This window comes from Luteimonas sp. 9C, assembly GCF_902506295.1.
GTDB lineage: Bacteria > Pseudomonadota > Gammaproteobacteria > Xanthomonadales > Xanthomonadaceae > Luteimonas.
This window is the reverse complement of the sequence record NZ_LR733312.1, coordinates 505,408-561,501: the sequence shown is the minus strand read 5'-3', so window position 1 is coordinate 561,501 and position 56,094 is coordinate 505,408. Positions and strand designations below refer to the sequence as shown.

Sequence of the window (56,094 nt, the reverse complement as noted above, 5' to 3'; positions counted from 1 at the left end):
CTGTCGTTGTCCATTTCCAGCCGGCCGACGGCGCGATCGGCCACGTTGAGCACGATGCGCCCGTCCTTGACCGCATGCGCGGGCACGCGCACACCGGGCTGCCGCGCATCGACGAGGATGTGCGGCGTCATGCCGTTGTCGGCGATCCATTCGTACAGCGCCCGCAACAGGTACGGGCGGTGGCTGGTCATCGGGGGCGTACTGTCCGTCATGGGCGACAGTTTAGCCGGTCGTCCCGCCTCCCAGGCAGGCACGGCTGAACGGATCGAAGCCGCGATTTACTCGGGCAGCGCGCGCAGCTGCCGCTCCTGCGGCGTCAGGCTGCGGACGAAGCCGGGACTGCGGAAGATCCGGTTGCCGTAGTCCTCGATCGCCTTGGCGCCATCCTTGGGCAGCGGGATGTCGAGCGCCTGCAGGCGCCAGACGATCGGCGCGACCGCGCAGTCGGCCAGACTCATCTCCGCGTTGAGGAAGAACTTGCTGGCCTTGAACAGCGGCACCGCCGCGGTCACCAGTTCCTTCAGGCGCTTGCGGCCGCTTTCGGCCTGGGCCTTGTTGCCCATCTGGATGGCCTGGACCTGCGGCACCCAGTCGTGCTCGATGCGCAGCATCGCCAGCCGCAGACGCGCGCGCGACAGCGGATCGACCGGCATCAGCGGCGGATGCGGGTAGCGCTCGTCGAGATACTCGCTGACCACGCTCGCGGCGTAGAGCACCAGCTCACGCTCGACCAGGGTCGGCACCGAGTGGTACGGATTGAGGTCGATCAGATCCTCGGGCGGATTCTGCGCATCCACCGGGACCATGTCGTAGTTCACGCCCTTGGCGGCGAGCACCAGGCGCGCACGGTGACACAGCACATCATCGACAGAAGAAAACAGCGTCAGCACGTTTCGCATGAATGCCCCACGGCCGTCGCCCGGCCTGTCCGGAGGCTGGAGTCCGCCAGCCCGGTGACGCCGACTGCGACTCGCAGACGGTTATCGCGGTTCGTTCGAGTCTCGCATTTCCCTGAGCCGGACGGCAATGGCCGGACGGCCCGCTGGAACGCCTGCGACACGGGCCGCAGGCGCGCTGGATCAATGGACGTCGCGCCAGTATTCCTGCTTCAGCAACCACGCCAAGAACGTCAGCAGGGTCAGGAACAGCAGCACCCAGACACCGAGTTGCTGGCGCTTGAGCGCAGCCGGCTCGCCCACGTATTCGAGGAACGTGGTGATGTCGCGCACGGTCTGGTCGAACTGGCGCGCGTCCTGGCTGCCGGGCGTGCCCAGTTCCAGATGCGCGACGACCGGCTCGCCGGTGTCGTCGACTTCGCCGTGCACGGGGCGCTGCAGACCCTGCATCTCCCACAGCGGGTTGGGCATCGACGCGTTCGGGAACAGGGTGTTGTTCCAGCCCAGCGGGCGGCTTTCGTCGAGGTAGAACGACTTGAGGTAGGTGAAGACCCAGTCGCTGCCGCGCACGCGGGTGATCAGGCTGAGATCCGGCGGCGCCTGGCCGAACCACTGCGCGCCGTGCTCGGCGGTCATCGACGAGACGATGTGCTCGCCGTAGGCCGCGCCGCTGAGGTTGAGGTTGTTCATCACCTCGTCCTCGGTCAGGCCCAGGTCCTCGGCCATCCGCGAGTAGCGCATGAACTTCAGCGAGTGACAGCCGGCGCAGTAGTTCATGTAGAGCTGCGCGCCACGCTGGAGCGAGGCCCGGTCGCCGATATCGGTGCCGGCCTGTTCGACCGGTCCACCGGCGGCGGCGAGCGCACCGAAGGACAGCAGCAGACTCGCGACGGCAGTGGCGATGCGCGCGAAGAACGTGCGGGTAAAGGCGTGGTCAGTCATGCATCGTCACCCGTTCCGGAACTGCCTTGGTCCGGTCGAGCTTGGTCCAGACCGGCATCGTGATGAAGAACGCGAAGTAGAGGAACGTCAGCACGCGGCCGATGATCGTCTCCACCGGATCGGTACCGGGACCGGCGCCGATCTTGCCCAGCCAGATGAAGCACACCACCAGCATCGCGAGCATGACCTTGGTGATCGGACCGCGGTAGCGGTGCGAGCGCACCTTGCAGCGGTCGAGCCATGGCACCAGGAACAGGATCGCGATCGCCCCGAACATGACCAGCACGCCGCTGAGCTTGTGCGGGACCACGCGCAACATCGCGTAGTACGGCGTGTAGTACCAGACCGGCTTGATGTGCTCGGGCGTCACCAGGCGGTTGGCCTCGGTGAAGTTGTCGTGCTCGAGGAACCAGCCGCCGAACGCGGGCGCGAAGAAGATGATGAAAGCCGCGATGATCAGGAAGAAGCAGACGTAGAACCCGTCCTTGACCGTGTAGTACGGGTGGAACGGGATACCGTCGGTCGGCGCAGCCGGCGACCAGCGGTTGCCCTTCGGACCGTACTTGATCTCGACACCGTCGGGATTGTTCGACCCCACCTCGTGCAGCGCACCCAGATGCAGCACCACCAGCAGCAGCAGCACCAGCGGCAACGCGATCACGTGCAGGGCGAAGAAGCGGTTGAGCGTGGCATCGGAAGGCAGGTAATCGCCCATGATCCATTCGGTCAGTCCGTTGCCGATGACCGGGATCGCGCCGAACAGCGAGATGATGACCTTCGCGCCCCAGAACGACATCTGGCCCCACGGCAGCACGTAGCCGAGGAAGGCTTCGGCCATCAGCACCAGGTAGATCAGCATGCCCAGGATCCACACCAGCTCGCGCGGCTTCTTGTAGCTGCCGTACATCAGGCCGCGGAACATGTGGATGTAGACCACGATGAAGAACAGCGACGCACCGGTGGAGTGCATGTAGCGGATCAGCCAGCCCCACTCCACGTCGCGCATGATGTATTCGACCGAGGCGAAGGCTTCCGTCGCGCTCGGCTTGTAGTGCATCGTCAGGAAGATGCCGGTCAGGATCTGGTTGACCAGCACCACCAGTGACAGCACGCCGAAGATGTACCAGATGTTGAAGTTCTTCGGCGCGTAGTACTCGGTCATGTGCTTGCGGTACATCGGCATCAAGGCCGGTGCACGCTCGGTGACCCAGTTGAAGACGCCGTTGGCGCCGCGGACGAGGACGTTGGCCATCAGGCGGCTCCCTGCGGATCGACGCCGATGACGAGCGTGTTGTCGTCGGCGTAGTAATGCGGCGGCACCAGCAGGTTCGTCGGGGCGGGCACGCCGTCGTAGACGCGGCCGGCCATGTCGAACTTCGACTTGTGGCAGGGGCAGAAATAACCGCCCTTCCAGTTGGCGTCGAACGGCGCCGGGCGGATCTCGGCGACCATTTCCGGCGAACAGCCCAGATGCGTGCACAGACCGACCAGCACCGAGATGTCGGGCTTGATCGAGCGCAGCTCGGGGTTGGCTTCCAGCACGTACTCGGGCTGCTGGTCGGGATTCCCGGATTCGGGATCCTTGAGCATGCCGTCGAGCGTCGGAAGCGCCTCGAGGATCGCCTTCGAGCGCTTGACGATCCAGATCGGCTGCCCGCGCCATTCGGCGATCAGGCGCTGTCCTTCCTGCAATGCGCTGATGTCCACGGTCACCGGCGCGCCGGCGAGCTTGGCCCGGGCGCTGGGATTCCAGGACTTGATGAACGGAATCGCGGTCACGCCCGCGCCTACCGCTCCCACGACGAGGGTACTGGCGGTCAGGAACCGACGCCGCCCCTCATTGACTGGACCATCCCCACCAGGTCCGCTCACCGCTTCATCGACCATCCGGTACCCCGCCCTCTTTCGGTAGCTGTTGCGTACTGGCTGCCACGGACCGTTTCGTCCGATCAGGACGGATGGCCGCATATATAGAGAGGCCCGAGTGTAACGGAACGCTGAATCGACCGACAATCGATTTACCGATCCCGCGACCGGACCGCGGCTCAGCGGCTGGCGAGTTGCCCGCGATAGCGGTCCGCCAGAGTGCCCACCCGGACCACGTAGCGCTGGGTCTCGGCATACGGCGGCACGCCGCCATGGCGCTGCACCGCGCCTTCGCCGGCGTTGTAGCCGGCCGCTGCCAGGGTCAGATCGCCGTTGAAGCGCTTCAGCAGCCACGCCAGGTATTCGACGCCGCCGCGGATGTTCTGCTCGGGATCGAACGCGTTGACCACACCGAAACGCGCCGCGGTGGCCGGCATCAGCTGCATCAGCCCCTGGGCACCGGCGCGCGAGAGCGCATTGGGGTTGAACGCGGACTCGGCATGCATGATCGCGCGGACGATCGCCTCCTCGACCCCGAACTCGCGCGACGCGCGCGCGACTTCGTCGCGGTAGGCGTTCTCGTTGAGCCGCACGCTGCCGAAGTTCACGCCCGGCGCCGCGCCGCAGGCATAGCAGGTCTCGAAGAAGCTGTAGCGGATCGTGCGCACCGCGGCCACTTGGGCGCCGCCGGCCGGTCGGCTGCTGCTGTAGTGGCGCACGCCGTCCTTCACGTACGAATAGACCTGGCCCTGCTGCAGGCGACGCTGGTTGCCGCCTCGCACCGGCGCAGGGGCGTTGGTGACTGCCGGCTTCGCGGATGCGGCCACAGGCGCGGGTGCCGGCGACGCCGCCGACGTGCCGCCCATGAAGGTGGCGGGTGCACCGCTGTCGACGTTGGCCGGTGCCGCGCTGGGCGCCACCCGTGCAGGCGCCGGACGCGCGGCGCGCGCGCCGCTGGACCGGGGCGCCGGCGGTGCGCTGCTGACGATCCGGCAACTGGCGCCACTGATGCGCTTGCTGACGTATTGCGGAACGCCGTCGCCGGAATCGCAGCGATACAGCGTGCTGCCGGCAACCGGAAAGGCCGCCAGCAGACCGAGTGTCGCGATGAGTCCCCATCCCCGTTTCACGAGGCGGAGTGTCCGATGTTCGAGGACGGTTGCCAAGTGCTTGATTGCGAACGTCGCCCACGACCTCCGAAGCCGCTGTGGCCGGCCTCGCCGGCGCTTGCCGGTACACTGCCCACCCCTTCCCGCCTTCCGGCCCGGACTCAACGCCGCGCCCCGGACCTGCCATGACCCAGACCGCCTCCGCGGCGCCGAATGCGCCCGCCTCCGACCGCGCCACGACGCCGGCATCGCCCCAGCCCGCGCCGCGCGGCAAGCTGTTCATCCAGACCCACGGCTGCCAGATGAACGAGTACGACTCGGCCAAGATGGCCGACGTGCTCGCGGCCAGCGACGGCCTGGAACTCACCGACAACGTGGAGGACGCGGACGTCGTCCTGGTGAACACCTGTTCGATCCGCGAAAAGGCCCAGGAGAAGGTCTTCAGCCAGCTCGGCCGCTGGAAGGCACTCAAAAAGGATGGCAAGCCGGTCCTGATCGGTGTCGGCGGCTGCGTCGCATCGCAGGAAGGCGAGGCCATCGTCAAGCGCGCGCCCTACGTGGATCTGGTGTTCGGCCCGCAGACCCTGCACCGCCTGCCCGAACTGATCCGCGCCAAGCGCGAGACCGGCCTGCCGCAGGTCGACATCAGCTTCCCCGAGATCGAGAAGTTCGACCGCCTGCCCGAGCCGCGCGCCGACGGGCCGAGCGCGTTCGTGTCGATCATGGAAGGCTGCTCGAAGTACTGCTCGTTCTGCGTGGTGCCGTATACCCGCGGCGAGGAAGTCAGCCGGCCGTTCGAGGACGTGCTGGTCGAGGTCGTGCAACTGGCCGGCCAGGGCGTGCGCGAGATCAACCTGCTGGGGCAGAACGTCAACGCCTACCGCGGACCGATGGGCGATGGCGAGATCGCCGATCTCGGCCTGCTGATCCGCACCATCGCCGAGATCGACGGCGTCGACCGCATCCGCTTCACCACCTCGCATCCGCTGGAGTTCTCCGACTCGCTGGTCGAGGCCTATCGCGACGTGCCGCAGCTGGCGAACTACCTGCACCTGCCGGTGCAGGCCGGCAGCGACCGCATCCTCTCGGCAATGAAGCGCGGCTACACCGCGCTCGAGTTCAAGCAGAAGATACGCAAGCTACGCGCGGTACGTCCCGACATTTCGATCAGTTCCGATTTCATCGTCGGGTTCCCCGGCGAAACGGACGCCGATTTCGAGAAGACGATGAAGCTGATCGAGGACGTCGGCTTCGACCAGTCGTTCTCCTTCATCTATTCGCGCAGGCCCGGCACACCGGCCTCGGATCTCGAGGATTCGGTGACCCAGGAAGAAAAGCACGCGCGCCTGTCGCGCCTGCAGGCGCACATCAATGCCCATGCGGCGGGGATCTCCGAGCGCATGGTCGGCAGCGTGCAGACCGTGCTCGTCGAAGGCCCGTCGCGCAAGGACCCCAACGAGCTCACCGGCAAGACCGAGAACATGCGTTCGGTGAACTTCCCCGCGCCGGCGCGGCTCATCGGGCAGTTCGTCGATGTCGAGATCACCGCGGCGCTGAGCAACTCGCTGCGCGGCCGGATCGCGCTGCGCGACGGCGACTGAACGCCGCGCGTACGCGCCGGGCCGGGCGCGGGACGGCTTACACGTCGGTCCGGCCCCACCCTCGCTAGAATCCGCGTCATGACCAACGCCCTCCCCGAACGCACCTTTCTGCTCGAGCCCGCGGACTCCGAGCGCCTGTCCAATCTCGCCGGTCCTTTCGATGGCCACCTGCGCCAGATCGAGCTGCGGCTCGGCGTGGAGATCGCCAATCGCGGCAACATCTTCCGGGTCACCGGCCGCGACGAGGCCATGCTCGACCGGACCGAGAAACTGCTCAAGGCGCTGTACGTCGAGAGCGAGGGCGAGGTGCTCGACAGCCACGCGATCAACCTGCGCCTGAGTCAGGCCAACGTCGAGGAGGACTACACGCCGCAGGAGGTCTCGGTGCGGGTCAAGCGCGGCACGATCCGCGGACGTGGTGCGAACCAGGCCAAGTATCTGCACAAGATCACGGGCCACGACATCAATTTCGGCGTCGGCCCTGCCGGCACCGGCAAGACCTTCCTCGCGGTCGCGATGGCGGTCGAGGCGCTCAACGAGGCCAAGGTCCAGCGCCTGATCCTGGTGCGGCCCGCGGTCGAGGCCGGTGAGAAGCTCGGCTTCCTGCCGGGCGATCTGACCCAGAAGGTCGACCCGTACCTGCGGCCGCTCTACGACGCGCTCTACGAAATGCTCGGCGTCGAAAAGGTGGCCAAGCTGCTGGAACGCAACGTCATCGAGATCGCGCCGCTGGCCTACATGCGCGGCCGCACGCTCAACGATGCATTCGTGATCCTCGACGAGGCGCAGAACACCACGATCGAACAGATGAAGATGTTCCTCACCCGACTGGGCTTCGGCTCGACCGCGGTCGTGACCGGCGATCTCACCCAGATCGACCTGCCCAAGCACATGAAGTCGGGCCTGAAGGACGCGATCGACGTACTGCACGAGGTCGACGGCGTGAGCTTCACGTTCTTCGAGGCGCGCGACGTGGTGCGCCACCCGCTGGTCGCCCGCATCGTCAGCGCCTACGAGCGTCGCGATGCGTCCGACGCCACCGCGCCGGCCGCGCGCGCATGACCCGCGGGCCGACCCGTCTCGATGTGGCGATCGGCTACGCGCTGCCGCGCAAGGGCCTGCCGGCCGCGGCGAGTTTCCGCAAGTGGTCGGCCGCCGCGCTGGCCGGGCGGATCCGTGAAGCGGATCTCGCGGTCCGGCTGGTCGACGAGGACGAGGGCCGTGCGCTGAACCGCCACTACCGCGGCAAGGACTACGCGACCAACGTGCTGAGCTTTCCCGCCGAACTTCCGGAAGGCCTGCCCGAAGGCGTGCATCTGCCGCTGCTCGGCGACCTGGTGCTGTGCGCACCGGTGGTCGCGCGCGAAGCGGCGGACCAGGGCAAGTCCCTGAACGCACATTACGCCCATCTCACCGTGCACGGCGTGCTGCATCTGCTGGGCTGGGACCACGAGAACGACCGCGACGCCGAGGCGATGGAGCAGCTGGAACGCGACATCCTGGCCGGTCTGGGCATCGATGATCCCTACGCCGGCGAGCAGCGCTGACAGGCGCCTCCACGGCGGCCTGATAGACTGCCGCCACGGCCCATCCGGGCGATTTGCGAACAAGCACCACACCATGTCCGAGGACGACAGTCGACCTTCCCCCGCCCCCGAACCCCAGGAGCGACGCCGCGGCTGGCTCGAACGCCTGAGCTCCGCGATCTCCGGTGAGCCGAGCAACCGCGAGGATCTCGTGGAACTGCTGCGCGACACCCACGCGGACGGCCTGATCGATGCCGATACGCTGCGCATGTTCGAAGGTGCGCTCGGCATTTCCAGCAAGACCGTCGGCGATGTGATGGTGCCCCGCGCGCAGATGGTCGCGCTGCCGTCCGACGCGCCCTTCCTCGAGCTGATGAAGCAGGTCGTGGAATCGGGCCATTCGCGCTTTCCCGTGCATGGCGACGACAAGGACGAGATTCTCGGCATCCTGCTGGCGAAGGACCTGCTGCGCGGCGTGGTGGCCGACAACGGACCCGGCTCCATCTTCGAGCTGCTGCGTCCCGCGGTGCTGATCCCCGAATCCAAGAAACTCAACGTGCTGCTGCGCGAGTTCCGCCTGTCGCGCAACCACATGGCGATCGTCATCGACGAATACGGCGGCGTCGCCGGCCTGGTGACGATCGAGGACGTGCTGGAAGAGATCGTCGGCGAGATCGACGACGAGCACGACGATGCCGAGGATCCCAACGCCTTGATCGCCGCCCAGGCCGATGGCCAGTTCGCGGTCAGCGCGCTGACCCCGATCTCGGATTTCAACGAGCGGTTCGGTGCCGATTTCGACGACGCCGAATACGACACGATCGGCGGCGTGATCACCGGTGCGATCGGTCACTTGCCCGAGGTCGGCGAGGAATTGACCCTCGGCCGCTTCGCGTTCCGCGTGACCGATGCGGACTCGCGACGCCTGCACGCGCTGCAAGTCAGCGTGCATGCCGACGTCTGAGCCGTCGCGCCGACGAGCGCACGTGTTCACCCGTGCGCTCGCGCTGCTGCTCGGCCTGCTGCTGTGGCCGGTGCTCGCCGCCGCGCAGGAGCCGGGCGTGCCGCGGATCGGCGTGGCGACGATGCAACCGGGCGACGTGTTCTTCGAGCGCTTCGGCCACAACGCCCTCGTCGTCGACGATCCGGCCGAGCCGGAACCGGTTTCCTACAACTTCGGTTTCTTCGATCCGAACGAGCCGGACTTCGTGCCGCGCTTCATCCGTGGCGACATGCGCTACATGCTCGCCGCGCTGCCGCTCGCCGACGACCTCGCCTACTACCGCGACGTCGGCCGAGGCGTGTCGATCCAGTGGCTGGATCTCGACCCGGCGCAGGCGCGCGACCTCGCTGCGGCGCTGGCCGAGAACGCGAAGCCGGAGAACGCGCACTACCGCTACGACTACTTCACCGACAACTGCTCCACCCGCGTCCGCGACGCCATCGACACCACGCTCGGCGGCGCACTGCGCGGCCAGCTGCAGGGCCGCTCGCGTGGGAACACCTATCGCGGCGACGCGGTACGGCTGGCATCGCCGGCGCCGTGGATGTGGCTCGGCTTCGACATCGGCCTGGGGCCGGCCGCCGACCGTCCGAACGCGCTGTGGGAAGACGCCTTCGTGCCGATGCGGCTCGCCGACGCCCTGCGCAGCGCGCGCAATGTGGACGGGCGCCCGCTGGTGTCGGGCGAACAGATCATCGTCCCGCACACGCAGGCGCCGGAACCTGCCGAACGCGCGCGCCTGCTGTGGCCGTGGCTGGTGGCCGGCTTGGCACTGGGCATGGCGATCCTCGTCGCCGGTCGATTCGCGCCCCGTGCAGTGGCGGCGATCGCATTGCCGTTCTGGACCGCGAGCGCCCTGCTGGGCGGCGTGATGCTGTTCCTGTGGCTGGGCACGGCGCACGGCTTCGCCTGGCGCAACCACAATCTGCTGCTGTGCAATCCGCTGTGCCTGCTACTGCTGCCCGGCGGCTGGCGCCTCGCGCGCGGCCGCGCACCGGGCGCCCTGTTCCAGTGGGTGCTGGTGGCCGTGCTGCTGTGCGGCGTCGCCGCGTTGTTCCTGCACTGGCTGCCGGTGCTGCCGCAACGCAATGCGGCGTGGCTGTCGTTGCTGATGCCGGTACATGCCGGCCTGTGGCTCGCACTCCGCAGGCGGCACGCCCCGTAGCAGCGCGCTTGCACGCGACGGGTCTTCCGGCAAGCGCCGCATCGCGCGCGCGCCTGGCTCGCTGCATACGTATGCAGCCGAACCACGCGGAATGCGCATGCAAGAATCCGGACGCACGCACGACTGACCGCGTCTGGGAGGGCGCCGCACGATGTCGAACCGTCTTGTCCGATTGCTGGCCGTAGCGATGGCCGCCTGCCTGCCGCTCATCACCCTGGCCGCCGAACCGCGTACGAGCGCGCGCGTCGCCTCGCCGGATGCGCGCATCACCGTCGAGGTCACGACCGACAACGAGGGCCGCGCCAGTTACGCGGTCAGCCGCGACGGTCGCCCGGTCATCGCGCCGTCGCGCCTGGGCCTGATGTTCACCGACACGCGCAAGTTCGAGCGCAATCTCGCGATCGTCGACCAGACCACGCGATCGCACGACGAACGCTGGGAACAGCCCTGGGGCGAGCGCCGGCAGATGCGCGACCACCACAACGAACTGCGCGTCACGCTGGCCGAAACCGCGGGACCGCAGCGTCGCTTCGACGTGGTGTTCCGGGTCTTCGACGACGGCCTCGGCTTCCGCTACGACATTCCGAAGCAGGCCGGGCTCGCGCGCCTGTCGATCGCCGAGGAGCTGACCGAATTCGACATCGCCGACGCCGCGACGGCGTGGTGGATTCCCGCGTTCGAATGGAACCGAGAGGAGTACATCTATCACCGAACGCCGGTCGAGGAAGTCGGTCTGGCGCAGACGCCGATCACCCTGCGCACCGGGGATGGCCTGCACCTGTCGATCCACGAGGCGGCGCTGGTCGACTATTCGGGCATGAACCTCACGCGCGCGGAAGGTCGCCGCTTCAAGGCCGCGTTGACGCCGGGCATCGGCGCGGCGAAGGTCGAAGTGGCCACGCCGTTCGCCACGCCCTGGCGCACCATCCAGATCAGTGAGCGCGCCGGCGGGCTGGTGGAATCGGGCTTGATCCTCAACCTCAATGCACCCAATGCGCTGGGTGATGTCTCGTGGGTGCGGCCGATGAAGTACGTCGGCATCTGGTGGGAGATGCACCTCGACCGCAAGACCTGGGCGTCCGGCCCGAAGCACGGCGCGACCACCGCGCACGCGATCCGGCACATCGACTTCGCCGCGGACAACGGCTTCGGCGGCGTGCTGGTCGAAGGCTGGAACGTCGGCTGGGACGGCGACTGGTTCGGCAACGGCGAGACCTTCAGCTTCACGCAGCCCTACCCCGATTTCGACATCGAGGCCGTCACCCGCCACGCGCGCGAGAAGGGCGTGACCCTGATCGGCCATCACGAGACCTCCGGCCACGCCGCGCATTACGAGGCGCAGCTCGACGATGCGATGGCGCTCTATGGCCGTCTCGGCGTGCAGGCGGTGAAGACCGGCTACGTGGCCGACGCAGGCCAGGCCAAGGTCCTCGGCGCCGACGGCGCGCTGCACTACGCCTGGCACGAAGGCCAGTCGATGGTGCGCCACCACCAGCGTGTCGTCGAAGCGGCCGCGCAGCACCGCATCAGCGTCAATCCGCACGAGCCGGTGAAGGACACCGGTCTGCGCCGCACGTACCCGAACCTGGTCACGCGCGAAGGCGCGCGCGGCATGGAATACAACGCCTGGGGCCAGCCGGGCAATCCGCCGGAACACGAGGCGACGCTGGTCTACACGCGCCTGCTCGCCGGGCCGATGGATTTCACGCCCGGCATCTTCGGCATGGACACGAAATCCGGCACGCCGATGGCGACGACGCTGGCCAAGCAGCTCGCGCTGTACGTGGTGATCTACAGCCCGCTGCAGATGGCCGCCGACCTGCTGGAGCATTACGAGTCGCGCCCCGACGCCTTCCGGTTCGTCCGCGACGTGCCGGTGGACTGGGAAGAGACGCGCGCCCTCGACGGCGCGGTGGGCGAGTACGCGGTGATCGCGCGGCGCGCACGCGGCGGCGACGACTGGTATCTGGGCGCAGTGACCGACGACACGCCCCGCACCGTCGCGCTGCCGCTGGACTTCCTCGAGGCAGGCCGCCGCTACACCGCGCAGATCTACCGCGACGGTGACGGCGCCGGCTGGCAGACCGATCCGCACGCGCTCGCCATCGAATCGCGCGAGGTCGGCGCCGGCGACACGCTGTCGATCGCGATGGCCCCGGGCGGCGGACAGGCGGTGCGCTTCATCGCACGCTGATCTGTGGAGGCGCGCTCGCGCGCGGCGGGGCGTCGCCGCGAGACGCCTCATTGCGCGCAAGCGTGCTCCTGCGCGTGCCGGTGCTTGTCCGAGCGCGCCCACTGGCGGACGATGGCGCGATGCAGACTTCGTCCGATCCCACGCCCGCCGGTGCACCGGCCACTGCCAACCCGAGCTGCGTGGTCAACTGCGCCGTCTACGGACCGGATGGCAAACGCGACATCCTGCTCGACGACATCAGCGACGTGCTCGGCGTCGACGACGGCAGCTTCGTGTGGATCGGCCTGTTCGAACCGGACACCGACGTGCTGGACCAGTTGCAGGCCGAGTTCTGTCTGCACGACCTGGCCATCGAGGATGCCGGCAAGGCGCACCAGCGGCCGAAGATCGAGGCCTATGGCGATTCACTGTTCATCGTCGCCAATACCGCGCAGGCGATCGACGCGCGCATCGCCTACGGCGAGACGCACATCTTTCTCGGCGCACGCTATCTGGTGACGGTGCGCCACGGGGCCTCGTTGTCCTACGCCCCGGCCAGGCAGCGCATCGAACGCGAACCCGAACTGCTGGCGATGGGCGCACCCGCCGCGCTGTACGCCGTGCTGGATGCGATCGTCGACAACTACCTGCCGATCGTCGACGACTTCAAGACCACGCTCAATGCACTGGAGCAGGACATCGTCAGCGAGCAGTTCCATCGCGGCATCGTGATCCGGCTGTACCAACTCAAGCGCGAACTGACCTACATGCGCGTGGCGGTGACGCCGTTGCAGGACGTGCTCTCGCAGCTGGTGCGCAGCAGCAGTCCGTTGATCACGAGCGAGGCCAAGCTCTACATCCGCGACGTGCTGGACCATTCGGTACGCATCAACGAGACCATCGATGCGATCCGCGACATCCTCGGCACCGCGCTCGGGGTGAACCAGGCCCTGGTGACCCTGACCCAGGGCGAGATCGTCAAGAAACTCGGCGCCTGGGCCGCCCTGCTGGCCGCGCCGACGCTGATCACCAGCTGGTACGGCATGAACTTCCGCGGCATGCCGGAGCTCGACGAACGCTATGCCTATCCGCTGCTCATCGGCGGCGTGGGCGTGGTGATGGTCGTGCTCTACCGGATGTTCAAGAAGGCGCGCTGGCTGTGAGCGCGCACGCGCCGGCCTAGGCGGGCCAGATCCGCAGGAACAGTTCGCGGATCGCCAGACCACCGCCGCCGATCAGGACCGCGAAATACACCATCGCCAGCACGTTGGCGACGTGGCCCAGCAGCACCATCCGGCCGTCGCGCTGCAGCAGCCCGATCGCCAGGCACATCAGGGCGACCCCGGGAATCGTGTTGCTGAAGGGAATGAAGCCGAACGGCGCCATCAGCAGCACCGCCCCGAGCACCAGTGCGCCGTCGTTGACCAGCCCCATCGCGCGGCCATCGGTCAGCCGCGACAGGCGACCGGGCTTGGTGATGCGTTCCAGCCGGCGTACCCAGATCAGGCCGGTATCGAGCGCGCCGCGCAGGCGGCCTGCCGGTACCGTGCGCCGGCGCACCGCCCCGGGCAGCCACAGCGCACGACCGGCCATGCGGGCGACGCCGATCAGCACGATCACCGCGCCGAACACCGTGCTGACGCCGGGGATCGACACCGGAATCAGGAACACCAGGGTCAGCAGAATCACCAGCAGCAACATGCCCTGGGTGCCGAGTTCGTCGACCAGCGGGCCGACCTGCACGTCGCCGTCGGGCAACCGCGCGATCAACGACAGCAGTTGCTCGCGCAGCGAGGTCGCGGCGGGCGGCGTCACGTCGAACCCGGATCGGCAGTCGGAACGGTCGCGGAAGGCGTCATGTGGGATCCAAGCAGGGCACCGAAGGCATCGAGCGCGCCCAGCCCGACCACATCGGTGGCCAGCAGCGGGACTTCCTGCAGCGGCAACGACGGCAACGCCTCGTGCAACGCCTGCAGATGCACCGCTTCCTGCCGATGCCGGGTGGCGAGGAACGGTCCGGCATTGTCGGGCGAGCGCTTGTTGACCACCAGCCCCGCGACGTCGATACCGGCGCGTGCCAGCTGCGCGTGCAACTCGATCGTCTCCAGCACCGGCAGGCGCTCGGCGGCCAGCACGATGAAGAACGCGGTGCGCTGCGCATCGGCCAGGACGTTGCGCAGATGCTCGAAGCGGTGACGCCGCCGGTGCAGCAGGCTGCGGATCGCCTGGTCCCGGTCCGCCGGCGTGGCCGAAGGCGTCTCCCCACCCAGCGCGCGCCCGGCGATGCCGTCGTCCCGCCCGAGATTGCGCAGCGCGGCGCCGAAGCGCTCGCTCTTCGTCTGCCGCTGCAGCAGGCCTTCGGTCCAGGCGCTCAGCATTTCCGGCAACGCCATCAGACGCGCCGTGTGTCCCGAGGGCGCGGTGTCGAAGACCAGCAGGTCGTAGTGGTGCAGTCCGTCGTGGACCAGCTCGGCGATCCGCTCCAGCAGCGCCGCTTCGTGCATGCCGGGTGCATCCTGCGACAGCGCCAGGTGCCGCCCCACCTCGCCCGCCAGATGCGCCGGCATCAGCTTGCGCAGGGCATCGCCGACCTGCTGGAGATGCGCGGCAACGGTCGCGTCGGGGTCGATCTCGATCGCGTCCAGTCGCTCGGCCAGGGCCCGCGCATCCGGCCCGACCTCGCATTGCCAGAGATGACCCAGGTTGTGGGCCGGATCGGTGGACACCAGCAGCACGCGGCGGCCTGCCCGGGCCTGCGACAGCGCCAGCGCGGACGCCACCGAGGTCTTGCCCACCCCACCCTTGCCGCCCACGAACACGACGCGCCGCGCCGCGGCGGTGGTCAACAGCATGAAATGTGATCCAGCGGCGAGCGCTCCAGGCCCATCCGGCGATGCCAGTCGTGGAAGCGTTCGTACATCGCCGGCATCAGCTCGAGCGTGTAGTAGCCCACCGGATTGGGCACGCCGAGCGACTCGGAGAACACCATCAGCATGAAGAGGTCCTCCTCGTCACGCTGCGCGCGGGCGAACGTGCGCCGGTAGGGCGTCATGTAGAACTCGCGCAGACCCGCCGACAGGCGGGCCAGCGCGGTGGGCGCTTCGTGTGCGCCCGGATCGGTCATCGCGTCCCGACCGGTTCGCGGCCCTCACGACCCTGACGCATCGCGACCGCGGCCTCGAAGGCGACCCAGACCGCCGCGATCAGGATCACGATGTCCATGGCCAGCAGCAGCCACTTGCCGTCGTTGTAGAACGTGCCCAGCTGCACGACCAGCGCATAGACCGACATCAGCATCAGGAACACCATCGGGATGGCGGTCAGCCACGGGTTGCGGCCCTTGCGGATCAGGATCACGGTGATGATCGCCAGCGTGAGTGCCGCGAGCAGCTGGTTGGTGGTGCCGAACAGCGGCCAGATCACCATACCGCCGCTGCCGCCGCTGCCGGCGCCGAACGCGAGCGCCAGACACACCGCCAGTGCGATCACCGTGCCGAGGATGGTGCCGACCTTGAAACCGGCGAGCTCGGCGGCCTCCTGCACCACGAACCGCTGCAGGCGCAGGCCGGTGTCCATGGTCGTCGCGGCGAACAGGATCGCCATCGTCGCCAGCAGCGTGGCGCCGAGATTCTGCGGCAGGCCCAGACCGGCGGTGATCAGCGCTTCGCCGCCATTGACGAACGCGGTGACGTTGCCGCTGCCGAAGCTGCTGTAGACCGTCTGCCAGTCCACCAGCGTGGCGAAGCCCGCGGTGCAGCAGATGATCGCCGCCAGCGACAGCATGCCCTCGCCCACTGCGCCGAAGTAGCCGACGAAGCGCGCGTCGGTTTCCTTGTCGAGCTGCTTGGACGTGGTGCCCGAGGCGACCATGCCGTGGAAGCCGGAGATCGCGCCGCAGGCGATGGTCACGAACAGCAACGGCACGATGCTCGGCGTGCCCGCGGGTACGGCCGTGTTGAAGGCCGGCGCCACGATGGTCGGCGAGGCGATCAGCACGGCGGCGTAGAGGATGCCCAGGCCGACGAACAGCTGCAGGCCGTTGATGTAGTCACGCGGCTGCAGCAGCACCCACACCGGCAGCAGCGAGGCCACGCCGGCGTAGAGGAACAGCAGCACGATCCACGTGGAGTTCGCGCTCATGCCCAGCACCGTCTCGGGCAGCACGATCGGATACAGGCTGCCGAGCCAGATCAGCGCGTACAGCACCACGACGCCGATGATCGACGGCCACAACAGCCCCATCTTGAAGCGGTAGATGGCCTGGCCGATGAGCAGCGCGACCACGATGGCGCCCCAGACCGGGATCACCGAGGTGGGCGTGGACACCAGCAGGTTCGAGATCACGACCGCGAACGCGGCATTGACCATCAGCAGCAGCAGGAAGATGACGACGAGGAACAGGTTGCGCCCGCGGCGGCCGATGTAGCTGCCGCTGAGCATGCCCATCGACTGGCCCTTGTTGCGCACACTGGCCCACAGCGCGCCGAAGTCGTGCATGCCGGCGAAGAACACCGTGCCGAACACCACCCAGAGGAACGCCGGACCCCAGCCCCAGATCACCGCGATCGCAGGCCCGACGATCGGCGCCGCACCGGCGACCGACGTGAAGTGGTGTCCCCAGAGCACGAACTTGTTGGTCGGCACGTAGTCCACGCCGTCGCGCATGGTGTGCGCGGGCGTGCGGAAGTCGGCTTCGAGCCGGTAGATCTTCTCGGCGACGAACTTCGAATAGAAGAAGTAGCCGAGCGCCATGACCGTCAGACCGACGACGAGCAGAATGATCGCATTCACGTGTCACACCTCCCCTGTACTGCGCGGTGGAAAGACCGCCAAGCGGGCAGGATCGCCGCTGGGACACGGCGAGGGAACCCCCGAAGGGACGATAAGTCCCCCGGCTACGACTAAAGTCTGAGCCGCCCGACGCCGGGCATGCGCGCCTGCATGTCCTTGTTTCCACAAGGCAACGCGCGTGCGCGCGCGTATTAACAAGCGTCACCCCGGCGCACGCAACGAAAATCCCGTTGACGACGCCCGGCGACGGCGAGACGCTTCGCGCCATCAACCAGGGGTGACCTATGAACGGTGTCGGGAAACATGCCCTGTGGGGCGCGGTGGCACTGCTGGGCGCCTCCTGCATGGGGGTCATCGCCCTGCGTCAGGGCGAGCAGATCAGTGCGCTGTGGATCGTGGTGGCCGCGGTCTCGATCTACCTCGTCGCCTATCGCTATTACAGCCTCTACATCGCCGACAAGGTGCTGGGGCTCGACCCTCGCCGGGCCACGCCCGCGCACGTCCACAACGACGGGCTCGACTACGTGCCCACGAACAAGCACGTGCTGTTCGGCCACCATTTCGCCGCCATCGCCGGCGCCGGGCCCCTGGTCGGCCCGGTGCTCGCCGCGCAGATGGGCTACCTGCCCGGCATGCTGTGGCTGATCGTCGGCGTGGTGCTCGCCGGCGCGGTGCAGGATTTCATGGTCCTGTTCGTGTCCACGCGCCGCAACGGCCGCTCGCTCGGTGACCTGGTGCGCGAGGAGATGGGCCAGGTCGCCGGCACCATCGCCCTGTTCGGCGCCTTCATGATCATGATCATCATCCTGGCGGTGCTGGCGATGATCGTCGTCAAGGCGCTCGCCGAAAGCCCCTGGGGCATGTTCACGGTGATGGCGACGATGCCCATCGCGATCTTCATGGGCCTCTACATGCGCTACATCCGCCCGGGCAGGATCGGCGAGATCTCGATCTTCGGCATCGTCGCCCTGCTCGCCGCGATCTGGCTGGGCGGCAAGGTCGGCGCGCATCCGACCTGGGGACCGGCCTTCACCTTCACCGGCATCCAGATCACCTGGATGCTGATCGGCTACGGCTTCGTCGCCGCGACCCTGCCGGTCTGGCTGCTGCTCGCCCCGCGCGACTACCTGTCGACGTTCCTCAAGATCGGCGTGATCGTCGCCCTGGCCATCGGCATCGTCATCGCCAGCCCGGAAGTGACCTCGCTGAAGATGCCCGCCTTCACCGAGTTCGCCTCCACCGGCGACGGCCCGGTCTGGAAGGGCGGCCTGTTCCCGTTCCTGTTCATCACGATCGCGTGCGGCGCCGTCTCCGGCTTCCATGCGCTGATCTCTTCGGGCACCACGCCCAAGCTGCTCGCCAGCGAATCCCACGCGCGCTACATCGGCTATGGCGGCATGCTGATGGAATCGTTCGTGGCGATCATGGCGCTGGTCGCGGCGTCGGTGCTCGACCCGGGCATCTATTTCGCGATGAACAGCCCGGCGGCCGTGCTCGGCACGGATGTGCAGAGTGCGGCGGCGGCCGTCAGCCAGATGGGGTTCGTCATCACCCCCGAAGCGCTGGCACTCAAGGCCCAGCAGATCGGCGAGGGCACGATCATCTCCCGCGCCGGCGGCGCGCCGACGCTGGCCGTGGGCATCGCGGTGATCCTGCACGATGCCCTGCCCGGCACGGGCGATGGCGCCATGGCGTTCTGGTACCACTTCGCGATCCTGTTCGAGGCGCTCTTCATCCTCACCGCAGTCGATGCCGGCACCCGCGCCGGACGCTTCATGCTGCAGGACCTGCTCGGCAACTTCATTCCGGTCCTGCGCAAGACCGACCACTGGGGCGCGAACGCGATCGGCACCGCGGGCTGCGTGGCGTTGTGGGGCTACTTCCTCTACCAGGGCGTCGTGGATCCGCTGGGCGGCATCAACACCCTGTGGCCGCTGTTCGGCATCGCCAACCAGATGCTGGCCGGCATCGCCCTGATGCTGTGCACGGTGGTGCTGTTCAAGATGAAGCGGGACCGCTACGCGTGGGTCACGATCGTGCCGGCCGTGTGGCTGCTGATCTGCACCACCGCGGCGGGCCTGATCAAGCTGTTCGATCCGAAGCCGGCGATGGGTTTTCTCGCGCAGGCCCGTCACTACCAGACGGCGCTGGACAACGGCGAGCTGCTGGGCGCGGCCAAGACCGCCGGCCAGATGCAGCAGGTCGTCGTCAACGGCTACGTCAACGCCGGCCTGACGACGCTGTTCCTGTTCGTGGTCTTCAGCACGCTGTTCTTCGCGGTCCGCGCCATCCTCAAGGCCCGTCGCAACCCGGCGCCCACGGCCAAGGAATCGCCGTTCGTCGAACTCACCCCCGAACAGCAGCAGGCCTGGCTGTGACGGCCCGGGCTGCAGGCGGAGCACTGCACTGATGGCCGGCGCACTGGTGCCGGTCGAGTATTTCGCCACGCACAAGCGTGTGTGGCGACGCGTGGTGCAGACGGCGCGACTGTGCTGCGGCGTGCCCGATTACGACAACTACGTGCGCCACGTCCTCGAAAAACATCCCGACCGGGAACCGATGGACTACAAGACGTTCTTCCGCGAACGCCAGGAAGCCCGCTTCGGCGGGCGCAGCGGATTCCGCTGCTGCTGATCCCCCGACGCGCTTGCCGCGACGGCGGGCGACGCCCGTCGAACGTTCGACGCCCGGATCCGGTTGCGGGTCCGGCGGCGACACGCGATCACCGGCCCGCGGCGCCTGCGCGACACGCCCGGCCGGCGCGCGACCGGGCTGCGGCGCTTACTGCCCCGCCATGACCCGCAGGATCTGCCCCACGAAGTAGGCGATCACGGTCCCGGTCGCATAGCCGACCGTGCCCAGCAGCACGCCCACCGGCGCGAGCGAGGGATGGAAGGCCGCGGCGATCACCGGCGCGGATGCGGCGGCGCCGACATTGCCCATCGAGCCGACGCCGACGTAGAACATCGGCGCGCGGACCAGGCGCGCCGCGCCCCAGATCACCAGCACATGCACGCTCATCCAGATCACGCCGATGGCCAGCAGTTCCGGGCGGTCGGCGAGCTTGAGGAAATCCATCTGCATGCCGATGCAGGCGATCAGGAAATACAGGAAGACCGTGCCGACCTTCGACGCGCCTGCGCTTTCGAGCCGGCGCGCACGGGTGAAGCTGAGCAGCAACCCGGCGAGCGTGGCGATCACCACCACCCACACGAACGCCGAGTCGAGACTGAAGCGCGCAGCCCAGTCGTAACGGGCGAACCACGCGGCGAGCGGCGTGGACACCGCGTGCGCCAGGCCGACGAAACCGAACGCGACCGCGATGATCACCATCAGGTCGGTCAGCGTGGGGATCCGCGCGTTCTCGGCGTCGAACGCCGCGATGCGGGCCTTCATCTCGTCGATGGCGCGGGTGTCGGCGCCCGAGCGTGCGTCGATCTGCGCGGACCGGTTGGCGACGAACAGCAGCGTCGCCATCAGCGCGCTGGCCATCGCCACGTCGACGACGGCGAACTGCCCGAACAGGGTGGCATCGACCTCGTAGACCTCACGCATCGCGACCATGTTCGCGCCGCCTCCGATCCAGCTGCCGGCCAGCGCCGCCATGCCCTTCCACGTATCGCCGGCGACCGCGGCCGGCCAGACCCATTCGAGCAACTGGAACGACACGATCGCGCCCAGCACGATGCCGACGGTACCGGCGACGTAGACGAACACCAGCTTGGGACCCAGCCTGAGGATGCCCTTGAGATCGATCGACAGCGTCAGCAGGACCAGCGCCGCCGGCAGCAGCACGCGACTGGCGACCGGGTTGTAGAGGCTGTTGTTCTCGCCGTCGATGAGGCCGACGGTGTTGTAGAACGCCGGCACGAAATAGCACAGCAGCAGGGCCGGCACCCAGGTGAAGACCTTCTTCCAGAACGGCGTGGGGCCGCTGGCCAGCCAGAAGATCGCACCGAGCGTGGCGGCCAGCAGGCCGAACATGACGATGTCGCTGGTGATCAGCGCGGTGGAGGGATCGGTGGATTCGAGCGCCATCGTGGCGGTACTCCGGTGGAATGCGTGGGTGCAACGCAGAACGGCCGGCTTGCGCCGGCCGTCCGTCGGGAGCCGCTTACTGGCCGATGTGCTGCTTGAGCCAGGCGTTGACGGTGTCGTGCCAGAGCACGCTGTTGTGCGGCTGCAGGACCCAGTGGTTCTCGTCCGGGAAGTACAGCAGCTTCGAGTCGATGCCCTTGCGCTGCAGCGCGGTGAACGTCGACAGGCCCTGGTCCACCGGCACGCGGTAGTCCTTCTCGCCCTGCACCACCAGCATCGGCACCTTCCAGTTGGCGACGTGGTTGACCGGGTTCCAGCGCTCGTAGTTCTTCGGCTGGTCGAACGGCGTGCCCTTGTTCTCCCATTCGGTGAACCAGAGTTCCTCGGTCACGTAACCCATCGAGCGCGTGTCGAACACGCCGTCGTGGTTGACGAGGCACTTGAACGGCGCATTGCCCTGCCGGTCGAACCAGTTGCCGGCAATCCAGTTGATCATGTAGCCGCCGTAGCTCGCGCCGAGCGCGCAGGCGCGGTCGCCGTCGAGAAACGCGTACTTGTCCTGCGCGGCGGCCCAGCCCTTCTGCAGGTCCTCGAGCGGCTTGCCGCCCCAGTCGCCGCTGATCGCATCGGTGAAGGCCTGGCCGTAGCCGGTGGAGCCGTGGAAATCGATCATCACCACCGCGTAGCCCTGGCCCGCATACGTCTGCGGGTTCCAGCGGTAGCTCCAGCCGTCGCCGAAGCTGCCCTGGGGGCCGCCGTGGATCAGGAACGCGACCGGATAGGTCTGGCCTTCCTGGTAGTTCCACGGCTTGACCACGTAGCCGTAGACGGTGTCGTTGCTGGCGCCCTTGAACGAGAACTGCTCGTAGTCGCCGAACGCGACATCGGGCAGACGCTCGGCCGCCGTGGGGGTGATCTGGCGCAGTTGCGCGTCGGCGCCCAGCGCCTGCAGCGAGCCGGTGTAGAGCGTGTCGCCGCTGCGGATCGAGTTGCGGGTCAGCGCGACGGTGTCGCCGGCGATCGCGAACGACGACACCGAGCCGTCGGCGACGAGCCTGGTCACTTCGCCGCTGGCGACATCGACGCGGAACAGCGGGTATTGACCCGTGTCCTGCGCGGCGACGTAGAGCGCGCTGCCGTCGGCCGACGGCGTCACGCTGCTCGGCGAACGATCCCACTGCGGGGCGATTTCGCGCGTCTGGCCGCTGGCCACGTCCATCGCCATCAGCGCGTAGCGGTCGGCTTCGAAACCGGGACGCTTCATCGCGCGGTAGAACAGCGTCGCGCCGTCCTCGCTGAAGACCGGGCCGGTATCCCAGGCCGGATTGGCGCTGGTGAGGTTCACCGGCGCGGCATCACTGGTCGCATCGATGCGGTAGAGATCGAAATTGGTCGACCACGGCGCCTCGCGGCCGGCGACCTTGACGCTGGCGACGACCGAACGGCCGTCCGGCGCCCAGGTGTAGTCCTCGGCGCCGCCGAAGGGCTTGGACGGGATGTCGCCCTCGAGCGCATGGCCCAGCGCGCGCACCGTCGTGGTCGCGCGCGTGCGCGCTGCAGGCAGGTCGGCGATGAACAGGCGGCTCATCGTGCCGTCCTTCCAGGTGTCCCAGTGGCGCACGAACAACTGGTCGTAGACCACGCCGCTGGCCTTGGCATCCTTGGTCTCGGCGAGCTTCTGCTTCGTGCACGCGAGATCGGCCGCGCACTCACCGAAGGTGTCGGCGCTGAACGCGACGCGCGTGCCATCGGGCGAGATCTGGAAGGTGCCGATGTCGACCGCGACGTCGGTCAACTGGCGCGGCGTGCCGCCGGCGATCGGCATCGCGAACACCTGCGAGCTGCCGTTCTTGCTGCTGAGGAAGTAGACCGTCTGGCCGTCGGCCGACAGCGCCGGCGAGTTGACGTTCCAGCCGTCCGGGGTGATCCGCTTCGGCGGCGCCATGTCGCGGGTCAGCAGGTTGCGCGCGTACAGCGCGGTCGTGGCCTTGCCCGAATCGAAATCCAGCGTGCGCTGGGCGAACACCAGCTGGCGCCCATCGGCGGTCAGCAGCGGAGAGGACACCCGGTCGAGCTTGACCAGATCGCGGACATCGAGGCCCCGCTCCTGGGCGACGGCCGGCAACGCGGCAAGCAGGCACAACGGCAACAGCGCAAGGCGCAGGGACATGGCAGGGCTCCGTACAAAGAGCCCGAATGGTAGGCCGGCGCCGCGATGCTGGCAAAGCGGCGCCGGCGGGGTGTCACTGGGCGGCGCGTTGTCCGCCCAGATGCGTGGCGAAGAAGTCGAGCAGCTTGGTGTAGTAGGTGCGGCGGTTCTCCGGCTTGTAGAAGCCGTGACCCTCGTTTGCGACGTAGAGCGTCTCCACGGGTACGTCGGCTGCACGCAGCGCGCGTTCCATGCTGCGGGTGTGCCCCACCGGCGCGACTTCGTCCTTGCCACCTGCCACCAGCAAAACAGGGCTACGGATCTGCGCCGCGCGCTGGGTCGGCGACGCCGCTGAAAGCGCCTGCGCGTCCGCGCCGACCCACTCGTCGAACCAGGTGCGCATCCAGGCAGCGCCGCGACGGTCGTCGTTGCGCATCATCGGCAGGTCGTAGACGCCGACATAGCCGGCTGCGCACCGATACAGATCCGGCTCGCGCGCGGCGCCCATCATCGCCGCGTAGGCACCATAGCTGCCGCCATAGATGCAGATGCGATCCTGCGTGGTGTGGCCCTGTTCGATTGCCCAGCGGGTCGCATCGGTCAGATCGTCCTGCATCTTGCCGCCCCACTCCCGGGCGCCGGCCTGCATGAAACTGCGGCCGTATCCGCCGGATCCACGGTAGTTCACCTGCAGGACGGCGTAGCCGGCTTTCGCGAGCAGCTGCGTTTCCGGATCGAACGCCCAGGCGTCCGAAATGCCGAAGGGTCCGCCGTGCGGTACCACGACGAGCGGCAGCGGCTGTCCGGCAGGCGCACCCGCTGGACGGGTCAGATACCCGTGGACCGTGAGACCGTCGCGCGCGCGGATCGCCACGGGCGCCATGGGGCTCATCTGCTCGGGATCGATCGCGGCGCGACGTGCCAATACGAAATCGGCCTTCTTCTCGCGTGCGTCGTAGGTGTAGAAACTGCCGGGGTCACGATCGCTGGTGGCGAGCAGAAGCTTGGTGTTGGCATCGCGTGTCGACGAAGCGACACCGATCTCATGGCCGGGAAAAGCCTGTTCGAACATGCGGAACAGGCGTGCGTCGTCGGATTCGGGCTCGAAGAATGCCAGTCGTGGCGTCGCGCCTGGATAGCGCACGCCAATCGCGACCTCTGTGCCGGGCCGGTAGAGGATCTCCGGGTCGACGGCCTCGTCGCGCAGCAGTTCCCGTCGTTCACGCGAGGCGATGTCCATCGCGACAATCGCATCCGGACCCGCGGGCTGGGTCACCTGCAGATAGGCGATGGTGCCGTCCTGCGAAAACCCGACCGGAGACTCGATGCGGCCCGACGTGCCCTGATGGTTCAGCAGTTCCCAGTCCGCGCCACGATTGGCGCGGTAATACAGCTGGCTCAGGTTGTCACTGCGCGAACCGACGGCGAAGCGGACCTCGCCCTGGTGATCGGTCACGAACCGCGCCTGGTTGACCGGCACGGTGGCGATCGTGTTGCGGCGACCGCTGTAGACATCCATCCGGTCGACACGGGTGTACGGATCGCCACCGAACGGCGAAATGGCGACCAGCACGTTGCGGGGATCATCCGGCAGCATGTCGATGGGCCACGCGAAGACACGCTCTTCCTTCGGGCCGCTGCGGATGTTGGTGCCGAGTCCAGAGTTCTGTACGCGATAGCCCACCAGCAACTGCGCGCGGGAGCCGTCGGCATTCATCGCGTAGAGCTCGCCGGTGGAGGCAGGGTAGTCGCGCATGCCGAAGCGCTGGGCGAGACCGAACATCAGGCGGTCCTCCTTCGCCCACCAGAAATCGGCGATGTGCGTGTTCGCCGGCAACTGGAAACTGCCGACGATGCTGCGGTCGATCCGGTTGAGAATGGCGATGACCGACCGGTCCTCGGCCGGCAGGGTTGCCGCGAGGAAACGCCCGTCGGGCGAAATCTTCAGATCGAGGATGCCTTCATCCTGGATGAACGGCCCCAGCTCCACCTGCGCATGCAGGGCGGGTGCGCCCAGGCAGGACAACGCGATACACACAGACAGCAGTCCCTTGCGGACCATACAAACTCCCGGTTTCGAGGCGGTGCCCCGACCGTCGAAGACGCTCTCCCCGGGCACCGCTGCCATCATCCTACTGAAGTCGGCGCGGACGTCACATGCCCGAATGCGCAACTGGTCCGGCTGCAAATGCTGCGCCTATACTCGCGCCTTCGCCCGCCCGGATGACGGCCTTGCGCCCTGCCACCGCTGTAGCCACCGCGTCGCGCGCGGATTTTCTGGGCCACCCCAAAGGGGTCTTCGTCTGCTTCTTCACCGAGATGTGGGAGCGCTTCTCGTTCTACGGGATGAAGGCGCTGCTGCTGCTCTACATCCTCAAGTACCACCTGTTCGGCGACGACGCGGGCTTTGACCTGCTCGGTGCCTACGGTGGCCTGGTGTATGCGGTCCCGGTGATCGGCGGCCTGCTCGCGGACCGGTATCTGGGCATGCGCAAGGCGGTCGTGCTAGGCGGCGTGCTGCTGGTGCTCGGGCATCTGGGCATGGCCTACGAGGGCGAACAGGCGCGCATCGTCGATGGCGTCGTGGTGCGCGACGAGGCCGCGCTGCAGGTGTTCTACCTGTCGCTGGCGCTGATCATCATGGGCGTCGGCTTCCTCAAACCCAACATTTCGACGATCGTCGGCAAGCTCTACGCGCCCGAGGATCCGCGACGCGATTCCGGGTTCACGCTGTTCTACGCCGGCATCAACGTTGGCGCGCTGTTTGCGAGTCTGGTGTGCGCGTTCCTGGGCGAGACCTACGGCTGGAAATACGGCTTCGGCGCGGCCGGCATCGGCATGGTGGCCGGGCTGATCGTCTTCATCTGGGGCCAGAAGTATCTCTACGGGCTGGCCGAACCGAACGATCCGGCGAAACTGCGCGAACGCGTCGGCCCGTTGTCGCGCGAATGGTGGATCTATGCCGGCAGCGTCGCCGGTGCACTGCTGGTCTGGCAGCTGATCCAGCGCACCTGGACCGTGCACGGTGCGATGCACCTGATTGCCGTCGCCCTCGCGGCGTGGTTCGTCTGGTTCCTCGTGCGCCACTGCACGAAAGTCGAGCGGCAGCAGATGCTGGCGCTGGTGCTGCTGATCATCGGCGTGCTGATCTTCTTCACCCTCTACGAGCAGACCTACGGCGCCTGGGTCACGTTCACCGACCGCATGCTGACCAAAGACCTGTTCGGCCTGACGCCCGGCGACTACACGCCCGGCATTCCGTGGGCGATCTTCGCACTCGCCAGCAGCCCGGTCCTGATGGTGGCTGCGCTGCGCGCCAGCGATCGCGGCAACGACGGACTGGCGAAGACGGCGGTCATCGCGATGGTCGTCGCGCTGGCGGTCGCGCTGGTCCACGATGTGGTGCTGGTGCCGCAGACCGCCGGCTCGCTGACCTTCCTCGGCGCGTTCTTCATCGTCGTGCTGGCGCCGGTGTTCTCGTGGCTGTGGCCCTGGCTGGACCGCCGCGGCCTCAACCCGAGCAAGCCGGCGAAGATGGCGATCGGCCTGGTGTTCGCAGGCCTCGCCTTCGTGCCGCTGATGCTGGCCGCGCAGTCCGCCGGCAGCGGCGTGCTGGCCAGCGTGTGGTGGCTGGTGCTGGCGTATTTCCTGCTGGAACTGGGCGAGATGTGCCTGTCGCCGATCGGCCTGTCGGCGGTGACCCAGCTGTCGGTCGCGCGCGTGGTGGGCCTGATGATGGGCGCGTTCTGGCTGGCCACGGCGTATTCGGAAGTGCTGGCCGCGCAGTTCGGTAAGCTGACCTCGATGGACGTGCCGGCCGGCGAGACCTTCGACATGGCGGTCGCGGCCGCCAAGTACGCGGACCTGTTCCAGCTGATGCTGTGGATCGGTGTCGGTTCGGGCCTCGCCTACTTCGTGCTGTCGCCGCTGGTGCGGCGCTGGATGCACGGGGTGCGTTGAGGCGGCGCGATCTGCGCGCTCGAACGGACCGTCATGCCCGGAACGCAGAACCCCCGATCGCTCGGGGGTTCGTGCAGGACATCAGGCGACGCGACGCGCGATCAGAACGGGATGTCGTCGTCCGAGAAATCGTCCATCGGCGCGGGACGCTGCTGCTGCGGCGCCGACTGGCGCGAAGGCGCGGGACCGCGCTGCTGCGGGGCATCGCCACGCCGCCGTCACCGCGGCCGCCGAGCATCTGCATCTCGTTGGCGACGATGTCGGTCGTGTACTTCTCCACGCCGTCCTGGCCGGTGTACTTGTCGTAGCGGATCTCGCCTTCGATGTAGCACTGGCTGCCCTTGCGCAGGTATTCGCCGGCGATCTCGCCGAGCTTGCCGAAGAACACCACGCGGTGCCATTCGGTGCGCTCCTGCTTGTTGCCGTCCTTGTCGTTGCGCACGCTGGTCGTGGCCAGGCTGATGCGGGTCACGGCCATGCCGCCCTGGGTGTACTTGGTGTCGGGGTCGTTGCCGAGATTGCCGACCAGGATGACTTTGTTGACGCCGCGGGCCATGGGAATTCCTTGGATTGCACCGGCTTCGAGACCGGCGTGATGGACCTCCACAGTATAGCCGCCAGCCGGTCGGCGTCCGACCCCCGCCCTCGCCCGCACGCCACTGTCGGGCGTCTCCTATAATTCCGGTCCTGCCTGTCCCGGATCCTGCATGAACAACGTCGCCCACCCGGCCGCCCGCCTCGATCTGCCGGCGATCCAGGCCCTCGCCGCCGGCGACATGGCCGCCATCGACGCGCTGATCCGTGACCGCCTGGCCTCCGACGTCGTACTGATCAACCAGGTCGCCGAACACATCGTCTCGGCCGGCGGCAAGCGGCTGCGGCCGATGCTGGTGATGCTGGCCGGCCGCGCGACCGGCACGATCAGTGCCGAGCACCACCAGCTGGCGGCGATCGTCGAGTTCATCCACACCTCGACCCTGCTGCACGACGACGTGGTCGACGAATCCGACCTGCGCCGCGGCCGCAGCACCGCGAACGCGATCTGGGGCAACGCGGCCAGCGTGCTGGTCGGCGATTTCCTGTACTCGCGCAGCTTCCAGCTGATGGTCGAACTCGACCGCATGCCGGTGATGCGCATCCTCGCCGACACCACCAACCGCATCGCCGAGGGCGAAGTGCTGCAGCTGCTGCACGTGCGCAATCCGGACACCGACGAGACTGCCTACCTCAACGTCATCGAACGCAAGACCGCGGTGCTGTTCGCCGCCGGCACGACGCTGGGCGCGCTGGCGTCTGGCGCGGATGAGGCAACGCAGCGCGCGCTGTACGACTACGGCATGCAGCTCGGCTACGCGTTCCAGATCGCCGACGACGTGCTCGACTATTCGGGCGATGCCGACGCGCTGGGCAAGAACCTCGGCGACGATCTCGCCGAAGGCAAGGCCACGCTGCCGCTGATCCACGCGATGGCGCAGGCCACGCCCGATGTCCGCGCGCGCCTGCGTGCGGCCATCGAGAGCGGTGATGTCGGTGCACTGCCCGACGTGCTGGCCGCGATCGAAGCCGCTGGCAGCCTCGAGTACAGCCGTGCGCGCGCACTCGCATACGCCGAGGCGGCCGAACGTGCACTCGCAGGGCTGGCTGACAACGACGCCGTCGCCGCGCTGCGCGGCCTGGCGCGTTACGCGGTCGAACGCGGACACTGACGCGTCCTGGCGCCGTCAGCCGCCGAGCACCCGGTACGTGACTGACCCCGCCGAGACCACCAGCACCAGCAGGATGATCGCGCCGGCCGGCCTGGCCAGATTGACCGTCCAGCCCAGCGCGCGCGGCACCTTCGGCACCCACAGCCTGTCATCGTCCGCGGACCGGTAGAGGCCGAGCCAGCGCGGCCCGATCCAGTTGCCGGGATTCCGCCAGGCGCGTGCGTTGCGTTCGCTGCGATCCATGTCGACGTCCTGTTCGATGGACGTCCAGTCTCTCAGTCCGAGACCGCGCACAGGCGCCCATCCGACGGAACACGGAACTGCGACGACGGACCGGACCTCTGGCCCGACCAACCGGTGCGCCTCAGGCGATCCCGATGCCCGGAATCGCCGTGATCGCATCCGGATCGAAGCCGCCCAGCGCGGCGAAATGGCGACCGCGCGCGGTGTAGTCGCGGTAGGCACCGAAGCTGGGCGCGCCCGGCGACAGCAGCAGCACGCCGTCGCCGTCCAGCGCCGCGCGCGCCTGCGCGATCGCCGATTCGAGATCGTCGGCCGCCGACAACCGGAAGCCGGCGTCGCGGGCGATCGGCGCGAGCAGATCATGGATGCGCGGGCCGTTCTGGCCCAGGGTCACGATCGCGTGCGGCGCGCCGGTACGCATCGCATCCGCGAATGCCTGCCAGTCGAGGCCGCGGTCGTGGCCGCCGACGAGCAGTGCGACGCGGCGATCGCGATAGACATCGAGCGCGGCCAGGCTCGCGTGTGGCGTGGTGCTGATCGAATCGTTGACCCACAGCACGCCGTCGCGCGTGCCCAGCGGTTGCAGGCGATGCGGCAGCGGCACGAAACCCGCGGCGGCCGATGCCAGCGGCGCGGCATCGATGCCCAGCGCTTCGATCGCGGTCAGCACGCCGCAGAGATTGCCGCGGTTGTGACGGCCCGGCAGCGGCAGGCCCGAGGTGTCCATGATCGCGGTGTCGCCGCGATGCAGGACATCTCCCCGCAGATGCCAGCCTTCGGGCGTGCCGAACCAGCGGATCTCGCTGTCCGGCAGCACCAGCGCGGCGAGCCGCGGATCTTCGGCATTGAGCACGGCGATGCGCGGCCGCGCGCGCGTGACAAGGCTGAGCTTGTCGTCGATGTACTGCGCCTCGCTGCCGTGCCAGTCGAGGTGTTCGGGAAAGATATTCGTGACCACGGCGATGTCGGGTCGCACACCGCCCGCGGCGACATCGCCGGTCTGGTAGCTCGACAGTTCGATCGCCCAGGCGTTGGCGTCGGCATCGCGCAGTTCCAGCAACGGCAGGCCGATGTTCCCGGCCAGCGCGGTCCGCAGGCCGTGCGCGCGCAGCAGGTGCGCGAGCAGTGCGGTGGTCGTGCTCTTGCCCTTGGTGCCGGTGACACAGACAGTGCCGGCGGCAACGTCGCCCGGCGCGGCGCGCCCGGCGAACCACAGCGCCGTGCCGCCGATGAAGCGCGTGCCCTGCGCGGCCGCCGCGCGCGCCTCCGGCCGATAGGGGCTGATGCCGGGCGATTTGATCACCACGTCGAACCCGGACAGACGCCCGGCGCCCGCGTCGGTGTCGACCTGCAGCGCCGGATCGCCTAGCGCCTCGATGTCGGCGGCTTCGGTCTCGGCGCAGAACACCGTCAGCGGCAATGCGCCGCCCGGCCCGCCCACTGCCCGCAGCGCCGCGTAGGCCGCGCGGCCTTCACGTCCCCAGCCCCACAGCGCGACACGGCCGCCGACGGCGGCGATGGCCTCAAGTTGCGAGATGCGCACGCAGGCGGTCCCAGAGCACGTCGGGAATCCGGTGCGCATCGGCTTCCACGGCCAGCAACGCGGCGACATCCAGTTCGTGCGTGTCGAGCTGCGGTGCGATCTCACGGGCGAAGCGCGCGACGACCGCGTCTTCGCGCCACTCGGGGCGCTTGGCCAGGGCCGCCATCGCCGCGCGCGATTCGCGGCCTTCGCCGACGCATTCGAAGGGCTTGTGGTCCTGGTACTCCAGCAGGGCATCGAAGCCCGGCACCTGCGCCGGATCGTCGAGCAGATTGCGGCCGAAGATCGCCACCAGACGCGGCTTGGGCATGAACGGCGCGAGCGCCAGAAACACGAAATGGCACTTGGGGCAGATGCCGCACCAGCGGTTCACCGGGCGCTCGCCGAGCAGGTGGAAGTTGCGGTTGCAGCTGGAGAAGTGTGCGTCGTAGCGATCGGTCTTCGCGAACTGGCGCGCGACGGCGAGTTCCGACAGCGGCCGCAGCAGCGAGTAGTACTGCAGATCCGCGGCCACGCGCGTCTGCACGTGCTCGCCGAACGCTTTTTCGAATGCCCAGCCCTTGGACCACTGGTGGTTCACCTCGCCGGTGCCCGGAATGAGGCTGCCGTAGCTGGCCGAGCGTTCGTTGGAGAACACCACCTGGTCCACGCCGTGCAGCACCGCAGCGAGCACGAGAATCGCCGAGTTGATCGCGGTGACCGGGATGTGTCCGTTCCACGCGCCCTGGCGGTTGTACTCGAAGAGTTCCGGCGCGATCGAACGGCCGATATTGAGCGTCGGCAGGCCGGTGCGCTCGGCGCAGACGCGGATCAGCTGCGAGCCGCCGATCCAGCTGACGGTCTGCGCGACGTCGAGCGCGCGCAGCGCTTCGATCGACACCAGCGAATCCTTGCCGCCGCCAATCGCGACCAGCGCATGCGTGCGCAGACCGAGCGCCGGCGCGTCCTGATCCGCGGAGGCGCCGTGCGGGAAGCGGATCGTCCCGTGCAGGTCCAGCCCGTTGCGGTATGCGAATTCGCCGAGTCCGTGCACGTACACGTCCTCGATCAGCGCCGCGGTGCCCGCATCGATCGCGTAGTCCTCGATGCGGATCTCCGTCGGCACGGCCGCCTTGTAGTAGCTCACGCCGGCGATCAGGTGCAGCAGCCGCAGCGCCCGGGTCACGGCCGCGGCGCGCGCGTCGTCGAGCGCGAACGGTGCGCCCGGCACGGTGACGGTTTCGACCAGCTCCGGGCCGTCGTCGAAGGCGTAGACCAGTCGGGCCACGCCGGTGTCGGGGTCGAACGCGCACCGCACGAAGCGGAACGCGGCGATGGAATCACGATCGAACATGGTGCTCAGGTCTCCAGCGGATACGAACGACGCGCGCATCGGGCGTCGGCAACACAGGGCCTCACGCCAGACCCCGATGGCGCACGCGCCCGAGGTAGCGGCGCGCGGGCAGCAGCGCGACCAGACACGCCGGCCCGAGGCCAATGGCCAGTCCGGGCGCGCCGAACACTGCGGCGCTGTACACCCACGACAGGCTGTCATCACCGGGTGCGAGCAGCGCGACCAGGCCCAGGCTCATCGGCACGAACAGCACGGCGGCCGTCAACGCGGTCGCGCAGGCCATCGCCAGTACGCGTCGCCCGGCGGTCCGTCGCCCTGCCCGCCAGCGCCAGCCTGCCACCCAGGCCGCCGCCAGCGCGGCGGCGAGCATGGCGACGCTGGCGAGTTCCCAGAAGAACGCATTGGCGATGCCCATTTCCAGCAGTCCCCCGAGCGCGAGGGTCAGCGTAAGGGCCAACGCGCCGCAGACGAGGGTGTATTCCAGCCGCGGACTCACTCGAGCACAGCCTCACGCGGCAGGCCGCGCAGGTTGTAGGTGTTGGCCATGACGAAGCCGTAGGCGCCGGCGTCGGCGATCAGCACCGTGTCGCCTTCGCAGGTCGCGGCCGGCAGGCGCCGGCGCGTGCCGAAGACGTCACTGGATTCGCAGATCGGACCCACGATCTCGACCGTGGTCTCGTCCGCATCGTCGAGCCGGGTCAGGTTGTGGATGCCGTGCCAGGCGTCGTAGAGCGCCGGCCGCATCAGGCTGTGCATGCCGGCATCCACGCCGACGCGGCGCGTACCCAGCTTGTCGACCACCTGGGTGACGGTCGTCAGCAGCACGCCGGCTTCGGCGACGAGGTAGCGGCCCGGCTCGATCGCCAGCCGATAGCGCGGGTATTCGGCCTTGATCGCCGCCAGGCCCGCCGCCCAGGCCGGGATGTCGAACGGCACGTCGTCGGGCCGATACGGGATCGGCAGACCGCCGCCGATGTCGATCGTGTCGACGGTGCCGACCGCATCGGCGAAGCCGGCGAGTTCGGCATAGACCTCGCGCCAGTGCGCGACGGTCTCGATGCCGCTGCCCAGATGCGCGTGGATGCCGGTGATGCGCGCATCGACCTCTTCGGCGGCGATCAGGAATTGATCGAACGCACCCAGCGGCAGGCCGAACTTCGACGCCGCGCCGCCCGTGACGACCTTCGCGTGATGCCCGTCGCCGCGGCCAAGATCCAGACGCAGCCACAGGTCGCGGCCGCGGAAGACCTCCGGCCAGTTGCGCAGCGCTTCGACGTTGTCGACGGTCACCGTGACGCCGCGCGCGTACGCCGCCGCGTATTCGCCCCGCGGCGCGAAGCTCGGCGTGAACAGGACGCGCGCCGGTTCGAGATCCGGCAGCACCTCGAACACGTGTTCGAGTTCGCCCTGCGATACGCATTCCAGACCGAAACCGGCCTCGACCAGCGCACGCAGGATCGCCGGGTGCGGATTGGCCTTGATCGCGAAGAAGCGACGGTCGATCGCGGTCGCCGCCTCGAGCGCGGCAGCGCGTTCGCGCACCGTGGCCAGGTGGTAGACGTAGTGCGGACGGCCCGGCTCGGCGACTGCCAGCAGCGCGTCGCGCGCACCCTGCCACCACTGCGGCGCACGTTCGCGGCGGCCGTGCGCGATCTCGCGCCAGCTCGGGCCGAACACGGTGTCATCGAACACCGGCATGGCGCCGCTGTCGATCAGCTCGGCATGCAGCACCGGCAGCAGACCGTCGGCGTCGGCCTCGTCGATGACGAAGGTCAGGTTGAGATCGTTCGACGACTGCGAGATCAGGTGCACGCGTTCCTTGCCGAACGTGGCCCAGACATCCGACAGCTTGTGCAGCAGCGAGCGCATGCCGCGACCGACGAGGGTGATCGCCGCGCAGGGCGCGATGACCTTGACCCGGCACACCTCGGCCAGATCGTCGCTCAGGCGCGCCAGCACGTCGGTGCTGACGAGGTTCTCGCTGGGATCCAGCGACACGGTGACGTTGGTCTCCGACGAGCCGATCAGGTCGACCGACAGGCCGTGGCGCTTGAAGCGCTCGAACACATCGGCGAGGAAGCCGACCTGCTGCCACATGCCGATGCCTTCCATCGACACCAGCACGATGCCGTTGCGCCGGCTGATCGCCTTGACGCCCGGCACCGGTTCGGCGCTCGCGTCGATCGCAGTGCCCGGCAGATCGGGGCGTTCGGTATCGAGGATCGCCATCGGCACCCCGCCATCGCGGCAGGGCTTGATCGAACGCGGATGCAGCACCTTGGCGCCGGTCGTCGCGATCTCCTGCGCCTCGGCATAGTCCAGCCGCGCGAGCAGGCGCGCGTCGGGCACGTCGCGCGGATTGGCACTGAACATGCCGGGCACGTCGGTCCAGATCTCGACACGTTGCGCGCCGAGCAGCGCGCCGAAGTACGCGGCCGAGGTGTCCGACCCGCCTCGCCCGAGGATCGCCGTGCCGCCGTCGCCGTGCCGGGCGATGAAGCCCTGGGTCAGCAGCATCCGCGGCGCCTGCGCGGCAAAACGGCTGCGCCAGTCGCCGTCGGGTTCGCGCCGGCAGTTCACCGACAGCCGCAGCGCCCAGTCGCTCTGGTTCGGCAGCGCCACTGCGTCCAGCCAGTCGCGCGCGTCGCACCAGCCGAAATCCAGGCCCTGCGCCGCGAGGTAGGCCGCGCCGATGGTGGAGGACAGCAGTTCGCCCTGGCCCAGCACCTCGGCCTGCCAGTCGAGCGTGCGCGTCGAGGCGCGTGCATCGCCGGCCAGCGCCTGCAGCGCGGCGAGACGCGCGCCCAGCACCGCATCGGCATCGAGCCCGAGTTCGGCGACGAACGCGCGGTGGCGCGCGACGAGCGCGTCGACGCGCGTGGTGGCATCGGCCGCACCGTCGGCGATCGCGGTCAGTTCGTTGGTCACGCCCGACAGCGCCGAAACCACCACCAGCACGCGCGCACCCTGCTCGTCGGCCCGGCGTTTCGCCAGCCGGCCGATGGTGTCCCAGCGGTGGCGACGCGACACCGAAGTGCCGCCGAACTTGAGCACGATCCAGCGATCGTCGGAGGGTGAGGACATCGAGGTGGGGTCTCGGATGAAGGTGAGAACGGGCGCGGGACCGGAGGGCGGTGGTGACACGCGCGGCGACAGGCGATTCTAAAGCAACCCTCCACACCCCGAGACGCCCGTGCCCAGTCGCCGCTACCTGCAACTCGATGTCTTCGCCGACCGGCCCGGCGCCGGCAATCCGCTCGGTGTGGTGGTCGATGCCGAGGGGCTCGATAGCACCGCGATGCAGGCCATCGCGAACTGGACGAATCTGTCGGAAACCATTTTCCTGCTGCCCCCCGATGCAGACGCCGATTACCGCGTGCGCATCTTCACCCCGCGCCAGGAACTGCCGTTCGCCGGCCATCCCAGCGTCGGCGCGGCCTGGGCGGTGCTCGACCAGGGCCTGGCGACCGCGCGCGGCGGCGCGCTGGTACAGCAATGCGGCGCCGGCCTGCTGCCGGTGCGCATCGTCGCGCAGGGGACTCGCACCGTGCCCTGCGTGCGCGCGCCGCGTGCGGTGCAGGTCGCGGCGCGCGAAGGCCTGGCGTCGCGGCTCGACGCCGTGCTGCAGGCGCTCGGCGCGCCGGCCGCCGCGCACGCGCTGCTCGACAACGGCCCGCGCTGGTGGTGCGTGGATCTGGGCTCGTCGGCGGCGGTGCGCGCGCTCGCGCCGCCGCTGGCGCAGATCGCCTCGTTGTGCCTGGCCAGCGACGCCGTGGGCCTGGCGATCTGCGGACGCAGCGACGCGCCCGATCATGCACTCGCGGTGCGCGCGTTCTGTCCGGCGGACGGCATTCCCGAAGATCCGGTCACCGGCAGCGCGAACGCCGCGATCGCCGCGTGGCTGCATCGGGACCGGGCCGAAGACGGTCGCGTGGTCCGCTACATCGCCAGCCAGGGGCGGGAGCTGGGCCGGGACGGGCGCGTGGCGGTCGAGATCGACGCGCAGGGCGAGGTGTGGATCGGCGGCGCGGTCCAGGCCGTCATTCGCGGCACGTTCGACTGGTGAGCACTGCGTTGCCCGCTGACGCGAAGCCGGACCTCGAGGGAGCGCCGCTGGGCGGCCGCCCGGGATGCCAGCGTTCCGGTCTCGCACCTGCAGGCAGTCGCGATGCGCCTCGGGCAGGTTCCGGGCAGACCGCTACACTGTCGCGCCGCGTGACGCCCCCGCCATGACTTCCCGCCGTTTCGTCCAGGTGGACGTGTTCGCCGACCGGCCCGGTGCCGGCAATCCCCTGGCTGTGGTCCTCGACGCCGAAGGCCTCGACGACGCCACCATGCAGGCCATCGCCCGCTGGACACGCCTGCCCGAAACCACGTTCGTGTTCCCGGCCACGTCCGACGATGCAAGCTACGGCATCCGCATGTTCTCGCCGCGCCGCGAAGTGCCGTTCGCCGGTCATCCGAGCGTCGGCACCGCGCACGTCGTGCTCGAAGCCGGACTCGCCTCGCCGCGTGATGGCCTGCTGGTGCAGGACGGCATCGCCGGCAAGCTGCCGCTGGAAGTCGTCGGCGACGGCGCCACGCGCACGATCGCCGTGCGCACGCCGCGCGCGTCGGTCATCGAGACCGCTTCGGCGGACGATCCGCGTCTGCGCGGCGTGCTCGCCGCGATGCCGCTCGGCACGCTGCCCCCGGTGCTGATGGACGGCGGTCGCCGCTGGTGGCTGGCCGAACTCGCGAGCGAGGCCGACCTGCGCGCGGCAACGCCGGACTGGGCTGCGATCGGCGCGCTTGCCGACGCCACCGGCAGCATGGGCCTGTGCGCATTCGCGCGCTCCAGTGATCCGGTGCATCACCTCGCGGTGCGCGCTTTCGTCGGTTCGACCGGCCACTTCGAAGATGCCGCCTCCGGGGCCGCGAACGCGACGCTGGCCGCATGGCTGGCCGATCGCGACGCCCTGCCCGGCAGCGACGGCCGCTACCGCATCAGCCAGGGCCGCGAGGTCGGTCACGACGCGATCATCGAACTGCACGTCGACGGCAACGGCGATGTCTGGTCCGGCGGCCGCGTGCAGACCGTGGTGCGCGGCGCGATCGACTGGCGCTGAGCGCGGAAGAACGCGACCGCCCACCGCGTCTCGCGGTGGTGGGCGGAACGCGGACACGACGACGCCGCGCCGGTCGCCCGACGCGGCGTCGTCGTTTTCAGAGCATCAGGCTTCGAGTTCGGCGTCGAGCGACACCGGCACCGCGGACAGCGCCTTCGACACCGGGCAGTTCTGCTTGGCGTCATCGGCGAGCTCGCGGAACTTGGCCGCGTCGATGCCCGGCACCTTGGCGCGCGTCTTCAGGCGGATCGAACTGATCTGCGGGCCACCATCCATCGACAGGTCGACATCGGCGCGCGTGTCCAGCGATTCGGGCGGAAAGCCCGCTTCGGTGAGCTTCGCCGACAGTGCCATGGTGAAGCAGCCGGCGTGCGCGGCAGCGATCAGCTCTTCGGGATTGGTGCCGGTCTCGTCGCCGAAGCGGCTGGAAAATGCGTAACGCGTGTCCGACATCAGACCGCTCTGCGGCGTCGACAGCGTGCCCTTGCCGGTCTTCAGATCGCCGGACCAGTGGGCGGTGGCGTGACGTGCGATTCCCATATGCATGCTCCTCGAGAGTGGAACCGTGCACGTTAGACCCCGACACGTGACGCGCGCGTTCCTGTGATGCGACGCAGCACCTGCAGGCATCGGGCAGATGTCCGATGATCCCGCCATGACACTTTCCCCGTCCCTCGCCGCCGACCTCGCCGATGCGGTCCTCACCATCCATGTCGGCATCGCGGTTTTCGTCGTCGGCATGACACTCGCGCTGCTGGTCGGCGGCCCGCTCGGATGGGGCTGGGTGCGACGCCGCTGGCTGCGCTGGCTGCATGTGGCACTCGTGCTGGTGATCGCGGTGCAAGCCTGGCTCGGCCGTCTGTGCCCGCTGACGATCTGGGAACAGTGGCTGCGGACGCGCGCCGGACAGCAGACGTACGACGCATCCTTCATCGCCCACTGGCTGTCCAAAGTGCTGTTCTTCGAGGCGCCGTGGTGGACATTCGTCGCCGCCTACAGCGTGCTCGCACTGGCGGTCGCCGGTGCCTGGATCCTGTGGCCGCCGCGACGCCGCACTTCGCGATAGGGCCGGGAAACGCAAAAGCCCTGTTTTTTTGCGGTTTCCTATTGGCGCACGTGTCACGATGCCCTACATTCCGCTTGCCGGCTCGCTCGGCCCGGACAACTCAATCATCACTCGACGAGGGAACCACACGCTCATGGCAACGAAGAAGGCCCCCACCAAGAAAGCCCCGGCCAAGAAGGCCGCTGCGCCGAAGAAGGCCGCCGCCGCAAAGCCGGCAGCACCGAAGCCGATCAAGGAAGCCCTGAGCAAGTCGGGCCTGGTCGCGCACATCGCCGAATCCACCGGCGTCGTGGCGAAGGACGTGCGCGCGGTGTTCGCAGCGCTCGAAGGCGCCGTGCACGGCTCGATCAGCAAGAAGGGCGCGGGTTCGTTCACCCTCCCCGGCCTGCTGAAGATCACCTCGGTCAGCGTGCCGGCCAAGCCGAAGCGCAAGGGCATCAACCCCTTCACCAAGGAAGAGCAGTGGTTCGCCGCCAAGCCCGCCTCGGTCAAGGTCAAGGTGCGCCCGCTCAAGAAGCTCAAGGACGCCGCCGCCTGATCCAGGGCGACATGCGTGCTTCGATCGGGACGGCCTAGGCCGTCCCGATTTCGTTTCGGGCTTCATACATCGCTTCTCGCCACCGCACCGCGGCGTGGGCCTGCATCACCCGGTCCGTGACGCACAGCGTGCACATCCGGTGAACGTATCGCGCCGCATGCTCGGCGCCGTTTTCTCCCGACCGATGGATATCGAACGATGAGCTTCCAGGGTTTCCTCAACCACCTCCTCACCTCGCAGGCCGGCGGCAAGCCCGGCGGCAGCCTGCTCAACGCCGATTTCGGCAAGGGCGCCGCCGCCGGTGGCGCGCTGGGCCTGCTGCTCGGCAAGAACAAGAAGACCCGCAAGGTCGCGACCTACGGCGGGCTCGCGGCGATCGGCGTGATGGCCTACAAGGCCTACGGCGATTACCAGAAGCAGCAGTCCGGTACGACCGCGACCGCGCCGCAGACCGTCGACCGGCTGCCCGCGCCCCAGGTCGACATCCACAGCCAGGCGATCCTCAAGGCGCTGGTCGCCGCGGCGAAAGCCGACGGCCACATCGATGCGCGCGAGCGCGAAGTCATCGAAGGCGAGTTCAAGCGCATCGACGAGGGCGGAGACGTGCAGCGCTGGCTGCATGCGGAACTGGAGAAGCCGCTCGATCCGGCCGAAGTCGCCAGCGCCGCGACCACGCCGGAAATCGCGTCGGAAATGTATCTGGCCAGCGTGCTCGTCGCCGACGAGACCAGCTTCATGGAGCGCAGCTATCTCGACGAGCTCGCCCGCCAGCTCAAGCTCGCGCCCGAGCTCAAGGCGCGACTGGAGCAGGAAGTGAAGGCGAACGCGGAAGCCCGCTGATCCTGCCTTGCGTGTCCGGAACGGCCCGCCGCGCGCGGGCCGTTCCACATCCGGAGGCGCACCACGCTGACCCGCGCTTCGCACCCGACCTGCGACGCTGGTCGTATGTCCGAGTCCGATTCCAGTTCCAGTTCCAACGCCCCGTCCGCGACGCCCGCTGCGCGCACGCCCGGCCGCAAGCCGCGTCGCGACTACACGCCGCAGCTGCGCGCCACGCTCGCCTTCGTGTTCTGGGCGGGGCTGTTCGCCGCCGCAGGCTACTGGGCCTGGCACCAGCCGTTCATGGCGCAACCGCGCGCGATCGCGGCCTTGACGGCGGCGCCCGCGCCCGAATCGCTGCCGATGCCGGTCGACGGGGTGCGCGCGTCGCGCGTCGCCGATACCTACGGTGCGCCGCGCGGACGCGACCGGCAGCACGAGGGTGTCGACATCTTCGCGCCACGCGGCACGACGGTGCGCAGTACGACGGACGGGCTCGTCGTCGGCGTGCGCGACAGCGGCCTGGGTGGCAAGCAGGTCTGGGTGATGGGGCCGGGGCGACAGCGTCATTACTACGCGCACCTCGACGGGTTCGCGGATCTGCTGGAGGTCGGCGATCTGGTCCGACCCGGCGACGCCTTGGGCGTCGTCGGCGATACCGGCAATGCGCGCGGCACGCCGCCGCATCTGCACTACGGCGTCTACGCCAGCGGCGGTGCGTTCGATCCGCTGCCGCTGCTGCGCGCGCACGGGGCCGACAATGGCGACGCGGCGCGCTAGCATCCGGGCGAGGCCGCGTCCGCGGCGCAGGGGAATGACCGGATGTCGCATCGCAGCTGGTGGCTGGTCATCGCGACGATCGTGTTGCTCGGCATCGCGGTTGCGGTGCAGGAAGGCCTGCGGCGCAGTGCCGACGCGGCCCTGTCTCCGGCGACTGCGTCGGGGGCCGGTCCGGATGCATCCGGTGCAACGCCGGCAGCGCCGACCACGGTCGCGAACGCCGAATCGCGCGCGGCGCACGATGCCGCGATGCGGGACGCCGTGTCGGCCGTGCATGCCTATCTCGCGGCGCTGTTCAAGGACGATCGCAGTGAAGCCGACGCCCTGTGGCTCCATGGCCGCCCGGCAACGCGAGGCGAAGCGGACCTGCGAGCGCTGGAAGGCGTGACCGGGTTGCGGGTCGACAACGAACGGCCGCAGCCGCTCGACACCGCGCCGGTGCCCACGGCACTGCGCATTCCGGTCCGGCTGCGCATCGGCGGGCAGGGGCCGCTGCGCCGTTACACCGGGCATTACGATCTGCGCCGCGACGGCGACGCGTGGCGCATCACCGCGGCATCCATCGATCCATCACCCGCGCAACGCTAATCTGCCCGCGCGACACGCCTCTTCGGACACCCTGCCATGGACAAACGGTTCTGGATCTGCGGCCTCACGATCTCCGCCACCGCGCTGGCGCTGGGGTTCTTCGTGCACGGCCTGCTGCTGCGCGCCGACTATCTTGCGCTGTCCCAGCTGTTCCGCCCGCAGGCGGATGCGAACGCCCAGGTCGGCTGGATCCTGCTGGCCTACCTCTCGCTGGGCCTGGCGATGACGTGGCTCTACCGGTGGCTGCCGCCGCCCCATCGCAGCAAACGCTGGCACGGCGCGCGCTTCGGTCTGGTGATCGCGCTGGTGTCGTTCGTGCCCTGGCATCTGCTCGCCCATGCCGGACAGCCGTTTCCGCTGGCACTGGCGCTGAAGCAGATCGCGTTCGACGTGGTCGCGATGCTGCTGCTGGGACTGCTGCTCGCCTGGTTGCAGCCCCACCGCAGGCCGTTGGCGCCCGCGCCCGACTGAGGCGCTGCTAATCCCGTATTCACGGCGCCTGCGTAGGGTGCCTCCATCGTCGTTCCGGAGCGTGCCATGCGCCGTCCCCTGCACCTGTCCGCCGCAGCACTGCTGCTGCTCGTCGCCACCGCCTGCACCTCGCTCGGCGTGGTCTCCGCCTGGCTCAACGACCAGGTCGCGTTCACCACGCCGCAGCTGCAGCGCCAGCTCGACACGCGTTTTCCGCGCACGTTCGACAAGCTGGGCGGGCTGGTGTCGGTCACGCTCGACAACCCGCGCCTGACCATCCCGCAGGGCGATCGCCGCCTGCGTCTGGATTTCGATCTCGGCGTCGGCGGTGTCGCCGCGGACGACCGCCCGGGTCGTCTCGCCCTGCTGAGCGGCCTGCGCTACGACCCGGCGACCCGCGGTCTGCATCTCGAGAATCCCGAGCTGCTGCAGTTCGACCTGCCCGGTTCCAACGCATTGCTCCGGGGCGGCGCGCGCGGCATCGTCAACAGCCTGCTGTCGGAGTACGCGCGCAGCGAACCGGTCTACCGCCTCGACGACGATTTGCTGTCGAAGCTGCCCTCTGGCAAGCGCATCGGTGAGGTCGATATCAACGAAGGCCGCGTGGTGGTGCACCTTGCGCGCTGACCGCCGCTCTCGCCGTGGCGCAAGCCTGTGGATCGCGCTCGCACTCGCATGCGCGCTGGGCGCCTGCGGCCGCGATACGGCCGATGCAGATACCACAGGGTCGGGGCAGCCGGCCGATGGCCCCCTGCCGCAGCCGCAGCAGAACGCCGGCGGCGTGACCGGCCTCAGCGGCGCGCCCGGTCCCGGCAACATTCCGCTGGGTGGCGAGCAGCCATTGCCGGAGACGGGCATCGAGGAGGACGCGCTGGCGCCCCTCGAGGACAACCCGGAAACGGGACTGGCCGGCGTGCCGGGTGAGACCGCCGCGCCCGGTCCGGAGCCGACCCCGGAGGAAGCGGCGGCGGTGATCCGCACCTATTACGCCGCGATCAACGCCCTCGATTACCCGCGCGCCTACACGCTGTGGTACGACGGTGGACGCGCCAGCGGCCAGCCGCCCGAACAGTTCGCAGCCGGCTTCGGCGACACCTCGGTGGTCATGGTCGACATCGGCGCACCGGGACCGGTGGACGCCGCCGCGGGCTCGCGTTTCATCGAGATTCCCGTCTCGCTGCGCGCCCAGCAGACCGACGGCAGCAGCCGCCGCTTCGAAGGCCGCTACGTCCTGCGCCGCGCGATGGTCGACGGCGCCAGCGACGCGCAACGCGCATGGCGGATTGCGTCGGCGGATCTGCGGGAAGTGTCTCCGGCACCGTGACGCTTGAGCCCCTCTCCCGCTGGGAGAGGGGTTGGGGTGAGGGTTGCTTTTGCCCGCGCCCCGAGCCCAGGGCTTAAAGCAAGTGCACTCGCTAAAGCCCCTTCCCTCACCCCACCATCGGCATCCGCCGATGGTCCTCCCCTCCCCCTGAGGGGGAGGGGCACCTGCGTCATCCGCTACGCGGAAGACCGCTTTATTTTTTGGGCTGCAGCATCGTGCCGGTGCACCTCTTCGAACCGCAGCGGCAGCCCCAGAGCTGCTTGAGCTTCGGCGTGTGCCGCTCGGCGAGCGTGATGCCGTAGTTGTAGGCCAGCTCCTCACCCGCGGCGATGTCGCGCGTCGCCTCGATGAACACCTTGTCCTTGTGCCGGCGCTCTTTCGGGTCTTCCTGCACCACCGCTTCGCAGTTCGGCGCGCAGCTGTGGTTGATCCAGCGCGCGATGTTGCCGCCCTCGTTCGCGTCGATCACGTAATCGTCGTTGAGCGTGAACAGGAAGGTATGGCCGTCCTCGTCGACATCACCGTACTGGGCATCGACCTCGTCGTGCGTGCGCAGCAGGCCCTTGTAGCGGACGATCCGCTCGCCCTTGGCGATGGCCTCGGTGGCGAACACGCCATTGCCGTGGATGCTCGACAGACGCGCCTCGATCTTCTTCGGCGTCTTGGGCTTCTTCGGCGTCTTGGGCATTGCGGATTCCACGGCGGAGTGAATCCGCATTGTGGCCAACAAGCCGGCGAGCCGCCAGCGCACGTGCCTGCCGGACACGCACCGCGATGAACGACGCTGCCCGGGCGCATTGAGCCGGCGGGCCCAAAAGCGTACAATTTTGGTCCGCTTTCATCCGACGCACCTGGTCGCCCTTTCTCCGATGCTGCGTGTCACCAAGCTCACCGATTACGCCACCGTGGTCCTGACCGTGCTCGCCGCGCGACCGCAGGTGGTGATGAGTGCGGCCGATCTGGCCGAACAGTCGGGCCTCGAAGCGCCGACGGTCAGCAAGCTGCTCAAGCCGCTGGCGCAGGCCGGTCTGGTCGAAGGCTTCCGCGGCGCCAACGGCGGCTATCGCCTGGCACGCGAGGCCGCGGCCATCAGCCTGGTGGAGATCGTCGAGGCCATGGAAGGGCCGCTCGCGATGACCGAGTGCAGCCTGCACGACGGCCAGTGCGGCATCTCCGAGCACTGCGGCGTGCGTGGCAACTGGCGCCGGATCAACGACGTGGTGGCCGACGCGCTGCGTGCCGTGAGCCTGGCGCAGATGCTCGACGATGCACCGCGTCCACACCCCATTCCCCCAGCCGGCGGGGCGAAGCGTATCGACGCCCGCCTCGCCCGCGCATAGACAGTAGGCAGCCCCCATGGCCACCGACATCGCAGAACCGATTGCGAACGCAGAGATCCACGAGCAGCTAGGCCGTCGCTACGACGCCGGCTTCGTCACCGACATCGAGTCCGACAGCTTTCCGCCCGGGCTCGACGAGGACGTCGTCCGCGCGCTGTCGGCGAAGAAGAACGAACCCGAGTGGATGACGCAGTGGCGCCTGGCCGCGTATCGCCACTGGCTGACCATGCCGGTGCCGCACTGGGCGAAGCTCGACATCGCCCCGATCGACTTCCAGGCGGTCAGCTACTACTCGGCGCCCAAGGCCAAGTACGCCTCGCTCGACGACGTGCCCAAGGAACTGCTCGACACCTACGACAAGCTCGGCGTGCCGTTGCACGAGCGCGCGCGGCTCGCCGGCGTGGCCGTCGACGCGGTGTTCGATTCGGTCTCCGTCGGGACGACGTTCAAGAAGGAACTCGCCGAGAAGGGCGTGATCTTCTGCTCGATGTCGGAGGCGATCGCCGATCACCCGGAGCTCGTGAAGCAGTACCTCGGCAGCGTGGTGCCGGTCGGCGACAACTACTTCGCCGCGCTGAACTCGGCGGTGTTCTCCGACGGCAGCTTCGTGTTCATTCCCAAGGGCGTGCGGTGCCCGATGGAACTGAGCACCTACTTCCGCATCAACGCCGGCCACACCGGCCAGTTCGAGCGCACGCTGATCATCTGCGAGGACAAGGCCTACGTGTCCTACCTCGAAGGCTGCACCGCGCCGATGCGCGACGAGAACCAGCTGCATGCGGCGGTCGTCGAGTTGGTCGCGCTGGAAGACGCCGAGATCAAGTATTCGACGGTGCAGAACTGGTACCCCGGCGACGAGAACGGCAAGGGCGGCATCTACAACTTCGTGACCAAGCGTGCGGAATGTCGCGGCGACCGCAGCCGCGTGGTCTGGGCGCAGGTCGAGACCGGTTCGGCGATTACTTGGAAGTACCCGTCCTGCGTGCTGTTGGGCGACGACTCAAGCGGTGAATTCCACTCGGTCGCGTTGACCCATCATCGCCAGCAGGCCGATACCGGCACCAAGATGATCCACGTCGGCAAGCGCACCAAGTCGAAGATCGTCAGCAAGGGCATCAGCGCCGGTCGCGGGCAGAACACCTATCGCGGCCTCGTCAGGATCGGCGCGGGCGCCGAGGGTGCGCGCAACTACACGCAGTGCGATTCGCTGCTGATCGGCAAGCAGTGCGGCGCGCACACGTTCCCTTACATCGAGGTCAAGCACCCGGGTGCGACCGTCGAACACGAAGCCACCACCTCGAAGATCAGCGACGACCAGCTGTTCTATTGCCGCACGCGTGGCATCAGCGAAGAAGACGCGGTCAGCCTGATCGTCGACGGCTTCTGCAAGCAGGTCTTCCGCGAGCTCCCGATGGAGTTCGCGGTCGAGGCCAAGAAGCTGCTCGACGTCTCGCTGGAAGGCTCGGTCGGCTGACCCCGCGGCCGGCCCGCGGGGCCGGCGACGCACCCGCTCTTCGACGCAGCTCGCATCGCGCCGGTTCTCTTTCTCTTTTTCGAATCACGATACCCATGCTCAATATCGACAACCTGCACGCCTCCATCAACGAGCGCGAAATCCTCAAGGGCCTCTCGCTGCACGTGAAGCCGGGCGAAGTCCACGCGATCATGGGGCCCAATGGCGCCGGCAAGTCGACGCTGGGCAACCTGCTCGCCGGTCGCGACGGCTACGCGGTCACCGACGGCACGGTCGCGTTCCAGGGCCAGGATCTGCTGGCACTCGAACCCGAGGAGCGCGCCGCGGCCGGCGTGTTCCTCGCGTTCCAGTATCCGGTCGAGATTCCGGGCGTGAACAACACCTACTTCCTGCGCAGCGCACTCAACGCGCAGCGCAAGGCACGCGGTGAGGAGGAGCTCGATTCGATGCAGTTCCTCAAGCTGGTGCGCGAGAAGCTGGCCGTGCTGCACCTCGACGACCGCCTGCTGCACCGCGGCGTCAACGAAGGCTTCTCGGGCGGTGAGAAGAAGCGCAACGAGATCTTCCAGCTGGCCGTGCTCGAGCCGAAGCTGGCGATCCTCGACGAGACTGACTCGGGCCTCGACATCGACGCGCTGAAGAACGTCGCTGACGGCGTCAACGCGCTGCGTTCGCCCGACCGCGCCTTCATCGTGATCACGCATTACCAGCGCCTGCTCGACTACATCAAGCCCGACGTCGTGCACGTGCTGGCCGACGGCCGCATCGTGCAGACCGGTGGTCCGGAACTCGCGCTGCAGCTCGAAGAGAAGGGCTACGCCTGGATCAAGGACCGCGTCGCGCCGGAGACCGCTGCCTGATGAGTGCCCTGCTCGACTCTCTTGCCGCCGGATTCGATGGCGACGCCGCCCGTCGCGCGGCCCTCGACGCGACGCTCGCGACCGGCCTGCCCGGTCCACGCAGCGAAGCGTGGAAATACACCTCGCTGCGCGCGCTCGAGCGCCGCAGTTTCGTCGCGCCGCAGGCCGATACCGCGGTAGATGGGGATCTGCTGGCCGCGATTCCCGCGCCGCGCCTGGTCTTCGTCAACGGTCGGCTCTCTGCAGCACTGTCCGATGCGGGTGCACCCGTGGCCGGCCTCTCGATCGGCGCGCTCGCCGATGCCGGCGCACTGCCTGACATCGACGATCGCGACGATGCCGTGTTCGCCCGCCTCAACGGCGCGCTCGCCCGTGACGGCGCATCGGTCTCGGTCGAAGCCGGTGCGCGCATCGAGACGCCCGTGCATCTCGCGTTCGTCGGCGCACCTGCCGACGGCGACCTCGCCTGGCATCTGCGCCACCACGTCGCGCTCGGCGAAGGCGCGACACTGACGCTGGTCGAGCATCACCTCGACGCCGGTGCGCATCGCCACCTCGACAACACGGTCGTCTCGCTGCGCGTTGCCGACCGGGCCGATCTGCACCACGTCCGCCTGCAGCATCGCGGCAATGGCGCGACCAGCTTCCTGCGCACCGATGCGGAGCTGCACGGGGCATCGGTCTACACCCGCGTCGATGTCGAGGCCGGCGGCGCACTGTCGCGGCACGAACTCGATGTGCGTCTGCTCGGCGACGACGCGCGCCTGACCGCAAACGGTGTGCTGCTGGCCGGTGGCCGCGCACATGTGGATACGCGGCTGGGCATCCGCCACATCGGCAAGCGCACCGCCTGCGAACTCAAGTGGCGCGGCATCGGCGACCAGCGCGGCCGCGTCGTCTTCCATGGCGGCATCACCATCGATGCCGGCGCCGACGGCACCGACGCGCGCCTGTCGAACAAGAACCTGCTGCTCTCCGCCACGGCGGAGATCGACACCCAGCCGGTGCTGGTGATCCATGCCGACGAAGTGCAGGCCGCGCATGGCGCGACGGTCGGCCAGCTCGATCCGGGCGCGTTGTTCTATCTGCGCTCGCGCGGCCTGCCGGCGCCGGACGCCCAGCGCCTGCTGACGGCCGCGTTCGTCCGCGAGCCGCTGTCCACGATCGCCGATCCGTCGCTGCGTGCGCACGCCGAGGCCGGCCTCGACGGCGCGCTGTCGGGACTCGCGCTCGCATGAGCGCCACCCTGCCGCCGCTGACGCCGCCGTTCGACGCGCCCAGCGCGCCGCTTGCGCATGACGGCAGCGTCGACTGGGCGGCGGTGCGCGCCGACTTTCCGCTGCTGCTGCGCGAAGTCCACGGCAAACCGCTGATCTACTTCGACAACGCCAACACCGGCCAGAAGCCGGCGTCGGTGATCGAGGCGGTCGACGGCTTCTACCGGCGACAGAACGCCAACGTCAGCCGCGCCGTGCACCAGCTCGGCACCGAAGCGACCGAGGCCTACGAGGGCACGCGCACGAAGCTTGCGCGGTTCCTCAATGTGCGCAGCGACGAACTGGTGCTGTGCAGCGGCACGACGTTCGCGATCAATCTGGTCGCCTGGTCGTGGGCGCTGCCGCGGCTGAAGGCGGGCGACACGATCCTCGTCTCGCGCATGGAGCACCACGCCAACATCGTGCCGTGGCAGCTCGTCGCCGAGCGCACGGGCGCGACGGTGCGCGTGGCCGAAATCCTCGAAGACGGCACGCTGGACCTCGACGCCCTGCGCCGCGCGATGACGACGGATGTGAAGCTGCTGGCGCTGGCCCACGTGTCCAATGTGCTCGGCACGGTCAATCCGGTCCGCGAGATCTGCCGCGAGGCGCGCAAGCGCGGCGTCGTCACCGTCATCGATGGGTCGCAGGCCGTGCCGCACCGCCGCGTCGACGTCGCCTCGCTCGGCTGCGATTTCTACGCCTTCACCGGCCACAAGATGTGCGGGCCGACCGGCACCGGCGCGCTGTGGGCGCGTCGCGAACATCTGCAGGCCATGCCGCCGTTCCTCGGCGGCGGCGAGATGATCAAGGAAGTCAGCTTCGAGAAGACGGTCTACAACGATCCGCCGCACCGTTTCGAGGCCGGCACGCCGAACATCGCCGGTTTCGTCGGGCTCGGCGCCGCGGTCGACTATCTCGACCGGCTCGGCATGGACCACGTCGAGCGTCGCGAGGCCGAACTGCTCGCGCACCTGACCGAATCGCTGCAGGAGATCGACGGCCTGCGCATCTTCGGCACCGCGCCCGACAAGGCCGCGGTCGTGGCCTTCCTGATCGAAGGCGCGCACGCGCACGATCTCGCCACGCTGCTGGATCTCGAAGGCGTGGCGATCCGCTCCGGCCAGCACTGCGCGCATCCGCTGCTGCAGTTCTACGGCGTGGCCGCCACGTGCCGCGCGTCGCCCGCGTTCTACAACACGCACGAGGAAGTCGACGCCTTCGTCGCTGCACTGCGCAAAGTGCGCACGCTGCTGGCTTGAGGCTGCATTTTCGGCCCCGTGCTTCCACACGCACGGGCGCGCAGCTGTCGCGGGATAATGGCGGCGTCACGACTTCGTCCGCCGCCATGTCCGCACCCGTGTTCCGCACCGCCACGTCCGTCGATGTGCCCGCCCTCGTCACCCTGGTGACGTCCGCCTATCGCGGCGAATCCAGCCGCAGCGGCTGGACCACCGAAGCCGACCTGCTCGACGGCGCGCGCATCGATCCCGCCGTGCTGGCCCACGACATCGCCCGCGCCGACAGCCGCGTCGTCGTGATCGACGGCGAAGACGGCCGACCGCTCGCCTGCGCGCACGTCGCGATCGAGGACGGCGTCGGCTACTTCGGCATGTTCGCGGTCGATCCCACGCTGCAAGGCCGGGGCACCGGCGACGCTCTGTTGCGCGAGTGCGAGCGCGTCGCCCGCGACGAATGGTGCCTGCCCGCCATGCGCATGACCGTCATCGACGTGCGCGACGCGCTGATCGCGTTCTACGTGCGCCGCGGCTATCGCCGGACTGGCGTCCACAAGCCGTTTCCCTACGGCGACACCCGCTTCGGCATTCCACGGCGCGACGACCTGCGCTTCGAGGTGCTGGAGAAGACCTTCGGAGCTGCAGCATGAGTGAGACCTGGACATTCGTATGTGCCACTGGCGAGCTGCTGCCGGGCGAAATGCGGACCACGTTCGACGAGATCACCAGCGTGCCGATCCTCGTCTTCAATCTCGACGGCGATCTCTACGCGCTCGAAGACCAGTGCAGCCACGAGGATTTCGGCCTGTCGAGCGGTGGTGCCTTCGATGCCGGCGCCGGCACCATCGAATGCGTGCTGCACGGCGCGAAGTTCGATGTCCGCGACGGCCGCGCCCTCTGCGCCCCGGCCTACGAGCCCGTCGCGAAGTTCCCAACCAGGATCGAGCACGGCGGCGTCTGGACACGCGACGATCGCGACTGACCCCGCGGGTCCAGACACCCCGCGTATGCCCGCAGCGCGGCGCTTGAAGCGGAATCGTTTACTTTTGCGTTCGAGAAGCATTCTCGTTTAAGATGCTGTCATCGGGCGTTCGTGCCCGCACGGGATCGCGCGTGGCGCACGGCAACAGACCATCGAAGGCGCGGGACAACGCGACGCGCGACAACCGTATGCATACGCTGTGGGTAATCACGCTCTGTCTGTTGACCGTCCTGTGTCTGGTCCTGCCCGGCCCGGCTCCGGCAGCGAGCGGCCTGATTGCAGAGGCCCGACCGCACGCACTCACACTGGCGCCTGGTGGTGAGATACCAGCCGCGGCGGCCGCGGCTCCGTCGGTGACATCCACCCGAGCGGCATCTCAGCCGACGACGCTGCGCACGGCCCCGCGCCACACAGCCGCGCCCGCCGCACCGGCATCCGCATCACAACGCAAACCCCGCATGCGCGGCCCGCGCACCGGGGCACGCCCGCCGCGCCACGCCGGTCTACGCCGCCGACAACACCGCGGTCGCGCGCCACCGCGCTGAACGCTGGATGCGCCGGCCGCGCCGGCCTGCCGGTCAGCCCGACCGGACGGCGTGCGGCCTCGCGCGGCCTGCAGCACGCTTATGCCCCCCCGACTCCGGCCAGCCGACGCCACGCCGCGTTCCGACTTTGCCCACGAGATGTCCATGACCCGTTTCCCGACCCGTCGCCCGCTCGCACTTGCGCTGCTGGGCCTGCTGTCCTCCCCTGCCGCGTTTGCCGACACCACGCTCGCCGCCGACCCCACCGATTTCGACGCCGTCGTCGTGACCGCCGCCGGTTTCGAGCAGAAGCTCACCGATGCGCCCGCGAGCATCAGCGTCATCACCCAGGAAGACCTGACCAAGCGCCCGTACATGACGCTGCTCGACGCGGTGCGCGACATCGAAGGCATCGACGTCGGCGAGACCCGCGACAAAACCGGCCAGGGGTCCATCTCGATGCGCGGCATGGGCTCGGACTACACGCTGATCCTCGTCGACGGCAAACGCCAGAACAACCACGGCGACATCTACCCGAACAACTTCGGCGGCAACCAGTTCAACCACATCCCGCCGCTGGACGCGTTCGAGCGCATCGAGGTCATCCGCGGTCCCGCGTCCACGCTCTACGGCGCGGACGCGATGGGCGGGGTCATCAACATCATCACCAAGAAGGTCCTCGATACGTGGCATGGCTCGGCGACCGTCAGCCGGTCGTTCGAGAACAGCGAGTTCGGCGAGGACACCACGGTCGATGCCTTCGTCACCGGCCCGCTGGTCCCGGGCGTGCTCAACCTCAGCGCGCGCGCCAGCTGGTATGACCGTGATGCGTCGAACCCGGTCTATGCACCGGTCACGGGACCCGACGGCGTGGAGCGGACGCGCCCGCTCGGGTTCGGTGGCGGCGGCAAGACCGTCGACAACACCAACAAGGCCGGTGGTCTCACGCTGGCCTGGATGCCGACCGAGCACCAGAGCCTCACGCTCGACTACGACACCTCGCGCCAGGAATACGACAACGCGATCCGGATCAACGACCAGGGCGTCGAGGAATATCCGGTCGGCACCGTCGACAACATCAACAGCATTTTCACCGCCGGCAATTTCTGCCTCGGCGCCGCCGGTGCGAACGCGAATGCCTGCCGATCCAATGGCGGCACCTGGTCGCGCCGCGCCAATCCGCGCGTCGGCTACGGCGCGGTGCAGGCATTCACCCGCGACGCGTGGTCGCTGACCCACGAAGGCCGCTGGGACTTCGGCAACAGTTTCGTCTCGCTGTCGCATGTGGCGACCAACAACGACGGCCGCACGATGCCCTTCACCGTGGACGAGCGCGCCGAACTGCTGCGGATGATCGACGGCACAGGACCCTACGCCGGACTGTCACTGGCCGAGCGTCGTGCCCGCGCGGAATCCACGTTCCTGCCACGCCCCAAGCGCACGCTCGAAAGCGCGCAGTACACGCTTGACGCCAAGCTCGACATCCCCTTCCAGCTGGCCGGCGACCACACCGCGGTGATCGGCGCGCAGGTGATCCAGGGCGAACTCACCGACGGCATCTTCGGCATCGAAAGCGGCACGCCGGGCCTGAAGCAGGAACACAACATGTACTCGCTGTTCGCCGAGGACACGTGGACCATCACCGAGCCGTTCGCGCTCACCGCGGGTGTGCGCTGGGACGACCACGAGATCTTCGGCAACCACCTGAGCCCGCGGTTGTACGGCGTATACACGATCAGTCCACAGTGGACGGTCAAGGGTGGCGTGAGCACCGGTTTCAAGACGCCCAAGACCACACAGCTCTACGACGGCGTGATCGGGTTCGGCGGACAGGGGACACTGCCGATGTTCGGCAATCCCGATCTGCAGCCCGAGACCAGCACCAGCACCGAACTGGCGGTCTACTGGCAGAGCCCGGACGGCCACAACTTCAACCTGACCCTGTTCCACAACAGCTTCGACGACAAGATCGCCTCGCAGGCCTGCGGACCGGGCACGACCCTCACCTGCACCAGCGCCGGCGAGTTCGCCGACATCGGCTATGCGTCCAGCACCCGGACGGTCAACATCGACGAAGTCGTCATCCAGGGCGTCGAGGTCGCCGGTCGCTGGCAGATCAGCGAGGCGTTCGGCGTCCGCGCGAACTACACCTTCACCGACAGCGAGCAGAAGAGCGGCAGCGAAGCAGGCCTTCCGCTCGGCAACAGTGCGCGCCACATGGCCAACGCCACACTGGACTGGCAGGCGAGCGAGCGGCTCAACCTGTTCCTGACCGCCGAAGCCCGGTCCAAGCGCTACAGGGGCCTGCACGCGATCACCGGCGAGGTGCTGTCGTACAGGGATTACGAAGTGCTGCACCTGGGCGCCTCGTTCAAGCTCAACGAGGCAGTCACGCTCAACGGCCGCATCAATAACCTGCTCGATCGCGATTTCACGACCTACGACACCGAGTTCCGGGAACTCGACGGCACGCCGGGCTTCGACGGGACCGACGAGATCCTCTACTACGACCACTACAACAACAAGGACAAGGCCCGCGGTCTCTGGCTGAGCATCAACGTCCGCTTCTGAGCGTTTGGAAACGGGGCGCTGCATTCGCCCCATCCTCGGCTGCATGGGCATCGCGCGGCCTCGCGCGGGAAGTGCGCGGCCGCTTCGGGAACGACGGGATTGTTCCGCGTCGGGTTGGTCACACCGCTGCAGCGACGGTCCGGAACCGGGCCAGCAGCAGCTCGCCGCCGCCGTCGAGTGCATGGTGGCAACGCCCGTCCGGTGCCCGCAGCAACAGCGAGTCGCCGGACTCGAGCGCGGGCGACCGCGATGCGCCGAAGCGCACCTGGCCGGTGAGGGCATGCACCAGCCAGCACTCGCCGGGATCCACGAAGATGACCATCCTGCCGACCAGCGGCCGATGCCAGGTCGACGCGTCTATCGAGTCCGGGCGCCACATCAGATTCAACGCGCTGACGCCCGCACCCGCGGGCTCGCCGGATACCGCCCGATCACCGGCAAAACGCAACCGGGCATGGGGCGGCTGCAGATTGCAGACTTCTCCGTCCGCGAAGCGCAGCACCAGCCCGTTCCCGGTGCGCAGCATCAGCTCGCGTTCCACACCTTCGAAACGTGAGAACGCCGCCGGCTGCTCGATCTCGGTCACCGACAGCCGCCAGCGCCACACCCTCTCGTCAGGGGCATGTTCAACGTGGATTTCCCGCGTCCAGCCCAGATCGTTGCGCCAACGCACCCGCCGCGCGTTCTGCGCGTCGATCCTCTGGACGGAAAGAGGCTGGTCGGATCGGTCACCCATACGCTGAGTCTAGTCTGTCGGGCCGGGCAGCTTCACGACGACTCCAATCGACGCCAGCTCGGACCGGTGACTGCCTGGATCAAATGCGACGTCTGCGGTTGGATTCGGGCGGCCGTGGCTTCCGGCACATCGCCGACCGCGTTCGGTGCTTCGCGCCCGGCCCCGTCCACGAACGGATCGTCCGCGTGGATGTCACGGAATCCGCCTACCCGAAACGGCTTGCAGTAAAAGGCGTCGCGGAGGTCACATCGCGGTACTCATCGCGCGCCCCAGATACAGGATCGCCCGCTTTGCATCCGATGCGAAGCGGGCGACGAGTACGTCCCTGTAGCGGCATCCTGCCGGTCCCGTGGAGCGTCCTGCTCCTCGTCTGGCGCCCCCACGTCCTGTGGAGGCGTCAGCGGTGGGTCAAAGTCAGCGCAGTTGCGCAGCCCCCTTGTTCCCGGCGGCTGCGGGCGGGTTGGCCGCCCGTGCAGCGCCTGCCTGCGATCCGGCGCCGACGTCAATGCGATCGACGTTCTGCTCGACAGTCCGCAATCCGATACCGTTCACCTGCGCCAGTTGCTCTGCGCTTCGAAACGGCCCGTTTTCATCCCTGTAGGCCACGATGGCTTCCGCCTTGGCCTGTCCCACGTTGTGCAGTACGCGCGCCAGCGTGGCCGCGTCCGCGGTATTGATGTTGACCTTCTCGACACTCTCGTTCGCGAATGCGGTACCCGCCAGCAGCAGCGACAGGCACAACGACGCAAGCACGGCTCGGATCGACTTCATGTCCTAACTCCTTGGTGTTGGGTGGAATCCATTCCCGACTGGCGACGTATTCGTCCTTGCCGGTGTTGCCAGTCTTCCCAACGCCACGTCGCCAGAATATCCGCGGCCCTGCTGGGCCGTAGCCAGCCGAACGCCCGAGCGTTTGTAGGAAAATTCCTACACGGCGGGCCGCGGTAGAATGGCGGTTTACGCATGCGGGAACATCCGAATGGACAGCCGCCAGACCGACCGCTTCGTCAGCGCCAAGTGGGATGACGAAATCGTGCCCCAGCTCGTCGAGTACATCCGGATTCCGAACAAATCGCCGATGTTCGACGCCGATTGGGTGGCGAACGGCTATATGGAACAGGCCGTCGACCTGATGACGACATGGGCGCAGGCCCAGCCGATCGCCGGCCTCGCGCTGGAGGTCGTCCGGCTCGAGGGCCGCACGCCCCTGATCTTCATCGAGATTCCGGCAGCCAACGCCGGTAGCGACGATGACTGCGTGCTGCTGTACGGCCACCTCGACAAGCAGCCCGAGATGACCGGTTGGGACGACGATCTTGGCCCGTGGAAGCCGGTACTGCGGGACGGCAAGCTCTATGGCCGCGGCGGTGCGGACGACGGCTATGCGATCTACGGCTCGCTCACCGCCATCCTGGCGTTGCACGAGCAGGGGCTGCCGCATGCACGCTGCGTGGTGCTGATCGAAGCCTGCGAAGAGTCGGGCAGCTATGACCTGCCCGCCTACGTCGACCATCTTGCCGATCGGATCGGCAAGCCGTCGCTGGTGGTCTGTCTGGACTCGGGTTGCGGCAACTACGACCAGCTGTGGTGCACGACGTCGCTGCGCGGCCTCGCCGGCGGCAACCTGACGGTCAAGGTGCTCGACGAGGGCGTGCATTCGGGCGACGCTTCCGGCGTGGTGCCGTCGAGTTTCCGCCTGCTGCGACAACTGCTGTCGCGCATCGAGGACGAGGACACCGGTCGCATCCGGGTCGAGGGCCTGCATGCCGAGATTCCGGCCGAACGCCTCGACCAGGCACGCCGCGCGGCTGAAGTGCTCGATACCGCGATCTACGACAAATTCCCGCTCACCGGCACGCTTCAGCCGATGTTTCCGACGCGTGGAGACGGCCAGGTATCCGAGGACCTCTCGGAACTGGTGCTCAACCGTACATGGCGCCCGGCGTTGTCTGTGACGGGCATCGATGGCATTCCGTCGCTGCAATCTGCAGGCAACGTCCTGCGCCCGCACACGGCGGTCAAGCTCTCGCTGCGTCTGCCGCCGACCGTGGACGGCAAGCGCGCAGGCGAACTGCTGCAGCAGGTGCTGCTGGCCGATCCGCCTAACGGCGCGACGGTCACGATGGTGCTGGAAAAAGCCGCGACCGGCTGGAACGCGCCGGCGATGTCGCCATGGCTAGCCAAAGCGATCGACGACGCCAGCCAGGCGTTCTTCGACAAGCCTGCGATGTACATGGGCGAAGGTGGCTCGATCCCGTTCATGGGCATGCTGGGCGAAAAATTTCCCGGCGCGCAGTTCATGATCACCGGCGTGCTCGGGCCCCATTCCAATGCCCACGGCCCCAACGAGTTTCTGCACATCGACATGGGCAAGC

At 68.3% G+C, this 56,094-nt stretch carries 53 protein-coding genes (2 of these 53 cut by a window edge); 30 read left to right on the top strand and 23 right to left on the bottom strand.

What is annotated here, in order from left to right:
- The 6 genes from CURTO8I2_RS02425 to CURTO8I2_RS02400 form a co-directional block, all read right to left on the bottom strand.
- Nucleotides 1-212 carry the 5' portion of a ClpXP protease specificity-enhancing factor gene (locus CURTO8I2_RS02425; protein ID WP_159678368.1) on the bottom strand. The gene continues 277 nt to the left of window position 1, outside the view, so 212 of the gene's 489 nt are visible here — the first part of the coding sequence; it begins with the start codon at nt 210-212; the stop codon falls past the left edge of the window.
- A 66-nt stretch (nt 213-278) separates the two neighbouring features.
- Nucleotides 279-899, bottom strand: coding sequence for a glutathione S-transferase N-terminal domain-containing protein (locus CURTO8I2_RS02420; protein ID WP_159678366.1), 621 nt, complete (start codon nt 897-899; stop codon nt 279-281).
- Between the two features lie 180 nt (nt 900-1,079).
- The gene (locus CURTO8I2_RS02415; RefSeq protein ID WP_159678364.1) at nt 1,080-1,838 is read right to left on the bottom strand and encodes a cytochrome c1; all 759 of its coding nucleotides are present in this window, start codon (nt 1,836-1,838) and stop codon (nt 1,080-1,082) included.
- On the bottom strand, nt 1,831-3,090 hold the full coding sequence (locus CURTO8I2_RS02410; protein ID WP_159678363.1) for a cytochrome bc complex cytochrome b subunit: 1,260 nt from the start codon (nt 3,088-3,090) through the stop codon (nt 1,831-1,833). Before CURTO8I2_RS02410 ends, CURTO8I2_RS02415 begins: the two co-directional genes overlap by 8 nt.
- Nucleotides 3,090-3,710, bottom strand: coding sequence for a ubiquinol-cytochrome c reductase iron-sulfur subunit (gene petA, locus CURTO8I2_RS02405; RefSeq protein ID WP_159678361.1), 621 nt, complete (start codon nt 3,708-3,710; stop codon nt 3,090-3,092). The genes CURTO8I2_RS02410 and petA overlap by 1 nt, the downstream gene beginning before the upstream one ends.
- A gap of 173 nt (nt 3,711-3,883) precedes the next feature.
- The gene (locus CURTO8I2_RS02400) at nt 3,884-4,813 is read right to left on the bottom strand and encodes a lytic transglycosylase domain-containing protein (protein WP_236551110.1); all 930 of its coding nucleotides are present in this window, start codon (nt 4,811-4,813) and stop codon (nt 3,884-3,886) included.
- A gap of 185 nt (nt 4,814-4,998) precedes the next feature.
- Between CURTO8I2_RS02400 and miaB the strand changes: the two genes are divergently transcribed.
- The 7 genes from miaB to CURTO8I2_RS02365 all read left to right on the top strand — a co-directional run bounded on the left by miaB (nt 4,999) and on the right by CURTO8I2_RS02365 (nt 13,444).
- A complete protein-coding gene (miaB, locus tag CURTO8I2_RS02395) occupies nt 4,999-6,414 on the top strand; it encodes a tRNA (N6-isopentenyl adenosine(37)-C2)-methylthiotransferase MiaB (protein ID WP_159678357.1) in 1,416 nt (471 codons plus the stop codon).
- A gap of 78 nt (nt 6,415-6,492) precedes the next feature.
- Complete coding sequence (locus CURTO8I2_RS02390; protein WP_159678356.1) at nt 6,493-7,476, top strand: PhoH family protein; 984 nt, start codon at nt 6,493-6,495, stop codon at nt 7,474-7,476.
- Nucleotides 7,473-7,961 carry an rRNA maturation RNase YbeY gene (gene ybeY / locus CURTO8I2_RS02385; protein WP_159678354.1) on the top strand — a complete coding sequence of 163 codons (489 nt, stop codon included), beginning with the start codon at nt 7,473-7,475 and terminating at the stop codon, nt 7,959-7,961. The genes CURTO8I2_RS02390 and ybeY overlap by 4 nt, the downstream gene beginning before the upstream one ends.
- A 73-nt stretch (nt 7,962-8,034) precedes the next feature.
- Nucleotides 8,035-8,904, top strand: coding sequence for a transporter associated domain-containing protein (locus tag CURTO8I2_RS02380; protein WP_159678352.1), 870 nt, complete (start codon nt 8,035-8,037; stop codon nt 8,902-8,904).
- Nucleotides 8,905-8,926: 22 nt separating this feature from the next.
- On the top strand, nt 8,927-10,108 hold the full coding sequence (locus CURTO8I2_RS02375) for a DUF4105 domain-containing protein (RefSeq protein ID WP_236550981.1): 1,182 nt from the start codon (nt 8,927-8,929) through the stop codon (nt 10,106-10,108).
- 151 nt (nt 10,109-10,259) lie between these two features.
- Nucleotides 10,260-12,302 carry a glycoside hydrolase family 97 protein gene (locus CURTO8I2_RS02370; protein WP_159678349.1) on the top strand — a complete coding sequence of 681 codons (2,043 nt, stop codon included), beginning with the start codon at nt 10,260-10,262 and terminating at the stop codon, nt 12,300-12,302.
- 119 nt (nt 12,303-12,421) lie between these two features.
- Nucleotides 12,422-13,444, top strand: coding sequence for a magnesium and cobalt transport protein CorA (locus tag CURTO8I2_RS02365; RefSeq protein WP_159678347.1), 1,023 nt, complete (start codon nt 12,422-12,424; stop codon nt 13,442-13,444).
- 16 nt (nt 13,445-13,460) lie between these two features.
- Here the strand turns inward: CURTO8I2_RS02365 and CURTO8I2_RS02360 are convergent, their stop codons facing one another.
- From CURTO8I2_RS02360 to CURTO8I2_RS02345, 4 genes are read right to left on the bottom strand one after another with little or no spacing between them, the layout of a single operon-like run.
- Complete coding sequence (locus tag CURTO8I2_RS02360; RefSeq protein WP_159678345.1) at nt 13,461-14,096, bottom strand: exopolysaccharide biosynthesis protein; 636 nt, start codon at nt 14,094-14,096, stop codon at nt 13,461-13,463.
- Nucleotides 14,093-15,133, bottom strand: coding sequence for an ArsA family ATPase (locus CURTO8I2_RS02355; RefSeq protein WP_159678344.1), 1,041 nt, complete (start codon nt 15,131-15,133; stop codon nt 14,093-14,095). Before CURTO8I2_RS02355 ends, CURTO8I2_RS02360 begins: the two co-directional genes overlap by 4 nt.
- On the bottom strand, nt 15,124-15,405 hold the full coding sequence (locus CURTO8I2_RS02350; protein ID WP_159678342.1) for a cory-CC-star protein: 282 nt from the start codon (nt 15,403-15,405) through the stop codon (nt 15,124-15,126). The genes CURTO8I2_RS02355 and CURTO8I2_RS02350 overlap by 10 nt, the downstream gene beginning before the upstream one ends.
- Nucleotides 15,402-17,072 carry a carbon starvation protein A gene (locus CURTO8I2_RS02345; RefSeq protein WP_159678340.1) on the bottom strand — a complete coding sequence of 557 codons (1,671 nt, stop codon included), beginning with the start codon at nt 17,070-17,072 and terminating at the stop codon, nt 15,402-15,404. Before CURTO8I2_RS02345 ends, CURTO8I2_RS02350 begins: the two co-directional genes overlap by 4 nt.
- Before the next feature lie 284 nt (nt 17,073-17,356).
- Between CURTO8I2_RS02345 and CURTO8I2_RS02340 the strand changes: the two genes are divergently transcribed.
- Nucleotides 17,357-19,450 carry a carbon starvation CstA family protein gene (locus CURTO8I2_RS02340; protein WP_159678338.1) on the top strand — a complete coding sequence of 698 codons (2,094 nt, stop codon included), beginning with the start codon at nt 17,357-17,359 and terminating at the stop codon, nt 19,448-19,450.
- Nucleotides 19,451-19,481: 31 nt separating this feature from the next.
- A complete protein-coding gene (locus CURTO8I2_RS02335) occupies nt 19,482-19,706 on the top strand; it encodes a CstA-like transporter-associated (seleno)protein (RefSeq protein WP_159678336.1) in 225 nt (74 codons plus the stop codon).
- A 147-nt stretch (nt 19,707-19,853) separates the two neighbouring features.
- Here the strand turns inward: CURTO8I2_RS02335 and CURTO8I2_RS02330 are convergent, their stop codons facing one another.
- From CURTO8I2_RS02330 to CURTO8I2_RS02320, 3 genes are all read right to left on the bottom strand, one after another.
- Entirely contained in the window at nt 19,854-21,110 is a 1,257-nt protein-coding gene (locus CURTO8I2_RS02330) for a DUF819 family protein (protein WP_159678335.1), read from the bottom strand.
- 76 nt (nt 21,111-21,186) lie between these two features.
- Entirely contained in the window at nt 21,187-23,280 is a 2,094-nt protein-coding gene (locus CURTO8I2_RS02325; protein ID WP_159678333.1) for a S9 family peptidase, read from the bottom strand.
- Nucleotides 23,281-23,353: 73 nt separating this feature from the next.
- A complete protein-coding gene (locus CURTO8I2_RS02320; RefSeq protein ID WP_201295466.1) occupies nt 23,354-25,321 on the bottom strand; it encodes a S9 family peptidase in 1,968 nt (655 codons plus the stop codon).
- A 161-nt stretch (nt 25,322-25,482) separates the two neighbouring features.
- Between CURTO8I2_RS02320 and CURTO8I2_RS02315 the strand changes: the two genes are divergently transcribed.
- A complete protein-coding gene (locus tag CURTO8I2_RS02315; RefSeq protein ID WP_159678332.1) occupies nt 25,483-27,219 on the top strand; it encodes an oligopeptide:H+ symporter in 1,737 nt (578 codons plus the stop codon).
- 31 nt (nt 27,220-27,250) lie between these two features.
- Here the strand turns inward: CURTO8I2_RS02315 and ssb are convergent, their stop codons facing one another.
- Nucleotides 27,251-27,775 carry a single-stranded DNA-binding protein gene (gene ssb, locus CURTO8I2_RS02310; RefSeq protein WP_236550980.1) on the bottom strand — a complete coding sequence of 175 codons (525 nt, stop codon included), beginning with the start codon at nt 27,773-27,775 and terminating at the stop codon, nt 27,251-27,253.
- A 151-nt stretch (nt 27,776-27,926) separates the two neighbouring features.
- Between ssb and CURTO8I2_RS02305 the strand changes: the two genes are divergently transcribed.
- Nucleotides 27,927-28,925 (top strand): polyprenyl synthetase family protein, encoded by a 999-nt coding sequence (locus tag CURTO8I2_RS02305; protein ID WP_159678330.1) that lies wholly within the window; start codon nt 27,927-27,929, stop codon nt 28,923-28,925.
- A 15-nt stretch (nt 28,926-28,940) separates the two neighbouring features.
- Here CURTO8I2_RS02305 and CURTO8I2_RS02300 read toward each other — a convergent pair whose 3' ends face one another.
- The 5 genes from CURTO8I2_RS02300 to CURTO8I2_RS02280 all read right to left on the bottom strand — a co-directional run bounded on the left by CURTO8I2_RS02300 (nt 28,941) and on the right by CURTO8I2_RS02280 (nt 35,128).
- The gene (locus tag CURTO8I2_RS02300; RefSeq protein ID WP_159678328.1) at nt 28,941-29,168 is read right to left on the bottom strand and encodes a hypothetical protein; all 228 of its coding nucleotides are present in this window, start codon (nt 29,166-29,168) and stop codon (nt 28,941-28,943) included.
- Between the two features lie 121 nt (nt 29,169-29,289).
- Nucleotides 29,290-30,711 carry a UDP-N-acetylmuramoyl-L-alanine--D-glutamate ligase gene (gene murD, locus CURTO8I2_RS02295; protein WP_159678326.1) on the bottom strand — a complete coding sequence of 474 codons (1,422 nt, stop codon included), beginning with the start codon at nt 30,709-30,711 and terminating at the stop codon, nt 29,290-29,292.
- Entirely contained in the window at nt 30,692-32,083 is a 1,392-nt protein-coding gene (gene murL, locus CURTO8I2_RS02290) for a UDP-N-acetyl-alpha-D-muramoyl-L-alanyl-L-glutamate epimerase (RefSeq protein ID WP_159678325.1), read from the bottom strand. Before murL ends, murD begins: the two co-directional genes overlap by 20 nt.
- Nucleotides 32,084-32,105: 22 nt before the next feature.
- Complete coding sequence (locus CURTO8I2_RS02285) at nt 32,106-32,540, bottom strand: hypothetical protein (RefSeq protein WP_159678323.1); 435 nt, start codon at nt 32,538-32,540, stop codon at nt 32,106-32,108.
- Nucleotides 32,537-35,128 carry a bifunctional aspartate kinase/diaminopimelate decarboxylase gene (locus CURTO8I2_RS02280; RefSeq protein WP_159678321.1) on the bottom strand — a complete coding sequence of 864 codons (2,592 nt, stop codon included), beginning with the start codon at nt 35,126-35,128 and terminating at the stop codon, nt 32,537-32,539. The genes CURTO8I2_RS02285 and CURTO8I2_RS02280 overlap by 4 nt, the downstream gene beginning before the upstream one ends.
- A 109-nt stretch (nt 35,129-35,237) precedes the next feature.
- On the opposite strand from CURTO8I2_RS02280, the gene CURTO8I2_RS02275 reads away from it, so the two are divergent.
- Together CURTO8I2_RS02275 and CURTO8I2_RS02270 are read left to right on the top strand one after the other, a co-directional pair.
- Nucleotides 35,238-36,110 carry a PhzF family phenazine biosynthesis protein gene (locus tag CURTO8I2_RS02275; RefSeq protein WP_159678320.1) on the top strand — a complete coding sequence of 291 codons (873 nt, stop codon included), beginning with the start codon at nt 35,238-35,240 and terminating at the stop codon, nt 36,108-36,110.
- 163 nt (nt 36,111-36,273) lie between these two features.
- Entirely contained in the window at nt 36,274-37,152 is an 879-nt protein-coding gene (locus tag CURTO8I2_RS02270) for a PhzF family phenazine biosynthesis protein (protein ID WP_159678318.1), read from the top strand.
- 105 nt (nt 37,153-37,257) lie between these two features.
- On the opposite strand, the gene CURTO8I2_RS02265 is transcribed toward CURTO8I2_RS02270, so the two are convergent.
- A complete protein-coding gene (locus CURTO8I2_RS02265; RefSeq protein WP_159678316.1) occupies nt 37,258-37,692 on the bottom strand; it encodes an OsmC family protein in 435 nt (144 codons plus the stop codon).
- A gap of 115 nt (nt 37,693-37,807) precedes the next feature.
- Here CURTO8I2_RS02265 and CURTO8I2_RS02260 point away from each other — a divergent pair, with 115 nt between their 5' ends.
- The 8 genes from CURTO8I2_RS02260 (at nt 37,808) to CURTO8I2_RS02225 (ending at nt 42,738) form a co-directional block, all read left to right on the top strand.
- Nucleotides 37,808-38,218 (top strand): DUF2784 domain-containing protein, encoded by a 411-nt coding sequence (locus CURTO8I2_RS02260; RefSeq protein WP_159678315.1) that lies wholly within the window; start codon nt 37,808-37,810, stop codon nt 38,216-38,218.
- Nucleotides 38,219-38,351: 133 nt separating this feature from the next.
- A complete protein-coding gene (locus CURTO8I2_RS02255) occupies nt 38,352-38,756 on the top strand; it encodes an HU family DNA-binding protein (RefSeq protein ID WP_159678313.1) in 405 nt (134 codons plus the stop codon).
- Nucleotides 38,757-38,954: 198 nt separating this feature from the next.
- Nucleotides 38,955-39,596: a tellurite resistance TerB family protein gene (locus CURTO8I2_RS02250; RefSeq protein ID WP_159678312.1), complete on the top strand. Its 642-nt coding sequence runs from the start codon at nt 38,955-38,957 to the stop codon at nt 39,594-39,596.
- Between the two features lie 105 nt (nt 39,597-39,701).
- Nucleotides 39,702-40,355, top strand: coding sequence for a M23 family metallopeptidase (locus CURTO8I2_RS15555; RefSeq protein ID WP_343161346.1), 654 nt, complete (start codon nt 39,702-39,704; stop codon nt 40,353-40,355).
- Nucleotides 40,356-40,397: 42 nt separating this feature from the next.
- On the top strand, nt 40,398-40,943 hold the full coding sequence (locus CURTO8I2_RS02240; protein WP_159678310.1) for a hypothetical protein: 546 nt from the start codon (nt 40,398-40,400) through the stop codon (nt 40,941-40,943).
- Nucleotides 40,944-40,979: 36 nt separating this feature from the next.
- A complete protein-coding gene (locus CURTO8I2_RS02235) occupies nt 40,980-41,414 on the top strand; it encodes a hypothetical protein (RefSeq protein ID WP_159678308.1) in 435 nt (144 codons plus the stop codon).
- Between the two features lie 66 nt (nt 41,415-41,480).
- Entirely contained in the window at nt 41,481-42,041 is a 561-nt protein-coding gene (locus tag CURTO8I2_RS02230) for a DUF1439 domain-containing protein (RefSeq protein ID WP_159678306.1), read from the top strand.
- Nucleotides 42,031-42,738: a hypothetical protein gene (locus CURTO8I2_RS02225; protein ID WP_159678304.1), complete on the top strand. Its 708-nt coding sequence runs from the start codon at nt 42,031-42,033 to the stop codon at nt 42,736-42,738. The genes CURTO8I2_RS02230 and CURTO8I2_RS02225 overlap by 11 nt, the downstream gene beginning before the upstream one ends.
- A 193-nt stretch (nt 42,739-42,931) precedes the next feature.
- On the opposite strand, the gene CURTO8I2_RS02220 is transcribed toward CURTO8I2_RS02225, so the two are convergent.
- Nucleotides 42,932-43,426 carry an SET domain-containing protein-lysine N-methyltransferase gene (locus CURTO8I2_RS02220; RefSeq protein WP_159678302.1) on the bottom strand — a complete coding sequence of 165 codons (495 nt, stop codon included), beginning with the start codon at nt 43,424-43,426 and terminating at the stop codon, nt 42,932-42,934.
- A 181-nt stretch (nt 43,427-43,607) separates the two neighbouring features.
- Here CURTO8I2_RS02220 and CURTO8I2_RS02215 point away from each other — a divergent pair, with 181 nt between their 5' ends.
- The 8 genes from CURTO8I2_RS02215 (at nt 43,608) to CURTO8I2_RS02180 (ending at nt 52,983) form a co-directional block, all read left to right on the top strand.
- Entirely contained in the window at nt 43,608-44,078 is a 471-nt protein-coding gene (locus CURTO8I2_RS02215) for an SUF system Fe-S cluster assembly regulator (RefSeq protein WP_159678300.1), read from the top strand.
- Between the two features lie 16 nt (nt 44,079-44,094).
- Nucleotides 44,095-45,552 carry a Fe-S cluster assembly protein SufB gene (sufB, locus tag CURTO8I2_RS02210; RefSeq protein ID WP_159678298.1) on the top strand — a complete coding sequence of 486 codons (1,458 nt, stop codon included), beginning with the start codon at nt 44,095-44,097 and terminating at the stop codon, nt 45,550-45,552.
- A 95-nt stretch (nt 45,553-45,647) separates the two neighbouring features.
- Nucleotides 45,648-46,412: a Fe-S cluster assembly ATPase SufC gene (gene sufC, locus CURTO8I2_RS02205; protein ID WP_159678296.1), complete on the top strand. Its 765-nt coding sequence runs from the start codon at nt 45,648-45,650 to the stop codon at nt 46,410-46,412.
- Nucleotides 46,412-47,650, top strand: a complete 1,239-nt coding sequence (gene sufD, locus CURTO8I2_RS02200; protein WP_159678294.1) for a Fe-S cluster assembly protein SufD — start codon at nt 46,412-46,414, stop codon at nt 47,648-47,650. Before sufC ends, sufD begins: the two co-directional genes overlap by 1 nt.
- A complete protein-coding gene (locus tag CURTO8I2_RS02195) occupies nt 47,647-48,930 on the top strand; it encodes a cysteine desulfurase (protein ID WP_159678292.1) in 1,284 nt (427 codons plus the stop codon). The genes sufD and CURTO8I2_RS02195 overlap by 4 nt, the downstream gene beginning before the upstream one ends.
- 86 nt (nt 48,931-49,016) lie before the next feature.
- A complete protein-coding gene (locus tag CURTO8I2_RS02190) occupies nt 49,017-49,556 on the top strand; it encodes a GNAT family N-acetyltransferase (protein WP_159678290.1) in 540 nt (179 codons plus the stop codon).
- The gene (locus tag CURTO8I2_RS02185) at nt 49,553-49,888 is read left to right on the top strand and encodes a non-heme iron oxygenase ferredoxin subunit (RefSeq protein ID WP_159678288.1); all 336 of its coding nucleotides are present in this window, start codon (nt 49,553-49,555) and stop codon (nt 49,886-49,888) included. Before CURTO8I2_RS02190 ends, CURTO8I2_RS02185 begins: the two co-directional genes overlap by 4 nt.
- A gap of 689 nt (nt 49,889-50,577) precedes the next feature.
- The gene (locus CURTO8I2_RS02180; RefSeq protein WP_159678286.1) at nt 50,578-52,983 is read left to right on the top strand and encodes a TonB-dependent receptor; all 2,406 of its coding nucleotides are present in this window, start codon (nt 50,578-50,580) and stop codon (nt 52,981-52,983) included.
- 118 nt (nt 52,984-53,101) lie between these two features.
- On the opposite strand, the gene CURTO8I2_RS02175 is transcribed toward CURTO8I2_RS02180, so the two are convergent.
- Together CURTO8I2_RS02175 and CURTO8I2_RS02170 are read right to left on the bottom strand one after the other, a co-directional pair.
- The gene (locus tag CURTO8I2_RS02175) at nt 53,102-53,719 is read right to left on the bottom strand and encodes a HutD family protein (RefSeq protein ID WP_159678284.1); all 618 of its coding nucleotides are present in this window, start codon (nt 53,717-53,719) and stop codon (nt 53,102-53,104) included.
- Nucleotides 53,720-54,133: 414 nt separating this feature from the next.
- On the bottom strand, nt 54,134-54,490 hold the full coding sequence (locus CURTO8I2_RS02170) for a ComEA family DNA-binding protein (protein ID WP_159678282.1): 357 nt from the start codon (nt 54,488-54,490) through the stop codon (nt 54,134-54,136).
- A gap of 208 nt (nt 54,491-54,698) precedes the next feature.
- Here CURTO8I2_RS02170 and CURTO8I2_RS02165 point away from each other — a divergent pair, with 208 nt between their 5' ends.
- Nucleotides 54,699-56,094, top strand: the 5' portion of a protein-coding gene (locus CURTO8I2_RS02165) for a M20 family metallopeptidase (protein ID WP_159678280.1). It continues 125 nt past the right edge of the window; the window shows 1,396 of its 1,521 coding nt (coding positions 1-1,396); its start codon is at nt 54,699-54,701; its stop codon lies off the right edge, out of view.

Coding starts and splice junctions, on each gene's coding strand:
- CURTO8I2_RS02420 (WP_159678366.1), bottom strand. CDS start 899: ATGCGAAACGTGCTGACGCTGTTTTCTTCTGTCGATGATGTGCTGTGT.
- CURTO8I2_RS02415 (WP_159678364.1), bottom strand. CDS start 1,838: ATGACTGACCACGCCTTTACCCGCACGTTCTTCGCGCGCATCGCCACT.
- CURTO8I2_RS02410 (WP_159678363.1), bottom strand. CDS start 3,090: ATGGCCAACGTCCTCGTCCGCGGCGCCAACGGCGTCTTCAACTGGGTC.
- miaB (WP_159678357.1), top strand. CDS start 4,999: ATGACCCAGACCGCCTCCGCGGCGCCGAATGCGCCCGCCTCCGACCGC.
- CURTO8I2_RS02390 (WP_159678356.1), top strand. CDS start 6,493: ATGACCAACGCCCTCCCCGAACGCACCTTTCTGCTCGAGCCCGCGGAC.
- ybeY (WP_159678354.1), top strand. CDS start 7,473: ATGACCCGCGGGCCGACCCGTCTCGATGTGGCGATCGGCTACGCGCTG.
- CURTO8I2_RS02380 (WP_159678352.1), top strand. CDS start 8,035: ATGTCCGAGGACGACAGTCGACCTTCCCCCGCCCCCGAACCCCAGGAG.
- CURTO8I2_RS02370 (WP_159678349.1), top strand. CDS start 10,260: ATGTCGAACCGTCTTGTCCGATTGCTGGCCGTAGCGATGGCCGCCTGC.
- CURTO8I2_RS02365 (WP_159678347.1), top strand. CDS start 12,422: ATGCAGACTTCGTCCGATCCCACGCCCGCCGGTGCACCGGCCACTGCC.
- CURTO8I2_RS02355 (WP_159678344.1), bottom strand. CDS start 15,133: ATGCTGTTGACCACCGCCGCGGCGCGGCGCGTCGTGTTCGTGGGCGGC.
- CURTO8I2_RS02350 (WP_159678342.1), bottom strand. CDS start 15,405: ATGACCGATCCGGGCGCACACGAAGCGCCCACCGCGCTGGCCCGCCTG.
- CURTO8I2_RS02340 (WP_159678338.1), top strand. CDS start 17,357: ATGAACGGTGTCGGGAAACATGCCCTGTGGGGCGCGGTGGCACTGCTG.
- CURTO8I2_RS02335 (WP_159678336.1), top strand. CDS start 19,482: ATGGCCGGCGCACTGGTGCCGGTCGAGTATTTCGCCACGCACAAGCGT.
- CURTO8I2_RS02330 (WP_159678335.1), bottom strand. CDS start 21,110: ATGGCGCTCGAATCCACCGATCCCTCCACCGCGCTGATCACCAGCGAC.
- CURTO8I2_RS02325 (WP_159678333.1), bottom strand. CDS start 23,280: ATGTCCCTGCGCCTTGCGCTGTTGCCGTTGTGCCTGCTTGCCGCGTTG.
- CURTO8I2_RS02320 (WP_201295466.1), bottom strand. CDS start 25,321: ATGGTCCGCAAGGGACTGCTGTCTGTGTGTATCGCGTTGTCCTGCCTG.
- CURTO8I2_RS02315 (WP_159678332.1), top strand. CDS start 25,483: ATGACGGCCTTGCGCCCTGCCACCGCTGTAGCCACCGCGTCGCGCGCG.
- ssb (WP_236550980.1), bottom strand. CDS start 27,775: ATGGCCCGCGGCGTCAACAAAGTCATCCTGGTCGGCAATCTCGGCAAC.
- CURTO8I2_RS02305 (WP_159678330.1), top strand. CDS start 27,927: ATGAACAACGTCGCCCACCCGGCCGCCCGCCTCGATCTGCCGGCGATC.
- CURTO8I2_RS02300 (WP_159678328.1), bottom strand. CDS start 29,168: ATGGATCGCAGCGAACGCAACGCACGCGCCTGGCGGAATCCCGGCAAC.
- murL (WP_159678325.1), bottom strand. CDS start 32,083: ATGCGCGCGTCGTTCGTATCCGCTGGAGACCTGAGCACCATGTTCGAT.
- CURTO8I2_RS02280 (WP_159678321.1), bottom strand. CDS start 35,128: ATGTCCTCACCCTCCGACGATCGCTGGATCGTGCTCAAGTTCGGCGGC.
- CURTO8I2_RS02270 (WP_159678318.1), top strand. CDS start 36,274: ATGACTTCCCGCCGTTTCGTCCAGGTGGACGTGTTCGCCGACCGGCCC.
- CURTO8I2_RS02265 (WP_159678316.1), bottom strand. CDS start 37,692: ATGGGAATCGCACGTCACGCCACCGCCCACTGGTCCGGCGATCTGAAG.
- CURTO8I2_RS02260 (WP_159678315.1), top strand. CDS start 37,808: ATGACACTTTCCCCGTCCCTCGCCGCCGACCTCGCCGATGCGGTCCTC.
- CURTO8I2_RS02255 (WP_159678313.1), top strand. CDS start 38,352: ATGGCAACGAAGAAGGCCCCCACCAAGAAAGCCCCGGCCAAGAAGGCC.
- CURTO8I2_RS02250 (WP_159678312.1), top strand. CDS start 38,955: ATGAGCTTCCAGGGTTTCCTCAACCACCTCCTCACCTCGCAGGCCGGC.
- CURTO8I2_RS15555 (WP_343161346.1), top strand. CDS start 39,702: ATGTCCGAGTCCGATTCCAGTTCCAGTTCCAACGCCCCGTCCGCGACG.
- CURTO8I2_RS02240 (WP_159678310.1), top strand. CDS start 40,398: ATGTCGCATCGCAGCTGGTGGCTGGTCATCGCGACGATCGTGTTGCTC.
- CURTO8I2_RS02235 (WP_159678308.1), top strand. CDS start 40,980: ATGGACAAACGGTTCTGGATCTGCGGCCTCACGATCTCCGCCACCGCG.
- CURTO8I2_RS02230 (WP_159678306.1), top strand. CDS start 41,481: ATGCGCCGTCCCCTGCACCTGTCCGCCGCAGCACTGCTGCTGCTCGTC.
- CURTO8I2_RS02220 (WP_159678302.1), bottom strand. CDS start 43,426: ATGCCCAAGACGCCGAAGAAGCCCAAGACGCCGAAGAAGATCGAGGCG.
- CURTO8I2_RS02215 (WP_159678300.1), top strand. CDS start 43,608: ATGCTGCGTGTCACCAAGCTCACCGATTACGCCACCGTGGTCCTGACC.
- sufB (WP_159678298.1), top strand. CDS start 44,095: ATGGCCACCGACATCGCAGAACCGATTGCGAACGCAGAGATCCACGAG.
- sufC (WP_159678296.1), top strand. CDS start 45,648: ATGCTCAATATCGACAACCTGCACGCCTCCATCAACGAGCGCGAAATC.
- sufD (WP_159678294.1), top strand. CDS start 46,412: ATGAGTGCCCTGCTCGACTCTCTTGCCGCCGGATTCGATGGCGACGCC.
- CURTO8I2_RS02195 (WP_159678292.1), top strand. CDS start 47,647: ATGAGCGCCACCCTGCCGCCGCTGACGCCGCCGTTCGACGCGCCCAGC.
- CURTO8I2_RS02190 (WP_159678290.1), top strand. CDS start 49,017: ATGTCCGCACCCGTGTTCCGCACCGCCACGTCCGTCGATGTGCCCGCC.
- CURTO8I2_RS02185 (WP_159678288.1), top strand. CDS start 49,553: ATGAGTGAGACCTGGACATTCGTATGTGCCACTGGCGAGCTGCTGCCG.
- CURTO8I2_RS02180 (WP_159678286.1), top strand. CDS start 50,578: ATGACCCGTTTCCCGACCCGTCGCCCGCTCGCACTTGCGCTGCTGGGC.
- CURTO8I2_RS02175 (WP_159678284.1), bottom strand. CDS start 53,719: ATGGGTGACCGATCCGACCAGCCTCTTTCCGTCCAGAGGATCGACGCG.
- CURTO8I2_RS02170 (WP_159678282.1), bottom strand. CDS start 54,490: ATGAAGTCGATCCGAGCCGTGCTTGCGTCGTTGTGCCTGTCGCTGCTG.